Origin of the sequence: Polynucleobacter sp. AM-7D1, assembly GCF_018688455.1 — a bacterium.
GTDB lineage: Bacteria > Pseudomonadota > Gammaproteobacteria > Burkholderiales > Burkholderiaceae > Polynucleobacter.
Genome location: NZ_CP061319.1, coordinates 571,507 through 627,198 on the forward strand (window position 1 = coordinate 571,507; position 55,692 = coordinate 627,198).

The 55,692-nt window shown below is 45.9% G+C and carries 58 protein-coding genes and 1 tRNA gene (2 of these 59 cut by a window edge); 28 read left to right on the forward strand and 31 right to left on the reverse strand.

Features of this window, described 5'->3' with window-relative positions:
- The 4 genes in view from GQ359_RS02985 to GQ359_RS03000 are tightly spaced (at most 35 nt apart) and all read left to right on the forward strand, a layout consistent with a single transcriptional unit that may run on beyond the window.
- Positions 1-378: the 3' portion of a hypothetical protein gene (locus GQ359_RS02985; protein WP_215387455.1), read on the forward strand. The gene continues 210 nt to the left of window position 1, outside the view; only the last 378 of its 588 coding nucleotides appear in the window; its start codon lies off the left edge, out of view; the stop codon is at positions 376-378.
- Complete coding sequence (locus GQ359_RS02990; protein ID WP_215387456.1) at positions 375-689, forward strand: hypothetical protein; 315 nt, start codon at positions 375-377, stop codon at positions 687-689. The genes GQ359_RS02985 and GQ359_RS02990 overlap by 4 nt, the downstream gene beginning before the upstream one ends.
- A 35-nt stretch (positions 690-724) precedes the next feature.
- Positions 725-1,156, forward strand: coding sequence for a DUF2244 domain-containing protein (locus GQ359_RS02995; protein ID WP_215387458.1), 432 nt, complete (start codon positions 725-727; stop codon positions 1,154-1,156).
- 22 nt (positions 1,157-1,178) lie between these two features.
- A complete protein-coding gene (locus GQ359_RS03000; RefSeq protein ID WP_215387460.1) occupies positions 1,179-1,667 on the forward strand; it encodes a copper chaperone PCu(A)C in 489 nt (162 codons plus the stop codon).
- An 81-nt stretch (positions 1,668-1,748) separates the two neighbouring features.
- Here GQ359_RS03000 and ilvD read toward each other — a convergent pair whose 3' ends face one another.
- Positions 1,749-3,440 carry a dihydroxy-acid dehydratase gene (gene ilvD / locus GQ359_RS03005; RefSeq protein ID WP_215387462.1) on the reverse strand — a complete coding sequence of 564 codons (1,692 nt, stop codon included), beginning with the start codon at positions 3,438-3,440 and terminating at the stop codon, positions 1,749-1,751.
- A gap of 229 nt (positions 3,441-3,669) precedes the next feature.
- Here ilvD and GQ359_RS03010 point away from each other — a divergent pair, with 229 nt between their 5' ends.
- Together GQ359_RS03010 and GQ359_RS03015 are read left to right on the forward strand one after the other, a co-directional pair.
- A complete protein-coding gene (locus GQ359_RS03010; protein ID WP_215303025.1) occupies positions 3,670-4,296 on the forward strand; it encodes a response regulator transcription factor in 627 nt (208 codons plus the stop codon).
- A gap of 86 nt (positions 4,297-4,382) precedes the next feature.
- Positions 4,383-5,432: a helix-turn-helix transcriptional regulator gene (locus GQ359_RS03015; protein ID WP_215387464.1), complete on the forward strand. Its 1,050-nt coding sequence runs from the start codon at positions 4,383-4,385 to the stop codon at positions 5,430-5,432.
- 34 nt (positions 5,433-5,466) lie between these two features.
- On the opposite strand, the gene GQ359_RS03020 is transcribed toward GQ359_RS03015, so the two are convergent.
- The 4 genes from GQ359_RS03020 to trxB all read right to left on the reverse strand — a co-directional run bounded on the left by GQ359_RS03020 (position 5,467) and on the right by trxB (position 9,179).
- On the reverse strand, positions 5,467-5,805 hold the full coding sequence (locus GQ359_RS03020) for a P-II family nitrogen regulator (RefSeq protein ID WP_215387466.1): 339 nt from the start codon (positions 5,803-5,805) through the stop codon (positions 5,467-5,469).
- A 51-nt stretch (positions 5,806-5,856) separates the two neighbouring features.
- Positions 5,857-7,476: an NAD+ synthase gene (locus GQ359_RS03025; RefSeq protein WP_215387467.1), complete on the reverse strand. Its 1,620-nt coding sequence runs from the start codon at positions 7,474-7,476 to the stop codon at positions 5,857-5,859.
- 17 nt (positions 7,477-7,493) lie between these two features.
- A complete protein-coding gene (ppa, locus tag GQ359_RS03030; protein ID WP_215309606.1) occupies positions 7,494-8,030 on the reverse strand; it encodes an inorganic diphosphatase in 537 nt (178 codons plus the stop codon).
- Between the two features lie 192 nt (positions 8,031-8,222).
- Positions 8,223-9,179 carry a thioredoxin-disulfide reductase gene (gene trxB / locus GQ359_RS03035; protein WP_215387469.1) on the reverse strand — a complete coding sequence of 319 codons (957 nt, stop codon included), beginning with the start codon at positions 9,177-9,179 and terminating at the stop codon, positions 8,223-8,225.
- Between the two features lie 114 nt (positions 9,180-9,293).
- Here trxB and GQ359_RS03040 point away from each other — a divergent pair, with 114 nt between their 5' ends.
- The 4 genes from GQ359_RS03040 (at position 9,294) to GQ359_RS03055 (ending at position 13,713) form a co-directional block, all read left to right on the forward strand.
- Positions 9,294-11,531: a DNA translocase FtsK gene (locus tag GQ359_RS03040; protein WP_371822454.1), complete on the forward strand. Its 2,238-nt coding sequence runs from the start codon at positions 9,294-9,296 to the stop codon at positions 11,529-11,531.
- Positions 11,491-12,234, forward strand: a complete 744-nt coding sequence (locus tag GQ359_RS03045) for an outer membrane lipoprotein carrier protein LolA (RefSeq protein ID WP_215387473.1) — start codon at positions 11,491-11,493, stop codon at positions 12,232-12,234. The genes GQ359_RS03040 and GQ359_RS03045 overlap by 41 nt, the downstream gene beginning before the upstream one ends.
- 31 nt (positions 12,235-12,265) lie before the next feature.
- Positions 12,266-13,576 (forward strand): serine--tRNA ligase, encoded by a 1,311-nt coding sequence (serS, locus tag GQ359_RS03050; RefSeq protein WP_215387475.1) that lies wholly within the window; start codon positions 12,266-12,268, stop codon positions 13,574-13,576.
- 47 nt (positions 13,577-13,623) lie between these two features.
- Positions 13,624-13,713, forward strand: a tRNA-Ser gene (locus GQ359_RS03055).
- A gap of 48 nt (positions 13,714-13,761) precedes the next feature.
- Here GQ359_RS03055 and GQ359_RS03060 read toward each other — a convergent pair.
- Positions 13,762-14,310, reverse strand: a complete 549-nt coding sequence (locus GQ359_RS03060; RefSeq protein WP_215387476.1) for a YggT family protein — start codon at positions 14,308-14,310, stop codon at positions 13,762-13,764.
- Positions 14,311-14,406: 96 nt separating this feature from the next.
- Here GQ359_RS03060 and GQ359_RS03065 point away from each other — a divergent pair, with 96 nt between their 5' ends.
- The gene (locus tag GQ359_RS03065) at positions 14,407-15,765 is read left to right on the forward strand and encodes a cytochrome ubiquinol oxidase subunit I (RefSeq protein ID WP_251367913.1); all 1,359 of its coding nucleotides are present in this window, start codon (positions 14,407-14,409) and stop codon (positions 15,763-15,765) included.
- Positions 15,766-15,767: 2 nt separating this feature from the next.
- Positions 15,768-16,784, forward strand: coding sequence for a cytochrome d ubiquinol oxidase subunit II (locus tag GQ359_RS03070; protein WP_215387478.1), 1,017 nt, complete (start codon positions 15,768-15,770; stop codon positions 16,782-16,784).
- Between the two features lie 6 nt (positions 16,785-16,790).
- Here GQ359_RS03070 and GQ359_RS03075 read toward each other — a convergent pair whose 3' ends face one another.
- Together GQ359_RS03075 and GQ359_RS03080 are read right to left on the reverse strand one after the other, a co-directional pair.
- Positions 16,791-16,979, reverse strand: coding sequence for a hypothetical protein (locus GQ359_RS03075; RefSeq protein ID WP_215303052.1), 189 nt, complete (start codon positions 16,977-16,979; stop codon positions 16,791-16,793).
- A gap of 24 nt (positions 16,980-17,003) precedes the next feature.
- A complete protein-coding gene (locus GQ359_RS03080; protein WP_215387480.1) occupies positions 17,004-18,074 on the reverse strand; it encodes an ABC transporter ATP-binding protein in 1,071 nt (356 codons plus the stop codon).
- Positions 18,075-18,142: 68 nt separating this feature from the next.
- Here GQ359_RS03080 and GQ359_RS03085 point away from each other — a divergent pair, with 68 nt between their 5' ends.
- On the forward strand, positions 18,143-19,699 hold the full coding sequence (locus GQ359_RS03085; protein WP_215387482.1) for an iron ABC transporter permease: 1,557 nt from the start codon (positions 18,143-18,145) through the stop codon (positions 19,697-19,699).
- Positions 19,700-19,821: 122 nt separating this feature from the next.
- Entirely contained in the window at positions 19,822-20,817 is a 996-nt protein-coding gene (locus GQ359_RS03090) for an extracellular solute-binding protein (RefSeq protein ID WP_251367914.1), read from the forward strand.
- Here GQ359_RS03090 and GQ359_RS03095 read toward each other — a convergent pair.
- A complete protein-coding gene (locus tag GQ359_RS03095; protein ID WP_215387485.1) occupies positions 20,808-21,119 on the reverse strand; it encodes a hypothetical protein in 312 nt (103 codons plus the stop codon). The genes GQ359_RS03090 and GQ359_RS03095 overlap by 10 nt on opposite strands.
- 132 nt (positions 21,120-21,251) lie before the next feature.
- Here GQ359_RS03095 and GQ359_RS03100 point away from each other — a divergent pair, with 132 nt between their 5' ends.
- Positions 21,252-21,521 carry a hypothetical protein gene (locus tag GQ359_RS03100; protein WP_215387487.1) on the forward strand — a complete coding sequence of 90 codons (270 nt, stop codon included), beginning with the start codon at positions 21,252-21,254 and terminating at the stop codon, positions 21,519-21,521.
- Between the two features lie 11 nt (positions 21,522-21,532).
- Here the strand turns inward: GQ359_RS03100 and GQ359_RS03105 are convergent, their stop codons facing one another.
- Positions 21,533-22,423, reverse strand: a complete 891-nt coding sequence (locus GQ359_RS03105; RefSeq protein ID WP_215387489.1) for a hypothetical protein — start codon at positions 22,421-22,423, stop codon at positions 21,533-21,535.
- Between the two features lie 229 nt (positions 22,424-22,652).
- On the opposite strand from GQ359_RS03105, the gene GQ359_RS03110 reads away from it, so the two are divergent.
- Entirely contained in the window at positions 22,653-22,874 is a 222-nt protein-coding gene (locus tag GQ359_RS03110) for a YdcH family protein (protein WP_215303064.1), read from the forward strand.
- 52 nt (positions 22,875-22,926) lie between these two features.
- On the opposite strand, the gene GQ359_RS03115 is transcribed toward GQ359_RS03110, so the two are convergent.
- Positions 22,927-23,274 carry a zinc ribbon domain-containing protein YjdM gene (locus GQ359_RS03115; protein ID WP_215303066.1) on the reverse strand — a complete coding sequence of 116 codons (348 nt, stop codon included), beginning with the start codon at positions 23,272-23,274 and terminating at the stop codon, positions 22,927-22,929.
- A gap of 72 nt (positions 23,275-23,346) precedes the next feature.
- Here GQ359_RS03115 and GQ359_RS03120 point away from each other — a divergent pair, with 72 nt between their 5' ends.
- A complete protein-coding gene (locus GQ359_RS03120) occupies positions 23,347-25,182 on the forward strand; it encodes an AsmA family protein (RefSeq protein WP_215387490.1) in 1,836 nt (611 codons plus the stop codon).
- Between the two features lie 3 nt (positions 25,183-25,185).
- Here GQ359_RS03120 and GQ359_RS03125 read toward each other — a convergent pair whose 3' ends face one another.
- The 4 genes from GQ359_RS03125 to GQ359_RS03140 all read right to left on the reverse strand — a co-directional run bounded on the left by GQ359_RS03125 (position 25,186) and on the right by GQ359_RS03140 (position 26,459).
- Positions 25,186-25,536, reverse strand: a complete 351-nt coding sequence (locus GQ359_RS03125; RefSeq protein WP_215387874.1) for a phage holin family protein — start codon at positions 25,534-25,536, stop codon at positions 25,186-25,188.
- A 59-nt stretch (positions 25,537-25,595) separates the two neighbouring features.
- Positions 25,596-25,937 carry a helix-turn-helix transcriptional regulator gene (locus tag GQ359_RS03130; protein WP_251367915.1) on the reverse strand — a complete coding sequence of 114 codons (342 nt, stop codon included), beginning with the start codon at positions 25,935-25,937 and terminating at the stop codon, positions 25,596-25,598.
- A gap of 76 nt (positions 25,938-26,013) precedes the next feature.
- The gene (locus GQ359_RS03135) at positions 26,014-26,217 is read right to left on the reverse strand and encodes a SlyX family protein (RefSeq protein WP_215303074.1); all 204 of its coding nucleotides are present in this window, start codon (positions 26,215-26,217) and stop codon (positions 26,014-26,016) included.
- Positions 26,218-26,237: 20 nt separating this feature from the next.
- Positions 26,238-26,459, reverse strand: a complete 222-nt coding sequence (locus GQ359_RS03140; protein ID WP_215387492.1) for a hypothetical protein — start codon at positions 26,457-26,459, stop codon at positions 26,238-26,240.
- 33 nt (positions 26,460-26,492) lie between these two features.
- Here GQ359_RS03140 and GQ359_RS03145 point away from each other — a divergent pair, with 33 nt between their 5' ends.
- Entirely contained in the window at positions 26,493-27,509 is a 1,017-nt protein-coding gene (locus tag GQ359_RS03145) for an LLM class flavin-dependent oxidoreductase (RefSeq protein ID WP_215387494.1), read from the forward strand.
- Here the strand turns inward: GQ359_RS03145 and GQ359_RS03150 are convergent.
- Both GQ359_RS03150 and GQ359_RS03155 read right to left on the reverse strand, forming a co-directional pair.
- Positions 27,493-27,915, reverse strand: coding sequence for a putative toxin-antitoxin system toxin component, PIN family (locus tag GQ359_RS03150; protein WP_215387495.1), 423 nt, complete (start codon positions 27,913-27,915; stop codon positions 27,493-27,495). The two genes, GQ359_RS03145 and GQ359_RS03150, sit on opposite strands and share 17 nt — an antisense overlap.
- Positions 27,912-28,460 (reverse strand): YaeQ family protein, encoded by a 549-nt coding sequence (locus GQ359_RS03155; protein ID WP_215303081.1) that lies wholly within the window; start codon positions 28,458-28,460, stop codon positions 27,912-27,914. Before GQ359_RS03155 ends, GQ359_RS03150 begins: the two co-directional genes overlap by 4 nt.
- 89 nt (positions 28,461-28,549) lie before the next feature.
- Here GQ359_RS03155 and GQ359_RS03160 point away from each other — a divergent pair, with 89 nt between their 5' ends.
- The 3 genes from GQ359_RS03160 to GQ359_RS03170 all read left to right on the forward strand — a co-directional run bounded on the left by GQ359_RS03160 (position 28,550) and on the right by GQ359_RS03170 (position 32,400).
- A complete protein-coding gene (locus GQ359_RS03160) occupies positions 28,550-30,160 on the forward strand; it encodes an NAD(P)/FAD-dependent oxidoreductase (protein ID WP_215387497.1) in 1,611 nt (536 codons plus the stop codon).
- A gap of 19 nt (positions 30,161-30,179) precedes the next feature.
- Positions 30,180-31,595, forward strand: coding sequence for an oxygen-independent coproporphyrinogen III oxidase (gene hemN, locus GQ359_RS03165; protein WP_215387499.1), 1,416 nt, complete (start codon positions 30,180-30,182; stop codon positions 31,593-31,595).
- 178 nt (positions 31,596-31,773) lie between these two features.
- Entirely contained in the window at positions 31,774-32,400 is a 627-nt protein-coding gene (locus GQ359_RS03170; protein ID WP_215387500.1) for an OmpW family protein, read from the forward strand.
- Positions 32,401-32,461: 61 nt separating this feature from the next.
- Here the strand turns inward: GQ359_RS03170 and GQ359_RS03175 are convergent, their stop codons facing one another.
- Positions 32,462-33,058 (reverse strand): ATP-binding protein, encoded by a 597-nt coding sequence (locus GQ359_RS03175; RefSeq protein WP_215387502.1) that lies wholly within the window; start codon positions 33,056-33,058, stop codon positions 32,462-32,464.
- 101 nt (positions 33,059-33,159) lie between these two features.
- Between GQ359_RS03175 and GQ359_RS03180 the strand changes: the two genes are divergently transcribed.
- Entirely contained in the window at positions 33,160-35,079 is a 1,920-nt protein-coding gene (locus GQ359_RS03180) for an ATP-binding cassette domain-containing protein (RefSeq protein ID WP_215387504.1), read from the forward strand.
- 15 nt (positions 35,080-35,094) lie between these two features.
- Here GQ359_RS03180 and GQ359_RS03185 read toward each other — a convergent pair whose 3' ends face one another.
- The 5 genes from GQ359_RS03185 to GQ359_RS03205 form a co-directional block, all read right to left on the reverse strand.
- Complete coding sequence (locus GQ359_RS03185; protein ID WP_215387505.1) at positions 35,095-35,766, reverse strand: alpha/beta hydrolase; 672 nt, start codon at positions 35,764-35,766, stop codon at positions 35,095-35,097.
- A 6-nt stretch (positions 35,767-35,772) separates the two neighbouring features.
- Entirely contained in the window at positions 35,773-36,090 is a 318-nt protein-coding gene (locus GQ359_RS03190; RefSeq protein ID WP_215387507.1) for a chaperone modulator CbpM, read from the reverse strand.
- Between the two features lie 5 nt (positions 36,091-36,095).
- Entirely contained in the window at positions 36,096-37,076 is a 981-nt protein-coding gene (locus tag GQ359_RS03195; protein ID WP_215303095.1) for a DnaJ C-terminal domain-containing protein, read from the reverse strand.
- A gap of 133 nt (positions 37,077-37,209) precedes the next feature.
- Positions 37,210-38,757, reverse strand: coding sequence for a UxaA family hydrolase (locus GQ359_RS03200; RefSeq protein WP_215387509.1), 1,548 nt, complete (start codon positions 38,755-38,757; stop codon positions 37,210-37,212).
- A 65-nt stretch (positions 38,758-38,822) separates the two neighbouring features.
- Positions 38,823-39,524, reverse strand: a complete 702-nt coding sequence (locus tag GQ359_RS03205; RefSeq protein ID WP_215387511.1) for a pirin family protein — start codon at positions 39,522-39,524, stop codon at positions 38,823-38,825.
- 71 nt (positions 39,525-39,595) lie between these two features.
- Here GQ359_RS03205 and GQ359_RS03210 point away from each other — a divergent pair, with 71 nt between their 5' ends.
- Complete coding sequence (locus GQ359_RS03210; protein ID WP_215387513.1) at positions 39,596-41,002, forward strand: TAXI family TRAP transporter solute-binding subunit; 1,407 nt, start codon at positions 39,596-39,598, stop codon at positions 41,000-41,002.
- A 31-nt stretch (positions 41,003-41,033) separates the two neighbouring features.
- The gene (locus GQ359_RS03215; RefSeq protein WP_215387515.1) at positions 41,034-42,386 is read left to right on the forward strand and encodes a DUF3422 domain-containing protein; all 1,353 of its coding nucleotides are present in this window, start codon (positions 41,034-41,036) and stop codon (positions 42,384-42,386) included.
- 50 nt (positions 42,387-42,436) lie between these two features.
- On the opposite strand, the gene GQ359_RS03220 is transcribed toward GQ359_RS03215, so the two are convergent.
- Both GQ359_RS03220 and GQ359_RS03225 read right to left on the reverse strand, forming a co-directional pair.
- Entirely contained in the window at positions 42,437-43,714 is a 1,278-nt protein-coding gene (locus tag GQ359_RS03220) for an NAD(P)/FAD-dependent oxidoreductase (RefSeq protein WP_215387517.1), read from the reverse strand.
- A gap of 9 nt (positions 43,715-43,723) precedes the next feature.
- Positions 43,724-44,071: a c-type cytochrome gene (locus tag GQ359_RS03225; protein WP_251367916.1), complete on the reverse strand. Its 348-nt coding sequence runs from the start codon at positions 44,069-44,071 to the stop codon at positions 43,724-43,726.
- A gap of 166 nt (positions 44,072-44,237) precedes the next feature.
- Here GQ359_RS03225 and GQ359_RS03230 point away from each other — a divergent pair, with 166 nt between their 5' ends.
- The 3 genes from GQ359_RS03230 to GQ359_RS03240 are packed head-to-tail and all read left to right on the forward strand — an operon-like array spanning position 44,238 to position 47,823.
- Positions 44,238-45,959, forward strand: coding sequence for a glycosyltransferase family 39 protein (locus tag GQ359_RS03230; RefSeq protein ID WP_215387523.1), 1,722 nt, complete (start codon positions 44,238-44,240; stop codon positions 45,957-45,959).
- Positions 45,956-47,203, forward strand: a complete 1,248-nt coding sequence (locus GQ359_RS03235; RefSeq protein ID WP_215387876.1) for an exo-alpha-sialidase — start codon at positions 45,956-45,958, stop codon at positions 47,201-47,203. Before GQ359_RS03230 ends, GQ359_RS03235 begins: the two co-directional genes overlap by 4 nt.
- Positions 47,200-47,823 (forward strand): hypothetical protein, encoded by a 624-nt coding sequence (locus tag GQ359_RS03240; RefSeq protein ID WP_251367917.1) that lies wholly within the window; start codon positions 47,200-47,202, stop codon positions 47,821-47,823. Before GQ359_RS03235 ends, GQ359_RS03240 begins: the two co-directional genes overlap by 4 nt.
- A gap of 85 nt (positions 47,824-47,908) precedes the next feature.
- On the opposite strand, the gene GQ359_RS03245 is transcribed toward GQ359_RS03240, so the two are convergent.
- From GQ359_RS03245 to fabI, 6 genes are read right to left on the reverse strand one after another with little or no spacing between them, the layout of a single operon-like run.
- On the reverse strand, positions 47,909-48,901 hold the full coding sequence (locus GQ359_RS03245; protein WP_215387524.1) for a tripartite tricarboxylate transporter substrate binding protein: 993 nt from the start codon (positions 48,899-48,901) through the stop codon (positions 47,909-47,911).
- A 59-nt stretch (positions 48,902-48,960) separates the two neighbouring features.
- Complete coding sequence (locus tag GQ359_RS03250; protein WP_215387525.1) at positions 48,961-49,806, reverse strand: CoA ester lyase; 846 nt, start codon at positions 49,804-49,806, stop codon at positions 48,961-48,963.
- Between the two features lie 53 nt (positions 49,807-49,859).
- On the reverse strand, positions 49,860-51,230 hold the full coding sequence (locus GQ359_RS03255; RefSeq protein WP_215387526.1) for an MmgE/PrpD family protein: 1,371 nt from the start codon (positions 51,228-51,230) through the stop codon (positions 49,860-49,862).
- 14 nt (positions 51,231-51,244) lie between these two features.
- Entirely contained in the window at positions 51,245-52,129 is an 885-nt protein-coding gene (locus GQ359_RS03260) for a MaoC family dehydratase N-terminal domain-containing protein (RefSeq protein WP_215387527.1), read from the reverse strand.
- Positions 52,130-52,160: 31 nt separating this feature from the next.
- Positions 52,161-53,486, reverse strand: a complete 1,326-nt coding sequence (gene chrA / locus GQ359_RS03265) for a chromate efflux transporter (protein ID WP_215387528.1) — start codon at positions 53,484-53,486, stop codon at positions 52,161-52,163.
- Positions 53,483-54,268 carry an enoyl-ACP reductase FabI gene (fabI, locus tag GQ359_RS03270; RefSeq protein ID WP_215387529.1) on the reverse strand — a complete coding sequence of 262 codons (786 nt, stop codon included), beginning with the start codon at positions 54,266-54,268 and terminating at the stop codon, positions 53,483-53,485. Before fabI ends, chrA begins: the two co-directional genes overlap by 4 nt.
- Before the next feature lie 50 nt (positions 54,269-54,318).
- On the opposite strand from fabI, the gene GQ359_RS03275 reads away from it, so the two are divergent.
- Positions 54,319-55,692 carry the 5' portion of an extracellular solute-binding protein gene (locus GQ359_RS03275; protein WP_215387530.1) on the forward strand. Its footprint extends 498 nt past the window's final position, so the window shows 1,374 of its 1,872 coding nt (coding positions 1-1,374); the start codon lies at positions 54,319-54,321; the stop codon falls past the right edge of the window.

The window sequence follows — 55,692 nt, forward strand, 5'->3', positions numbered from 1 at the left end:
GTTAAGCTTCCTAAAGACTTATCTTCAGATGACGCCTTGATTCAGGGTTTTGACGATCGCTACTTGGGTTATGTTCCCAAGAAGATTGGTAGAAGCTATTTAAAAGACCTTGCTATTTTGTATAAAAAGATTAACGACATTGAAAAATACAAGCGTCAGCTAGGTACCGGGATTTTTGCCTTAATGGGTACTGCTGGTATGAGTGTTTTTTCCAAGAGGGAGCTCAGCAGCCTCTTATCTGAACAGGCTAAATCTTTGCGACCTGTATATGCCATGATTGATGAGAGGCTCGATACCCTGAAGTCAGAGTTGGCTGGTAAAAGAGATATCTTTGTTCGTGGTAGTGCCAATAGTTATTACGATAGGCTGGCAGCATGAGTGGGTGGCTAAGGAAGTTGCCGGGCTATCAGACCTATGAGCCAGGTCTGGAGCGTAAGGTTTTGCATCAGTTACCCCAATTTACGGTAATGGGTGGTCTAGCAATTGCACTGCCTAGCTTGCTAGCAAGATTATTGTTGTCAGCTAAAGCGGAAAGAATCATTGATATCTTGGTGATTGCTACGGAGATCTTCTTTCTAGTCATGGTCCTGACCTTGGCTATTGCAGCCATTATTGTGATGCTCTCAAAGGGCCCAGCTTATGTTGCAGATGCTTACCCCTTGATAGAATCAGATAGGCCGGCTAAATGAATATTTTTTATTTGTGTTGGAGTTAAAGTAGCAGAATGCAAACTTGGTTGATGAAAAGAAATTGCTCCTTTTCCCCTAAGCAGGTGGGAGGTTTCTACATATCTATTGTGACCTTTTCTCTTTTAGTGGCAGGCTATTTCTATTTGATTGGGGCCTGGATAATTCTCATCTTTACCTCTATTGAGATTCTGGCGGTCACGATTGCTTTATATGTTTATACAAGACATGCATTGGATTACGAAAAGATTACGATTGTCGGTAAGCAGCTCTTATTAGAAAGAAGTTGGGGTGGCAAGATTCAACAGCATGAGTTCAACACCATTTGGACTAAGTTGGTTTATAACGAATCAACAGGAAAAGATTTGGTTTTGAAGACTGCCGCTAAAGAGGTGCCAATTGGTTTTTTTGTTGGCACAAATGGGCGAGAGCAGTTTGGAAAAGAACTTGAGAGATATCTCGGGATTTAAGATTAACTAGGAGGATGTTCGAATGAAACGCAATACATTATTAAATGCTTTATTGATTGCTGCTGTTGGTTTTGGTTTGGCTGCTACTGCACAAGCGCAAAACGCTAAAGTTGGTAACGTGCAAATTGAAAACGCTTATACGCGTGCAACAGTTCCTGGTCAGCAAGTAGCTGGCGGCTTTATGAAGATTGAAAACAAAGGCGCTGCTGATCAACTTATTTCTGCAAGCTCACCAGTATCAGGTGAAGTTCAGTTGCATGAAATGGCCATGGAAGGCAATGTCATGAAAATGCGCCAAGTGAAAGATATACCAGTGCCAGCAGGTGGTGCAGTGGAATTAAAGCCAGGCGGCTTACATCTCATGTTTATGAACATCAAAGCACCTTTGGCTGCTGGTGAGACCGTTCCTGTCAAACTCAAGTTTGCTAAAGCTGGTGAAGTAGAAGTGAAGATGCCAGTAAATGCAATGGGTAATCCTGGCGGTGGCCATGGCGGAGCAATGAAGCACTAAGCATGCTTTTTGTTGTATCTAGCTTAGGTATTAAAAAAGCCCCTAGTTTTACTTAGGGGCTTTTTGTTTGGCTTGGTTGACTTAGATCTTTAAATCGAGATCGGTCACCGCGCCTTTACTTGCGGTACTTGCTAAGCTGGCATATTTCGCCAGCAGGCCGCGCGTATAGCGTGGTTTTGGTTGCACCCAAGCGGCACGACGTTTGGCGATCTCTTCATCACTCACATTGAGTTGAATGAGTAGCTTATGGGCATCGATCGTCACAGAGTCTCCTTCTTGGATGAGGGCGATAGTGCCACCCACAAATGCCTCAGGAGCAACGTGACCAACCACCATGCCCCAAGTGCCGCCAGAGAAGCGTCCGTCAGTAATAAGGCCGACTGTCTCACCTAAACCTTGACCAACGAGGGCAGAGGTAGGGGCAAGCATTTCACGCATACCAGGGCCGCCTTTAGGGCCTTCATAGCGAATGACCATGACGTCACCGTCTTTGATCTTTTGCGCCATGATTGCCGCCATTGCATCATCTTCAGAATCAAATACACGAGCAGGGCCGGTAATGGATGGGTTCTTGAGGCCGGTAATCTTGGCAACGCAACCCTCTGGGGAGATGTTGCCCTTCAAAATAGCTAAGTGACCTTGCTTGTACAGTGGGTTATCTAAAGTACGAATGACCTTTTGATCGGCGCGTGGAACTGAGGGAACATCTTTCAATGTTTCAGCGATTGTTTTGCCAGTGATGGTCATGCAATCACCATGCAGTAGTCCGCCATCCAGCAAGATCTTCATGACTTGGGGAATGCCACCAGCTTGGTGAAGATCGGTTGCCAAATATTGACCAGAAGGCTTCATATCCACAATGACAGGAACACGCTTACGAATGCGCTCGAAGTCATCAATAGTCCAGTCAATCTCGGCGGCACTAGTAATTGCTAGGTAATGGAGAACGGCATTGGTAGATCCACCAACAGCCATGATCACGCTCACTGCATTCTCAATGGATTTTTTAGTGATGATGTCACGAGGACGTAAGTTTTTCTTAATGGCCTCAACCAATACAACGGCTGACTCATGTGCACTAGCAACCTTCTCTGCATCTTCATTGGCCATCGTGGAAGAGTAAGGCAAGCTCATGCCTAAAGCTTCAAATGAGGAGCTCATGGTGTTTGCTGTGTACATGCCACCACAAGAGCCACTACCTGGACAGGCGTGTTGTTCAACACCCTTCAGGTCTTCTTCGCTCATGCGGCCTGAGGTGAATTCACCAACGGCTTCAAATGCAGAGACAATATTCAGATCCTTGCCTTTGAAGTGACCTGGCTTAATTGTTCCGCCATAAACGTAAATACTTGGTACATTGGTGCGGGCCATCGCCATCATGCCGCCCGGCATGTTCTTATCGCAACCGCCAATAACCACAACGCCGTCTTGCCATAATCCATTAACGCAAGTTTCAATACTGTCAGCAATCACCTCACGGGAGATGAGAGAGTACTTCATACCCTCGGTACCCATGCCGATACCATCAGACACAGTAGGGGTGCCAAACATTTGTGCTTTTGCGCCAGCTTCTTCAAGCGCGGTTACTGCTGCATCTGCTAACTTTTGTAAACCGCTGTTGCAGGGGGTGATTGTCGAATGGCCATTTGCTACGCCAACCATCGGCTTAACAAAATCCTTCTCTTGGTAGCCCATCGCGTAATACATTGAGCGATTGGGTGCACGAGCAACCCCTTCGGTGACATTGCGCGAGCGTTCATTGAGGCGTTTCATGCTGATATGGACTCCAGAAAAGAATTTATCGAAAAGCTCTATTGTGCCGTGAGACTAGGTGGAACGCAGGGGTTTATGCAGGCATTCCTGCCCTGTTTCATAGCTTCCAATAAGCAGATTGTTCTATTGTATTTGGTGATTAAGGCTCAGAATTAGCTTGAGGGCTAATATCCTTAGAAAAAAAGCTGCGGTACATTGCCCTTACCTACTACTTTTTCCTTCAAATTCAATGACTAAAGTTGGCCACATCTACCTAATTGACGACGATGAGTCGATGCGCACATCGCTGAGCCGAATGCTAAAAGACGTGGGGTATATCGTGGAAGATTTCTCCTCCGCAGTGACATTTTTGGAGCATTCAGTGCCGGTAGCGCCCGCAGTCATCTTGCTCGACATGCAAATGCCAGATATGACTGGACTAGATTTACAGGAGAAATTGGTCCAACTGGGTCGTAAAACCCCGATTGTGTTTGTAAGTGGCCAGAGCCACCCTCATCAAATCGTCAAAAGCCTGAAGCGTGGCGCCGTCGATTTCCTCTTTAAACCCTTCAATTTGGAGGATTTATTGAAGGCCGTTGCTGATGCCCTAGAGTTTGATAGACGCCAGCTAAAACGCGTTTCTAAAGAGGTAGAAACCAAGAAAGACTATGCAACACTGACACCCAGAGAGAGGGAAGTCTGCTTTTGGTTAGTTAAAGGATTGCTTAATAAGGATATTGCCGTCAAACTGGGGACAACTGATGCCACCATCAAGGTTCATAAGGCAAGAGTGATGGATAAGATGAATGTGGAATCAGTTCAGGTATTAGTCGCAAAGTATCTTGAATCTGATTTAGAAAATTTCCAAAAAAGCTAGCTCTTGGGCTAATTTCCCTAGGCTTGTTTCCTGACTATGATTTCTTATTGATTTATTTTGTTATTTTAAGCACTTAAAGTACTTTTGTGAATTCAAACTCTACGCCACCTGAGATTGTCAAAGAGGCCTTTGCAGAGGCTAGGGAAAAGCTTGGCCTCTCCACTAAGGAGCTTGGCGTAAAAGCCTGTCTGTCTACTCGTCAGATTGAGCAAATCGAAAGTGGCGAAATGAGCTCCTTCTACGGAGCTCAAATTAAATTTACGGCCGCTAAAAAAGTAGCGAAGCTACTCAACTTAAGTGATGAGGATGCGTTTGACTACGGCGCCCAAGCTCAAGAGACATTCACTCCAAGTTCAGATGATCTGCCTATTGCAGAAGCTAAGTTGGTTCAAACTACAAAGCTTGAGGAAGACAAGCGAGTTCAACCTGCAAGGGTAGAGGCAGTAGAAGAAGTTGCTCAGCCAAAAGAATCAGTAAAAGAGCTGGCAAAAGAAATACCAGAGCCTGCTAAAAAAGTTCAGGCCACAGAAAATTCATCGCCTAGTGCCACAGCTGAATCAAAACCTAAATCACAAAAAAACCGCTTTCTTTGGCTGAGCGTGATTGCTGCTGCAGTTTTTGCTGTGATCAATTTGCGCCCATTGTTATTTGCGGAGAAGCCAGAAGAAATCATTGTTGTAAAGGAGGCAATTGTTGAGCCAGTTCCTGTGGCAAGCCCAGCCGAGCCTCCCCAAGTTGCTTCAGCCCCTGCGGCAGTTGTTGCCCCAGTGCTTGTGGCTCCCGTTGTTAGTGCTGAGGCATCAACAGCCTGTCCTGCTGAGGAGGGCATCATCAGTTATAAACCAGATGCACCCCGTAAAGCGGGAGATATGGTGTATGTGCAAGTTAAATCAAAACAAGTTATTTGCGTGAGTGATGCTTCTGGAAAGTTGCAAAATAAGACGCTGGAGCCTGGAGTGGGTGCATCTTTTTATGGCAAGCCACCATTTAAAGTATTCACTGCTGGCCTTGATCAGGCTGATGTATTTTTTCAGGGCGCAAAAGTTCGCCTGACAAATCCAAATTACAAAACCATCGTGTTGGAAGTTGCTGAAGTAATGGCTCCATCGACAGGGACGGATTCTCAGCAGCGCTAACCCTCTAGAGGATTAGCGCATTGAATGTTGGTGCTTAAACTGCTGAGTCGTTAGTTTCGCCAGTGCGAATACGAATAGCCTGCTCAATTGGGCTAACAAAAATTTTGCCATCGCCAATCTTGCCAGTACGTGCTGCTTTGGTAATTGCTTCGATTGCGGAGTCTACGCGATCAGCTGCAACGACTACCTCTACTTTTACTTTAGGCAAAAAGTCGACTACATACTCGGCTCCACGATAGAGTTCAGTGTGACCTTTTTGGCGACCAAAGCCTTTAACTTCAGTAACGGTGAGTCCGGTAACGCCTACTTCAGCTAAGGCTTCACGAACTTCGTCAAGTTTGAACGGCTTAATAATGGATGTGATTAGCTTCATATATTCCCCTTAATACAGTAATCATACCTAGAACTGAAAACCAATGCCCAGTTACGCCCTAAATTGGGAGGTAATAGGATAGCGCCAGTCACGCCCAAAGGCTCTGGTGGTCACACGAACACCCGGAGGCGCTTGGCGACGCTTGTACTCATTGAGCTTAATCAGGCGGGTAACTTTTTCTACGCTTTCTGGATCAAAGCCGGCGGCAATAATTTGGGCGATGGATTGGTTTTTCTCCATATAGCGCTCTACGATGCCATCCAATACTTCATATGATGGCAGGCTATCTTGATCGGTTTGGTCGGGGCGCAATTCTGCAGAAGGAGCGCGTGTCAGAATCCGCTCCGGAATAATTGGGGCAATACTGTTGCGGTAAGCGCACAAGCGATAGACCAAGGTTTTGGCGATATCCTTAATGACTGCAAAGCCACCGGCCATATCTCCGTAGAGAGTGCAGTAGCCCACAGCCATTTCACTCTTATTGCCGGTTGTAAGAACTAGACGGCCGGTTTTATTGGAGAGCGCCATCAGGAGAGTGCCACGTACTCGCGCCTGAATATTCTCTTCAGTGGCATCCAGTTTGAGGCCCATAAATTGCTCAGCTAAGGCATGCTCTAAAGCATCAACAGGTTCGCTAATGGGGATCTCATCATATTGAACACCCAGATTCTGAGCCATTTCTCTAGCATCAATCCAAGAGATATCAGCGGTATAGCGAGAGGCCATCATGACGGTGCGAACTTTGTCTGCCCCCAATGCATCAACAGCTATCGCCAGAACTAATGCTGAATCAACCCCGCCCGAGAGGCCAATAATGACTCCTGGAAAACGGTTCTTCTGGACATAGTCCCGGACACCCAAAACAAGAGCTTGATAGGCCTGAGCTTCTACGCTGGATGGAGGAATTAGAGATCCTATCTCTAAGTCAGCGGATACATTGACATCGACATAGCCTAGAGCGGTTTCAAACTGTGGCATGGTCATCACTACCTTGCCCGCGCTATTCAAGGCAAAGGATCCACCATCAAAAACCAATTCATCTTGTCCGCCTACTGCATTGACATAAACCAAAGGCATCTTGCTTAAGGCAATTTGTTTGCGCAGCACCTCAATACGTAAAGATTCTTTTTGGAGGTGATAAGGTGAGGCATTGAGAACCAGGAGTACTTGGGCGCCAGCAGCATGAGCCTGCTTAGCAGGGCCTGCATGCCAAGCGTCTTCACACAGAATGAGCCCGTATTGGATGCTGGCATTTTCAAAGACACAGGCTTCGTTGCCTGGTGTGAAGTAGCGCACCTCATCAAATACTTCATGGTTGGGTAATTCTTGTTTGGCATAGCCGGCAATGACTTTGCCATCACGAATAACAGACGCATAGTTTTGTAAACCAGCGACAGTCTTTTTGGGGTGACCAATAATCACGGTCAATCCTGGAAATTTCTGGAGCTCCAGCACTAAACAACTGAGCTCACGATCGGCAGCCTCAATAAAGGCGGGGCGAAGTAGTAAGTCTTCTGGAGGGTAGCCAGTGAGCGAGAGCTCTGGCGTGAGAACTAGTTTGGCGCCTTGTGCATATGCATCTGCGGCGGCTTGAGAAATGAGCTGCGCGTTGCCAGGCAAATCACCCAAAAGAGGGTTGATTTGCGCCAGGGCAATTTTTTGCGAGCTCACTCCCAATTACAAATCAATTACTTCTGTGACTTGGCATAGCCTTCGATGCCATCCAAAATTTCTTTATGGGCACCAGCAACACCAGTCCAGCCTTTAACTTTTACCCACTTACCTTTTTCGAGATCTTTATAGTGCTCGAAGAAGTGTTGAATTTGGGCGAGGAGTAATTCGTTTACATCTTCAGGCTTTTGCAAATGCTTGTAGATTGGCAAAATCTTATCTTCTGGAACAGCCAACAACTTCGCATCTTGTCCGCCTTCATCTTCCATTTCCAACATTCCGATGGCGCGACAGCTCACTACTGAGCCTGGTACCAATGCAAATGGAGTAATAACGAGAACGTCAACAGGATCGCCGTCACCAGCAATCGTTTTAGGGATGTAACCGTAGTTGCATGGATAGTGCATTGCTGTACCCATGAAGCGATCTACGAAGAGGCAGCCAGTTTCTTTATCCACTTCATACTTCACTGGATCCGCATTCATTGGGATCTCAATAATGACGTTGAATGATTCTGGGATTTTTTTACCCGGACTGACCTTGTCGTAACTCATAAATACTCCGCTTAGTGATTAATGGATACCTCGATATTAGCAAAGAGGTGTTGTGGCGCTTATTTTAAAGCTTTCCGAGGTATTTTTGAGGTCTGTACGGACTCAAATTGGTCGGGGTAAACCTTTATTCTGGCCCTGGAATGAAAAACGCCCAGCAAGGCCGGGCGTTATCTTGGGCTGGCGAAGCAGCTATTAATCTAAGGTCTCCAAGTAACGCTGTGCATCTAAAGCAGCCATACAGCCCGTACCCGCACTAGTAATTGCCTGGCGATAGATGTGATCCTGCACATCACCCGCCGCAAATACGCCTGGAATATTAGTAGCAGTTGCATTGCCTTCCAGGCCAGAGTGAGTCTTGATGTAGCCGTTGTTCATATCGAGCTGACCAACAAACAATTCGGTATTGGGTTTGTGGCCAATTGCAATAAATGCGCCAGTGACAGCAATATCTTCTGTGCTGCCGTCCGCTTTTTTGATGCGCACACCAGTAACACCTTTTTCATCGCCCAGGACCTCATCAAGAGTTGAGTTCAACTTGAGCTCCACTTTGCCTTCAGCTACTTTCGCCATGAGGCGGTCGTTGAGAATTGGCTCCGCGCGGAATTTATCGCGACGATGAATCACGGTTACTTTCTTGGCAATTCCTGTGAGATAGAGTGCCTCTTCAACAGCGGTGTTACCACCACCAACTACGCAAACGTCTTGATTTCGATAGAAGAAGCCATCGCATGTTGCGCATCCAGAAACGCCACGACCCATAAATGCTTCCTCACTAGGAAGGCCGATATATTGGGCAGAGGCGCCCGTGGAAATAATTAAAGCATCACAGGTGTAGGTGCCAGAATCGCCAACTAAACGTATGGGCTTTTCAGTCAGTGCAGCAGTATGAATATGATCAAAGATGATGTTGGTATTAAAGCGCTCTGCATGCTTTAAAAAGCGATCCATGAGCTCAGGTCCTTGGACACCATCTGGGTCTGCAGGCCAGTTTTCTACATCAGTAGTGGTCATTAGTTGACCGCCCTGTGCCAAGCCGGTAATGAGGGTTGGGTTCAAATTGGCACGGGCAGCATAAACAGCAGCCGTGTAGCCGGCAGGGCCCGAACCGAGGATGAGAACTTTGGAGTGTTTTGGGGTATTTGTAGTCATATCCAAATTATAGGATTGCTTGATTACAATCGGAAGAACATGGCAAGAACCGCATACCCGAAGTCCAAAACCCCTTTAAGCCCCCAGCCCCCTGAGAATCATGGGCAGGGTAGGATGCCCCGTCTCCTTCTAGAGGCCCGGTGGTTTATCTCTGTTGGTCTTTGTTTGGGCTTATTGGCTATTTTGGTGACTTATTCCAAGGCAGACCCTGCTTGGTCGCATGCTAGCTTTGAGGCCCCCAAGAACCTGGGAGGGCGTTTCGGGGCCTATTTAGCTGATTTATTGCTCTATATCTTTGGTATTTCAGCTTTTTGGTGGGTAGTGCTCTTTGGCCGTAGGGTGCTTAGCGGATGGCGTGAGCTTTGGAGCATTCCTTTGCCTGTAGACCCTGACGCTAAACCCGACTCTCTATTAATGCGTTGGTTAGGCTTTGGGCTGACTATATTGAGCAGTATGGGTCTCGAGTCCATTCGCTTACATTCCTTGACCTGGGAGCTTCCAAGACCTCCTGGGGGCATTTTGGGTGAGTTGATCGGCGACCCATTACAAATGACCTTGGGTTTTACTGGTTCCACCCTGGTCTTACTTTTCACCCTTTGCGCAGGTCTGTCTTTATTTCTTCATTTTTCCTGGTTAGATGTTGCAGAAAAGCTAGGGCGATCTCTTGAGCTTGCCTACAACCGCTTACGCGAGCGACGCGATAGTGAAGAGGATCGCAAGCTAGGAGAGGCTGCGGCTGAAGAGCGCGAAGAGTTTGTTGAGGAGTTCCGCGGGCGCGTTGAAATTGCTAAGCCAATACAGATTGTTCGAGCACCTGTAGAGATTGTAAAAAGTGCTCGAGTTGAGCGTGAGAAGCAGCAGCCACTGTTTGTAGATATTCCTGATTCAGAATTGCCACCTTTGGCTTTACTTGATCCTGTGCCGGAAGCGAAAGAAACTATTTCAGCCGATGTGTTGGAATTTACTTCTCGTTTGATTGAGCGCAAGCTAGCTGAGTTCAATGTAGAAGTTAAAGTGATTGCCGCTTACCCAGGTCCAGTGGTGACTCGTTATGAAATCGATCCAGCGGTTGGTGTGAAGGGTAGTCAGATCGTCAATCTCTCACGTGACTTAGCGCGATCCCTGGGTGTTGTGAGTATGCGCGTGGTAGAAACTATTCCAGGTAAGACTTGCATGGCTTTGGAATTGCCAAACCCAACGCGTCAATCGGTTTACCTCTCAGAGATTTTGAGTTCCCAGGTTTATAACGATAGTCACTCCAACTTGACCCTCTCTTTGGGTAAAGATATTTCAGGTAGTCCAATCGTTGCTGACTTGGCAAAGATGCCACACTGCTTAGTTGCCGGTACGACTGGTGCTGGTAAGTCTGTTGGTATCAATGCCATGATTCTGTCCATCCTCTTCAAGGCGAAGCCGGATGAAGTTCGTCTGATCATGATTGATCCGAAGATGCTGGAGATGGCAATGTATGACAAGATTCCGCATCTCTTATGTCCAGTGGTAACTGACATGAAGCAGGCCTATAACGCGCTCAATTGGGCTGTAAATGAGATGGAGCGTCGCTACAAGTTGATGAGTAAGTTTGGTGTGCGTAACCTTGCCGGCTTTAATAAAAAGATTTTAGAAGCCGAGGAGAAAGGTGAGAAGCTCACCAATCCATTTAGCTTAACTCCGGATGTTCCAGAGCCAATCTACAAAGCGCCAGTGATCGTCATCGTGATTGATGAGTTGGCTGACTTGATGATGGTCTCCGGCAAGAAGATCGAAGAGTTAATTGCACGTATTGCTCAGAAGGCCCGTGCTGCAGGTATTCATTTAGTGTTGGCAACTCAACGTCCAAGCGTGGATGTGATTACTGGTCTGATTAAAGCGAACGTACCAACACGTATTTCTTTCCAAGTGAGTTCGAAAATTGATAGCCGTACCATCCTAGATCAGCAGGGCGCTGAAGCACTGCTCGGGATGGGCGACATGCTTTATATGGCACCGGGTACTGGATTGCCTGTGCGTGTCCATGGTGCTTTCGTATCGGATGATGAAGTCCACCGTGTGGTCGAATGGCTTAAGGAAAAAGGCGAAGCCAATTATATTGACGGTGTTCTTGAAGGCGCCGATGAATCTACGATGGATGCACTGACTGGTGAAGGTGGTGGTGAAGCTGATCCGTTATACGATCAGGCAGTCGCTATCGTCCTAGAAAACAAGCGCCCATCGATTTCTCTGGTGCAGCGTCACTTGCGTATTGGTTATAACCGAGCAGCCCGTTTACTCGAGGATATGGAAAAGGCAGGTTTAGTTTCGAAGATGGGTAATGGCGGTAATCGCGAGATCCTCCATCGCCCTTCAGAATAAGGCGACTCCATTGCGTAGATTTTTATCCGTAGCAACAACCATCCTTATCAGCCTTGCGTCCTTTGCATTTTCAAGTTCCGCATTTGCTGAGGGTGAAAGTGGTGCAGAGCAGCTGCGTCAGTTTGTGCGAAATTCTAAAACTGCAGAAGGTGATTTTATGCAGCAGCAGTTGCGCGCACCCAAAGCAAATGAACCACAAGATAAGGGCTTAAAAGTAGTTCGCCAAACACAAGGACGTTTTGTATTTCAGCGTCCAGGTCGATTTATTTGGGATACCCAAAAGCCTTACGAACAAAAACTCATTGCCGATGGCAAGCAACTCATTTTGTGGGATAAGGATTTAAATCAAGCGACTTTTAGACCAGCTGGACAAACTTTAGCGGCCACCCCCGCCGCAATCCTGTTTGGGGAGACTTCTTTAGACCAGCATTTTGATTTGCTTGATGGCGAAGATCGTCTTGGTATGAAGTGGGTGGCCCTGACGCCGAAAAAGAACCCGAATGCAAAAAACGGCAATGACTTGCCGTATACCAAGATCTCTGTAGGTATGGCTAATGGCCTGCCTAAAGCGCTAGAACTCACGGATGGCTTAGGTAGTGTGGTGTTGGTCACTTTAGATAAGATCCAACTGAATGTGAATTTACCCGCTAATCGCTTTACCTTTACACCGCCTGCCGGCGCAGAAGTCTTACGCTTAAACTAACGCATATACCCATTAACTAATAGAGCATCAGATGATTGATCCGCAATTACTCCGCAAAGATATCGCAGCCGTTGCTACCCGTTTAGCTACTCGCAAATTCCAACTGGATGTTGAGAAGTTCAACACCTTAGAGGCTGAGCGCAAATCTTTGCAAACTCGCACTGAGGAGTTGCAAGCTAAGCGTAACCAACTAGCCAAGGCTATTGGTATGAAAAAAGGTAAGGGCGAGGATGCTACTGCTGAGATGGCTGAAGCAACACAGATCAACGTGGATATGGAGTCTGGTGCAGCACGCTTAGCAATTTTGCAGACAGAGATTGCAGATTTTTTAATGGGTATTCCTAACCTACCGGATGAAGCAGTTCCGGTTGGTAAAGATGAAACTGAAAACAAGGAAGTAAAGCGTTGGGGCAAAATCCCCGAGTTTTCATTTCCTGTAAAAGACCATGTTGATCTAGGCGCACCATTAGGTCTCGACTTTGAATCTGCTGCAAAAATTAGTGGCTCACGCTTCGTGGTTCTCAAGGGGCCTGTTGCTAGATTGCATCGCGCCTTGGCGCAATTCATGATTGATCTACATACAGGTCAGCATGCTTATGAAGAGCTCTATGTACCCTTGATGGTGAACGCAGCATCAATGCGTGGCACTGGTCAGCTACCTAAGTTTGAAGAGGATCTATTTAAGGTTCCTCGTCAGATGGGTGGTGAAGATGGTGCGGGCGAAGCGAAGATTGAAAACTTTTATCTCATTCCAACTGCAGAAGTGCCGGTGACGAATTTGATGCGCGACACCATTACGGCGGTTGAAGAGTTGCCATTAAAGTTTGTTGCTCATACCCCATGCTTTAGATCTGAGGCTGGTAGCTATGGACGTGATGTACGCGGCATGATTCGCCAGCACCAGTTTGAAAAAGTAGAGCTCGTACAAATTGCTAAACCAGAAGAATCAATGCAGTTACTTGAGGAATTAACTTCACATGCAGAAAAGGTGTTGGAGTTGCTGGAATTGCCTTACCGAAAAGTATTACTCTGTACGGGTGATATGGGTTTTGGTAGTTCTAAGACCTATGACTTAGAAGTTTGGATTCCGTCACAAAATGCTTACCGTGAAATTAGCTCTTGCTCCAATATGGGTGACTTCCAAGCAAGACGGATGCAGGCAAGATTTAAAGCTGGTCAAGGAAAGCCAGAGTTAGTGCATACCTTGAATGGCTCTGGCCTTGCCGTTGGTAGAACAGGCGTTGCACTACTGGAGAACTTCCAACAAGCTGATGGCAGCATAGCTATTCCGAAAGCCTTGCGACCATACTTGGGCGGCTTGGAAGTATTAAAGCCCGCCTAAGTAAGAAATCTAAGAAATACCCGAAAGCTATAATCGCTATTCGGTTCGGAGAGATGGCAGAGTGGTCGAATGTACCTGACTCGAAATCAGGCGTAGGGTCAAACCTACCGTGGGTTCGAATCCCACTCTCTCCGCCAATGAAGCACTTATCTATCCAAGTGCATCTTGAGAACCCAAGTTAACTACTAAATCTTTAAATTCCCAAGAATAATCTGCAGTATCTGAAGGATAAGTAGTAGTGCGAGTGGGGATAAATCCAAGGCACCAAAGTTAGGTATCACCCTTCTAATCGGGGTGAGTAGAGGGTTCACTAATAGTGATACTAGAAACTGAATTTGAGTTCCTGTGCCAACCCAGGAAAGAATGATGCTGATAAAAACCAGGCCAACCAGTCCTGAAAGAGTCAGGTTCAGCATATCAACTAATGCCAGTGCTAACCAAGAGATATCAATCGAAGTAGCGCCAGAGATAAATAGCAGGATCGAAATTTTGGCCAAAATCAAAAGATAGGCTGCGACACAACTCGCTAGATCAAAGCGACCAATACTGGGTACGATGCGTCTTAGCGGAAGAACAATCCAATTGCTTAAAGGCAGAATATAGGCGCCAATAGTCTTGCTTTGTCCCGCCCCTAAATTGAATGCAAGCCACTGTAAATAGCAGCGTAAAAGGCAGGCTCCAGCAACAATGCTAACGAGTACCTGAAGAATGAGGTTGGCAATTTGTATCAACATAACCATATTGTAGGGCGTTTAAACGGCAAGGGTTCAGCAGCATTATTCAATTGGTGCAACAATCAAATATAGAAAATTCAATTATTAGGAGCTGCCGTGCTCGATTCACTTTTATTCAGTCGCATTCAGTTTGGCGCTAATATTTCTTTTCACATTCTATTCCCGACGATATCGATTGCCTTGGGTTGGTTTTTATTGTTTTTCAAGATTCAATTTAACCGCACGGGCTTGGAATACTGGCAAGAGGCTTATCAGTTCTGGGTCAAGATTTTTGCTTTGACATTTGCCTTGGGTGTAGTGAGTGGCATCACCATGAGCTTTCAGTTTGGGACTAATTGGCCCGGCTATATGGAAACGGTTGGCAATATTGCTGGCCCATTATTGGCTTATGAAGTCTTGACTGCCTTTTTTCTAGAAGCCACTTTTTTAGGAGTCATGCTTTTTGGTGCAAAGCGCGTCTCTGCCAGAATGCACACCATTGCCACTTTCTTGGTTGCTTTTGGAACAAGCCTTTCAGCATTTTGGATTATTGCCTTGAATTCTTGGATGCAAACTCCGCAAGGTTTCACCATGATTGATGGCAAAGCCCATGCAGTAGATTGGATAGCCATCATTTTTAATCCATCTATGCCTTATCGATTAGGGCATATGATGCTCGCATCATTCTTAACAGTCTCATTCTTTATAGCTGGTATCTCTGCCTATCGTTATTTACGCAATAGCCGATCAATAGCTAATGCCATGGTGATGAAACTCGCGCTTACAGTGGCGATGGTTTTAATCCCAGTTCAAATTATGTTGGGCGATATGCATGGCATCAATACTCTAGAGCATCAGCCAGCTAAGCTTGCGGCGATGGAGGGAATCTGGGAAAGTGGTTCAGGAGTTCCTGCAGTCATCTTCGCCGTTCCTAACCAGGAAACCCGCTCTAATGATTATGAAGTGAGCATCCCCAAATTGGCTTCGCTGTATTTAACGCACAGTTGGAATGGCGAAGTAAAAGGCTTGGATGCTTTTGGAGACAAGATTCCACCAGTGGCCCCAGTATTTTTTGCGTTTCGAATCATGGTAGGTGTCGGAGTGCTCATGCTCATAGTTTCTTGGTTTGCGCGTTGGCAACTGCGGGGCACTCGCGCTTTGCCGCAGTGGACCGCTAGAGCCCTAGTTCTGATGACCTTCTCTGGATGGCTAGCTGTTTTGTCAGGTTGGTATGTGACAGAAATCGGTCGTCAACCTTATTTGGTGACTGGGGTGTTGACTACGGCCCAGGCGGTAACCACATTGCCATCGAATATGGTCCTATCGACCTTACTGATGTATATCACCGTCTATATTGGATTGCTTGTCGCTTATATATGGGCAGTGTTTTATTTGGCGCGTCAAGCGGATGAGAAGGGTGCTATTGAAGTCCACCCTGTTAATGCAGCTCCCGTTAAATCTCCACTGGGCGCTTAAAGATGAACTCCATGGATCTCACCCAAGCATCGATATGGTTGCCACTGTTTTTCTTTGTGGCTATGGGTATTGCGATGTTGTCGTATGTTGTGCTCGATGGCTATGACTTAGGTATTGGGATGTTATTGAATCGCGCATCTGATCAAGACAAAGACATGATGATTGCATCGATTGGCCCCTTTTGGGACGCCAATGAGACTTGGATTGTGTTGGGGGTGGGCTTGCTCTTAGTAGCGTTTCCATTGGCGCACGGCTTGATCTTGACCGAGCTCTATTTACCAGTCGCTGTAATGTTGCTAGGCCTCATTTTGAGGGGTGTTTCTTTTGACTTCAGGGTCAAAGTCAATATTGAACAAAAACCTTTGTGGAACTTTTTGTTTTATGTGGGCAGTCTGTTAGCGGCGATCTCCCAAGGCATCATGATTGGACGTCTGATTGTAGGTTTTGAATCAGGCCTCTTAGGCTGGCTATTTTCTATCTTGGTCGCCATTTGTTTGCCAGCAGGATATATCTTGCTCGGATCAACCTGGCTTATTTTAAAAACAGAAGGCAATCTGCAAAAGCGAGCTTTTATATGGGCTAAAACCAGTCTGTGGTTAACGGCATTTGGGGTTGCGCTGGTTTCTCTGGCAACACCTTACTTTAGTCCTGAGATCATGCATAAATGGTTTGCTTGGCCGCAGATTCTTTGGCTATCTCCAGTGCCTATTGCAACCGTAATTCTGTTTTTATTAACCCATCGTTTTATTGATGCTGTTGAAAAGAAAACCAGCACCCGTGAATGGTTGCCATTTGCCAGTGTGGTCGCTATCTTCTGGCTATCATTCTTTGGGATTGCCTATAGCATTTTCCCCTATGTCATTATTGGCGAGATGACTCTATGGCAGGCCGCTGCTGCTACCGAATCTTTGTGGGTAATTTTTTGGGGTGCAATAGTCGTGTTGCCCACTATCTTGGGCTACACCCTGTTTTCTTATCGTATCTTTAAGGGTAAGGCTAGTGCGCTGACCTACTACTAGGAATACTCAGCGCTTATTGAGTTCTTTTAGAAGTGTTCTTTGCACTACAAATGCGAGTGGCAGGGCAAGCCAGCTGAGCCACAAATAAGGAGAATCTACTGGCAGTGATTTTCTGACAAGATATTCAAAAATGAAGGCAGCAGCGATAGCAATCGTGCTGGAGGTAATGACGTTTTTATCTATTTTCTTACGCATAACATGTCTAATCAGTAAAAGGGTTTAGTCGTTAAAAGTCACAACGTGATCAGCCACTAAATGGATGCCAATTTTTTCTCCAATGGCATGATCATGGTGACTGGGAACAAAAGCAAAAATCTCTACTCCAGAGGCGAGTTTGAGGGTATATAAAAAATCAGCGCCACGGAAAATCTTGCGTACTACTTCTGCTTGCATGGGGCTGTGATCATCGTGGGAGATATCATCCGCACGCAAGAGCACATCAATCTCATCTCCCACTTTTCCAGTGTGCCCAGGTTCTAAATCTAATTCACCTAACTCGATTCTGACTTTATTGTTGGGTTGAACAAGTCCTTTTACAAAGACGCCGCGACCAATAAAGTCTGCCACATATCGGTTGACTGGTTTGTGATAGAGCTCATATGGAATATCCCACTGAATGACTTTGCCCTCAGCCATAACACCTGTTTTATCCGCAATTGCAAATGCCTCAAATTGATCATGAGTCACTAGCAAGGCAGTAATGTTGTTTGCTTTCAGAATTTCTCGGGTCTCACCTGCAAGACGCTCTCTCAGTTCAATATCGAGACTAGAGAAGGGTTCATCAAGCAAAATTAAGTCAGGCTCTGGGGCCATCGCTCTTGCCAGTGCCACTCGTTGTTGTTGTCCGCCGCTCAGTTCATGAGGGTAGGCATCAGCCTTGTCTGAGAGTGAGACTCTTCCAAGCCATTCCTTGGCAACGCTCGATCTTTGCTGGCTGGGGAGGTGCTGAAGGCCAAAGGCAATATTTTCTAAAACATTCAGATGAGGGAAGAGGGCAAAGTCTTGAAAGACCATCCCTACTTTTCTTTGGTTCGGCGGAGTATGGGTAGAGGCAGAGCTCACAAGCTGATCCCGTAAGAGAATCTCACCGGCTTTTACTGGCTCAAATCCACAGATAGCTCGAAGCACAGTAGACTTCCCGCAGCCTGAGGAGCCCAATAGGCATCCAATTTCACCCTGGGCGAGATCTAGATTGAGGCCTTTGACAGCTGTTACGCGTCCCTGACCATCCAGGCTGGGATAGTCAATTTCCAGCTGTTTGATAGAAAGCAGTGTGTGAGTCGAGTTCATCCCTATAATTTTCTCATTAATGCTAGTGGTTTAATACATAGCTAGAGTCTAAACGGATTGTGGATTGAATGAATCGTATTGTGGTGCTGCTTGCCCTGTTGTTATTTTTGCCCCTATTTGGCTTGGCAGCGCCATTCCTATTTCCCGGAAGTGAGTTATTAGCCAGCGGCACCCTGAGTCATTTATGGAACTTTGTGTTGGGCGGATATATTGCTTCCACCTTGGTGCTCATACTTGGTGTTGGTATCGGAGTATTTATCCTGGGTGTGGGTAATGCCTGGATCATTGCTAGCTATGAATTCCCTGGTAAAAAAATATTTGAGTGGGCATTAATTCTTCCCTTGGCTGTCCCTACTTACGTCATGGCTTATTTATTTGTTGATCTGCTGCAGTTTTCTGGGCCGATACAAAGTGGCCTTCGTAGCATGCTCGGAATGGAGTCCTTATGGTTCTTTCCAGATCCGCGCTCATTGAGTGGGGCTATTTGGTCTTTTTCATTCTGTCTCTTTCCCTATGTCTACCTCATTACTCGCACTGCATTTCTAGAGCGTAGCGGTCGATTGATTGAGGTTTCGGAAACCCTTGGCTACAGTCCTCTGCAAGGGTTTATGAAGTTAGTGTTGCCTATGGCAAGACCAGCTATCTTCGCCGGCATGGCCTTGGCACTCATGGAGGTACTAGCTGATTTTGGTGCGGTTTCTTACTTTGGTGTGCAAACCTTTGCAACTGGTATTTTTAAGGCTTGGCTTTCTTTTGGTGACCGTGTGGCTGCGGTGCAGCTTGCCTTGGGCCTATTGAGTTTTGTCTTACTCATCTTCTTTATTGAGCAAAGCAGCCGTTCTAAATTGCGTTATGCCTCTTCATCAAGAGGTAAGACGTTAGCTAAGCTTCTGCGCGGTAAGAAAGCCTTTTTTGCATTTGGATTTTGTGGTGCGACGCTTTTGTGCGGATTCTTGTTACCAGCATTTGCACTCGTGCAATTACTCTTTAAACAAGGTCTGACAATTGATATTCGATATCTAGATTGGTTGAGCAATTCTTTATCTGTTTCCGTTTTGACTGCAGTGATTTCAGTTGTACTCGCAGTATTTTTTGCTTACTCGGTGAGGATGAATGCTCGCTTAAGCTGGGTCAATCGATTGCTAGGCTTTGGTTATGCACTTCCTGGAGCGGTTCTTGCGATCGGCATTCTTTCTTTTCTAGAGATTTTTCAGCTTGCTTGGTGGATGTCTGCGAGCATGCTGGTTCTGGTCTACGCTTATTTGGTGCGCTTTCTATCCTCCAGTTTACAAAGCGTCGAGGCAGGGCTTGCCCGCATTACTCCATCTATGGATGCTTCGGCAGCCTTGTTAGGTTTATCTAAAGGACAGATTTTGAGGAGGGTACATGTACCCCTGCTAAAACGAAGTCTCATTACAGCGGGCCTCTTTGTCTTCGTGGATGTGATGAAAGAGTTACCGGCAACTCTACTATTGCGCCCCTTTAACTTTGATACTTTAGCTGTGGCAACCTATCAATTGGCGGCAGACGAGCGCCTTGCTGAGCTCGCATTACCCTCCTTAACAATTGTTTTAGTGGGGCTTTTCCCTGTTTTACTGCTTTCCAGGGTGATTTCTAAATCTTAATTGATAATCATTCGTATTTGTGATACATTAGATTCACTCTAATTCTGATCGTAAATACAGCAATGGCAAGTCAATTAATATCCAAATTCCTACTCAGAACTACATTTCTTCTGAGCTTTTGTATGGCCTTGCCACTACACGCCCAGGATGCTAAAGAATTAAATCTCTATTCAGCTCGTCACTACCAAACTGATGAAGCGCTTTACAGTGACTTCACGAAAAAGACGGGTATCAAGATTAATCGCATTGAGGCTGATGACAATGCTTTAGCTGAGAGACTCAAAAGCGAAGGAGCTAATAGTCCGGCAGATGTTATTTTGATGGTAGACGCAGCCCGACTCTGGCGCGCACAAATTGATGGCTTCTTTAAGCCAATTCATTCAAAGTATTTAGAGAGTCGTATCCCAGCGAATTTGCGATCTAAGCCTGATGCAGAGGGCTCAACCTGGTTTGGTTTTTCAACTAGAGCTCGTCTCGTGGTCTACAACAAAGCCAAAGTAAACCCGCAAGATGTTGACACTTATGAGAAATTGGCTGAGCCGATGAATAAAGGTAAGGTTTGCACGCGTTCAGGGGCTCATCCTTACATGCTGTCATTGATCGGCGCCATGATTGAGCGTCGTGGTGAGGCTGCTACAGAAGAGTGGGCTAAAGGTATGGTGGCTAATATGGCGCGTCCTCCAAGAGGTGGTGACACCGATCAAATCAAGGCAGTTGCATCCGGCGAGTGTGGTGTAGCTTTAACAAATTCCTATTACTTAGTGAGGCTCCTGCGTTCAACTAAGCAAGAAGATCAAGCTATTGTTGCTAAGATTGGCTTCGTTTGGCCAAATCAGAAAACTACCGGTACGCATATCAACATTGCGGGTGGTGGCGTAGCCAAGAATGCGCCACATTCACAAGCTGCTATTCAGTTCCTAGAATATCTAGCGAGCGATTCAGCACAAGAATATTTTGCCAATGGCAATAACGAGTGGCCTGTGGTGAAGTCAGTCAAGATTGAAAATGAAGGGCTAAAAATGTTAGGACCCTTTAAGGCTGAAAATATTTCTGTTGCGGCTATTGGTAAAAACCAAATTGCCGCCCAAAGATTGCTCGATAGAGTGGGTTACAAATAAGTTACCCGCTTTAGCAATTCTTCTGTATTGATGATGGCAGACTGAAAGGTCTTGCCATCTAGACTATTAACGATCACGCCAATTCCCGCTACCGGTGCAAGGCTGTCTACTTTAAAACGGCCCACATTGCCCTGTTGCCTGATGAAGCATTCTTCATCAAAGAAGAGTCGATCGCCATTATCGTCAATTTCATCTGAATCAATAGTGCTAAAGCCAATCAGCTCTTGAAGCGCTTCTTTTGTATCGGCGATTTCCACGGTATGGATTTCTTTTGTGAGGGGATTGATGGCAAGAACTTGCATAGAGGGCTTTCGGTAGATTGAAATTTGAATAAGTTCAATCCTAATTGATATTCTCTTAGCTTGCTTTAGATGTTCATTTATGAAAGCTCGTTAGAATGAGTCAATATTTCATTTGATATTGGATTCCAGCTCATGAAACTTCTTCCGAAGATTTTATTATCTAGCCTTGGGCTATCTCTTTTGGCTTGCTCAACACCACCAAGCGAGTTTGGGGTCTATCGACAGTCCGATGGAACGGTTGGGGTGCATGCTCCAAAAACCGCTAAAGATACTGAGGCTCAGGCAGCTGCAGCAGAAGAGTGTAAAAAACTAGGAAAGCGAGGCGCCACTATTGTCGAATCTCGTAAAACAGTGAACGACCGCTTTCCTATGACTTACATTTTTAGGTGTACTAGCTATTAAGTTACAGCAGCTTAGCTAAGCAACCATTTCTTAATTGATTTATTGACACACATTGCATCTAAGGCAAGTCCAAAAAACTCTGAACCATTCGTTACCATGCTTTCAATAGCCTCAACTTTGCCAGATTTCACGCCACGCAGATAAGTTGCAGCACGATAGCGGAGGAAGTGCTCATTCTCACCTTCTTCGTTATCAGTGGAGCAGATTTCGAGACTGCCGTAACGGGTTTCTGGATTGATGTTCAGAATAGAAAGGCCTAATGCACCAATCAACTTCTCTGGTACCGGAATGGGCACATATGAGTAGAGCGAAACTAACTGCTCTTGTTCGTCAACTTCAATAATGTGGTCCACATCAAAGACATCTTTTTCTGTCAATTCAGTTTCACCAGAATCGCCGCCACCAAAGGTAGACTCAAATTGCAACATTGCTGTATTGCTATCTTTGGAGATATCGATCATGTCAGGGTAGCCAAGTAGGCCTTTCCACCAGTACATGAGTGAGAAGGTGCAGGGCTTTACTTCAACCAAACCCTTGCTGGTTGATTTGGCAAAGTACAAGCCAAAGAACTCATCATCTTCCTCAAGTCCATACTGATCCACCTTGAGCTTTTTTGGCGCAGTTGCCTTAGGTGATTTCTTGGCAGCTTTCTTTGGGGCAGGTTTTTTAACTGCCGGCTTCTTTGCTGCTACTTTTTTAACCACTTTCTTAGCCGCTGGCTTTTTAGCAGTTGTCTTTTTACCAACAGGCTTTTTAGTTACTGGTTTTTTCACTACCTTTTTTACGGCCTTTTTAGCTACCACTTTCTTAGCGGTAACTTTTTTAACGGCTTTCTTTGCAGGGGCTTTTTTTACCACCTTAGTAGCTACTTTCTTTTTTGCTGGAGACTTCTTTGTAGCCATGGTCTATTACCCTTCCTATTGGTAGTTAATGTGCTGAGCGCACAAGTGGATATTACTTTAGTTCTATCTACTTTTGCTGATACCTATATGGGGATTTACCTTGCATTATCAAGGGTCAACATCCAATTGTTTTTTAGTCATATTGAAGAGGGGTGGGGAGCTTGAATTTGAGCGTTAACTTGCTACACTGGAGTGGCAGTTATGAATAACCCCAACCTAAAGAGAATCTATGTTCCCTGAATATCGCGAGTTAATTACTAAGCTGAAAACATCAGATCGTCACTTTTCACATTTATTTGATAAGCACAACCATTTGGATCAAAAGATTCAGAGAATGGAGGCTCATACCGAACCTAGCACCCCTGAAGAAATTGAGATCCTGAAAAAGGAAAAGCTTTTACTTAAGGATCAGCTGTATACCGTCTTGAAAAAGGCTAGCGCCGCTTCTTAGTAGCTTTCGACCATCGGATCCCATATTGGGTCTGATGGTCTTTTGGTATGTATTACACCTTCTTTAAGAAGCAGGCTTTGAGCAACATATTGCCGGCCTCTGTCTTGCAGTCGACCTCGTGATCACCAGAGACTAAGCGAATACCCTTAATCTTCGTTCCAACTTTAAGGGTAGTGGACGATCCCTTTACCTTGAGATCTTTAATCAAGGTCACAGTGTCGCCATCAGCCAGTAAGTTGCCATTAGCATCTTTTACGATTAGGGCGCCTTCATCCTCTTCGACGGCAGCTGTCATAGGCCACTCATGACCACATTGAGCACAAACAAAATTCTCACCGTCAGGGTAGGTCATATCCTCCTGGCAGGCTGGACATTTTGGAAGATTGGTAGTGGTATTCATGTTGATCTTAGTGAAAAATATATATATTCATTTTAGTCCACAGCGAGCGAGCTAATTTAGAATCAACTGACAATGAGTAAATCAATCAAGATCATCATCAGTGCTTTGGCCGGGATCATCCTCCTATTGATATTGGGCGCTTGGTACGCAGCCTCTACAGTGGATCCAGTCCAACTAACGAAGTTGCTCTCAAGTTCAGTTAAGACTGCTACAGGGCGAGATTTAAAAATAAACGGTCCCGTGAGATTGAGTTTTTTTCCAGGAATTTCTGTCTCTGCAGAACGCTTAAGTTTGAGTAATGCCTCTTGGGCATCAAATCCTGAAATGCTCACTCTCCAGCATATTGAGTTGGATGTTAAAGCTCTACCGCTACTCAGTAAGCGAATTGAGATTGGTAGCGTGAAACTTGCTGGTTTAGAGCTGATGCTCCAAAGAAATTCATCTGGTAAAGCAAATTGGGATATGAGTGCAGACATATCTACTGCTGCTCCTACTTCTGCTTCCACTTCCACTTCTAGTAATGGCAATACAGATGCTTCAATGGTTGGTAGCAATTTGATCTACATGGATAGTATTTCTATTGTGAATGCTCAAATTCAGTATCAAGATGCCGCTAATCCAATCTCCACTTATCAAATTAAACGCCTGTCATTGGCGGAGGGTGGCGATAAAACAGTCATCTCTCTCGGCATGCAGGCTCAAGGGCAGGCTATTGAGCTGAGTGGAAAAACAGGTCCTCTTTCTGGGTTATTTAAGCAATGGGATGTTGCATTAACAAAGTTCCCGCTGGACCTGGCTCTCAATATGAATGGCAAACCTTTATTGATTAAAGGCGAGATCATCAAACCTCCGAAAGCCATGCCCTCGATCAATTTGGCCGTAAGCTCAAAGTCATTTGACTGGCCCACGCTGGATGTAGCGACTAATCCGGCTCCTCAAACTGTGGGTGGCACTCAGCCAGCCCCAGCGGCGCGCCAAGCCCAAAAGCCACAGTCCAGATACGTATTTAGTGATGAAGCCATTCCTTTTGACTCAATACCTCAGGCCAAAGGGAAAATTGTCCTGGACATTGCGGAGTTGGGTTTACCAAAGCGTAAGCCCATCGAGAATCTCCAGGCCACTTTACATTTAGATGGCAGTGCAATTGACATCCCAAATCTAAGCTTTCAGATGGGTAAGGGTGCTGCCAATTTGCAGATAAATCTCTCAAAGACCAACACTGTAAATCCCATGCTGGCGGCAAAAGGTGTGACAAAAGATTTCACACTAGAGAATTTATTAGCCAGACTTGATCCGAGCTCCAAGGTCAGCGGTGGTGATATGAAGTTAGCATTTGATATAACAGCATCAGGAAACAGTCTTCATCAGCTGGCTGCTAATTCAAGTGGCAAGATTCAGTTGAGCATTAATCAAGCTCGTATGGGAACAAACTTTTTAAATGATGCTGGTGATTTCGTAGCCACACTGTTAGATTCTATGAATCCAATCCGTAAAAAAACAAGTGATACGGTGTTGGAGTGTGCGATTGCCTACCTACCAATTAATAATGGTCAGATCAATATAGCCAATACGGTTGGACTTGAAACGGACAGGCTAGATGCCGTGTTGGCTGGCTCTATCAATCTGAAAACTGAAGTAGTGAATCTCATGATTGATCCACGAGAAAAATCAGGGCTCACTTCCGGCCTCGATTTAGCGGGACTCGTCAAGATGGGCGGCACACTGGCAAATCCTAAGGCGGGCATTAACCAGGCTGGAGTAGTCAATAGCGCCGTCTCAATTGGTCTTGGATTTTTGACGGGCGGGGTCAGTATTTTGGCAGAGAACGCTAGGTCCATGACCTCAAAAAGTCACCCCTGCCGTGATGCGCTCCACCCTTGGGCTGATATATACCCGGGGGCGAAGTAATGCTTAAAACAGTAAGCCGCTGATAAACAGGCCGAATAAAGAAATAAAGATGCTGGCAAAGAATGCGGTCCAGAAGCTAGAGATCGTAAAGCCACTCACAACTGCAGAGACCAGCATCAGTACCAAGGCATTCACCACCAATAAAAAGAGTCCCATAGTGAGAACGGTGAGCGGTAGCGTGAAGAGAATCAATAAAGGCTTCACTACTGCATTGGCAAAGCCAAGTAGCAGGGCAGCGATTAGTAGTGAACCGCCATCGGCAAAGCGTAGGCCACTAAAAAGGTAGCTGGCGACCCAGAGGGACAGAGAGGTTAAGCCCCACTGAACTAAAAACGGTAACAAGTTACCCATGATGAGCATCCTTTTTGATCATTTCTAAATTAGCTTTAATCGTAACTGATTTTTGTGGTGAGTTAAGCCGCAAGTTTTTGCTTTGAATTTTTAATTGGCTTAAAGTGAATTTCAATTTGCGTATTAGTGGCTGCCGCAAGTTTTGTAAGAGTTCTCAAGGAGGGGAGTCCGGAGCCACTTTCAAGTCTTGCAATTGCAGATTGAGAGGTGCTCATGAGTGCTGCCAACTCTTCTTGCGAAAGTCCACTTTTCATGCGGGCCTCAATGATCTCTTGGGCAATCTCAAACTCTACACGAGATTCCTCATACGCTTTTTTGTACTCAGGATTTTTAATCCATTTCTTATGTAAGTTTGAGATCTTAGTCATATCAAAACGGTTGAGTTTAGGGTGTGTAGAGTCCATATGGTCACCCATTAATTATATCAATAATGGTATATGTTAAAAGTGATATAACTTAACTAGCAATAAAACAAGGACTTTAATAGTGAGGGGGAATTTCATCTTTAGGGCTACTGATGCCTGCACCATCTCCGCTGCTAGATTGCTCCTTAATGGATTTAAGTTCGCGATATAGAAATTCAATTTGTTGCTGTTGCTTGTAAATAGTTTGATTCAATTGATCAATCAAATCCTCGGTAAAGCTGAGTTTGATTTCAAGGTTATTGATGCGATCTTCAGTCATTTAATTTTCCTGTCTTTAGCTTAAGCATCGATTAATTCAAATCGACCGTCTTCCATTTCCGCTTTTGGTCTAATCCAAAAGTCATGTGACTGGAGGGATTCATAGACGTAGGCTGGTTCTAAATTGGCTTCAACATTAGCAAGCAGTACTACTTTATAAAATCCGCCTGTCTTGATGTGCCTAAGCTTGCTGCCCGGCTTAAAGAGGCCGTCATCAGCATCTGCCATTTTAGGTTTACTCATGTCAAAAAACCGCTTTCTCAGTATGATCTATGAATGACAAATTCTGTCCCGTACTCCATTCTAGATATATCTCCAATTCCTCAGGGATTTACCGCTGCGGATGCCTTGCGTAACTCCTTGGATGTTGCCCAGCATGCAGAGGCTTTGGGATATACCCGCTATTGGGTGGCGGAGCACCACAATATGACTGGCAATGCTAGCTCTGCCACCGCAGTCTTGGTTGGCTATATTGCTGGCGGCACCAAAACTATTCGGGTCGGCTCTGGTGGCGTGATGTTGCCAAACCATGCCCCATTAGTTATTGCGGAGCAATTTGGCACCTTAGCGTCGATCTACCCTGGAAGAATCGAATTGGGCTTAGGGCGTGCACCTGGAACTGATCAAATGACAGCCAGAGCTTTGCGTCGAGATTTACTAGGAAGTGATGATCGCTTCCCACAGGATGTTCGAGAGTTACAACATTACTTCGGTCCTATTCAAGAGGGGCAATCAGTAAAGGCTATTCCGGGGGCAGGCACCGAAGTACCAATTTGGATATTGGGCTCCAGTTTGTATGGCGCTCAACTAGCTGCTCATTTTGGCTTGCCATATGCCTTTGCGTCTCATTTTGCACCGGAGCAATTGCTAGATGCAATGACTACCTATCGAGAGTTATTTAAGTCATCCGATAAGCTGGCTAAGCCGTACAGTGCATTTGTGATGAATGTAGTCGCAGCGGATACTGATGAAGAGGCTGCATACCTCTTTACCACCTTGCAACAAAACGTAATTCGCATGCGTCGTAATACGCGCGGACAATTGCCGCCACCGATTGATGATTTATATGATTTCTGCGAGCCTCATGAAAAAACTACTGCCGATCATGCCTTGCGTTGCTCTGCTGTTGGATCCTTGGAAACAGTAAGAAAGGAGATGCAGTATTGGCTTGACCAAACTGGTGCAAATGAAATTATCATCACAGGTCAAATCTATGATCATCAAGCCCGCTTGAGATCATTTGAGATTGCTGCTGAAGCGGCTAAGGGGTTGCGCTTTAGCTCTCGGGCTTAAAGGCGTTGTAGTCAGCGGTAATCAGAATATTTTCTTGAGCAGCTCGACTCGCGATCTTCAGAACTGCATTGTCTTTGCTAATAAGTATCGCTGGCCTCAATTGATAGGATAGATCTAAGAAGATCTGATCGTCGGGATCTTGGCATTTCCAAGGAGCAGGGGCTAGACTTGCATCATCATGCTGCTTTGCAAGAGATTGCCATTGGGCCAATACGTCCGCTTGGGTGAATTCATCAAGCTTAAAAAGAGGTCGGGAAATGACATCCGCAAACTCCAGTAAAGTTTTTTGACTCGCAATTGCAGAAATGCTCCCATTCAGAATCGCTTGCTTGAGATTGGCGGCCCTTGCGTCATTAAAGACAAAAATATCTAACAAGATATTGGTGTCTAAAACTACCGGCTTCATTGCTCTTGATTGCGCCAGATTTCTGGGGTGATAGTTACTTGGCCCATATCTGAAGAAACGTAAGCCTCGCCATCTTGAATATTGACATGCAGAACCATACTGCGCTCGACTAGCTTGTTAAGTTCATTGGCCTGCTCCGCAGGAATAGAGATCACCTGAAGGTTACGGGCACGAGTTAATTTATTCGCAATCCCATCCCACCAGATTTTGCTGGTATGTCCACCATAGCAATAGACGATGACTTGATCTGATCGACCGCAAGCTTTGAGGATGCGACGTTCATCGGGTTGACCCACTTCAATCCATAGCTTAATAGCATCCGTGAGATCCTTAACCCAGAGGTCGGGTTCATCGGTATCGCTTAAGCCTTTAGTGAAAGCCAGATCTTCCTGAGCTTGCAGGGCAAAAGCAATGATGCGTACCATCATCCGCTCCTCGGTTTCGGAGGGATGCTTTGCGATGGTGAGGGAGTGACTGCCGTAATAGTGGCGGTCAGAGTCTGCGACGTGGAGGTCGGCTTTGTGGATAGTTGCGCGTAGAGCCATGGCGCATTATCGCCTTTTAAGGGGGATGAGCCAGATCTCCCAGTATTATTTAGAAAATTACCCTGATTTACTGTGTATCGTAGAGTCCCATGATCCGTATTACCGAACTTCGCTTGCCGATTAGCCATGCCCCCGAGGCATTGGAGGAGGCGATCTTGAAGCGCTTGAATATCCAAGCCCAGGACCTGGTTCAGTTTGATGTATTCAAACGAAGCTACGATGCCAGAAAAAATGTCGCCCTTGCATTCATCTATACCGTTGATTTATCGGTAAAGAACGAAGAAAAATTGCTTAAACGATTTGCAAACGATGTTCACGTAAGGCTATCCCCAGATACAAGTTATCACTTTGTTGCTAATGCTTCACAACTGAAGGGCGCAAACTTTGTACGTCCTGTTGTTATCGGGTTTGGCCCCTGTGGGATTTTTGCTGCATTGGTATTGGCGCAGATGGGCTTTAAACCTATCGTATTAGAGCGCGGCAAACCAGTGAGAGAGCGCACTCAAGATACTTGGGGCTTATGGCGTAAGAATGTCCTCAATCCAGAATCGAATGTGCAGTTTGGTGAGGGTGGGGCAGGTACATTTTCTGACGGCAAACTCTATAGCCAAATTAAAGATCCAAAATTTTATGGACGCAAGGTTATTGCTGAATTTATTAAAGCAGGCGCCCCAGAAGAAATTCGTTATGTAGCAAAGCCACATATTGGGACCTTTCGATTGGTTGGTGTCGTCGAAAGAATGCGCCAAGAAATTATCGAGCTTGGCGGAGAGATTCGTTTCTCGCAAAAGGTGATTGGCTTTGATATTCAGAATGAGCACATTGCTGGAGTCAAAATTGAGGGCCACCCAGATTTACCTGCCAATCATGTAGTGCTAGCCCTTGGGCATAGTGCTCGCGATACCTTCGAGGCACTCCATGCAGCCGGTGTCTATATGGAAGCTAAACCGTTTTCGGTAGGTTTTCGCATTGAGCATCCGCAATCCTTGATTGACAAGGCACGCTTAGGTCCACATGCTGGCAATGAGCTCATTGGAGCAGCAGATTACAAATTGGTGCACCACGCCAAAAATGGTCGTGCAGTCTATAGCTTTTGTATGTGCCCAGGTGGAACGGTAGTTGCTGCTACCTCTGAGCCTAATCGTGTTGTGACTAATGGAATGAGTCAGTACTCCCGTAATGAGCGTAATGCCAATGCAGGAATTGTTGTTGGCATTACCCCGGAAGATTATCCTGGCGGTCCACTAGCAGGTATTGAGTTTCAGAGGGCTTTGGAGTCGAAGGCATATGAGTTAGGTGGCTCTACCTACGAGGCCCCAGGACAATTGGTGGGTGACTTCCTCGCTGGTAAGGCCTCTACAGACTTTGGTTCTGTAATGCCCTCTTATAAACCTGGGGTTCATCTGACAGACCTGGCTGATGCTTTACCTGCTTATGCGATTGAGGCAATCCGGGAGGCAATCCCTGCCTTTGAAAAGCAGATTAAAGGTTTCTCAATGAAGGATGCGGTATTGACCGGCATTGAGACTCGCACTTCCTCCCCATTGCGTATTACGCGAGGATCAAACTTTCAGAGTCTGAATATCAAAGGGCTTTATCCCGCAGGTGAGGGTGCTGGTTATGCCGGCGGAATCTTGTCAGCAGGGGTTGATGGGATTAAAGTGGCAGAAGCAGTCGCCCTTGACTATCTTTCTGAATAATTCCATAAGCAAATTTTTGATGAGCTCTGTAGCTTCTGAATTTAAGCAAAATGAAAAAGAAGTACTTTTTCATCCAGAGTTGCTACAGAAGTTTGATATCAATGGACCACGCTACACCTCATACCCTAGTGCCGATCGCTTTCATAATGAGTTCAGTGAGGCTGATTATTTGGGGGCATTACAACGTGTAGCCCAGGCCGATGAGCCACTATCACTGTATTTCCATTTACCGTTTTGTCCCAATATTTGTTATTACTGCGGCTGCAACAAAATCATCACTAAGGATCACGGTCGCAGCGCTAAATACATCAAGTATTTGGCTAAAGAGATGGCAATGGTTTGCGTTGCAATGGGTGTGCAGAAAAAAATACCAGTAACCCAGTTGCATTGGGGTGGGGGTACACCAACATTTTTATCTCACGAAGAGATGATTGAGTTGATGCACCATACGCGTGAACATTTTGATCTACTTCCTGGTGGCGAATACTCAATAGAGATCGATCCACGACGGGTTGCTGAATCAGATATTGCTTTACTTGCTGAATTGGGCTTTAACCGCATCAGTCTTGGTGTGCAAGATTTCAACCTCGAAGTACAGCAAGCGGTGCATCGCGTCCAAACTATTGAGGAAACTCAAGCGGTAATAGATTGGTCTAGGAAGTACGGATTCAAATCTAGAAGCGTTGATTTGATCTATGGCTTACCAAAGCAGACACCAGAGACCTTCAAAGAAACGGTCGATGCGGTTCTCAAGATGAGTCCTGACCGTCTATCTGTCTATAACTATGCGCACTTGCCCCATATTTTTAAACCCCAGCGCAGAATTGCTGAGGCAGATTTGCCTGGAGCTGCTGATAAGCTAGATATTTTGTCAAACACGATCGAAAGATTGGGTGAAGCGGGTTATGTTTTTATTGGCATGGATCACTTTGCCAAGCCAGATGATGAATTGGCGATAGCGCAAAAAGAGGGTAAGCTACATCGCAATTTTCAAGGCTATTCCACGCAAGCCGAATGTGATCTCTTGGCTTTTGGAATTTCGTCGATTGGTAAGGTGGATGATTGTTACTCGCAAAATGTTCGCACCTTAGATGAGTATTACTCGGCAATCGATGATGGCCATCTGCCCACACTCCGGGGTCTGCAATTAGACAAGGATGATTTACTGCGTCGTGAATTAATTGGCGAGTTAATGTGTCAATTTGCACTGGATACTGATTTATTTGGCCAGTCTCACGAAATCAACTTCCCAAGTTACTTCAAGATAGAGATTGAAGAGCTCAAGCATCTAGAACAGGCTGGTCTACTGGAGTGGCAGGGTTCGAAGATGGTCGTACCTATCAAGGGCCGACTCCTGGCTCGACGTGTGGCAATGACCTTCGATCGCCATCTTAGGGAATCTCAAGCTAAAGGCACTTACTCAAAAGTGCTTTAAGCGAAATTGAGTGAGAATCTGTACTCATTTGATCTACATCAAAAACTCATCAAAATAGTGTTGGTTTAAAACCAAAAATTAATTTCTGCAGTCTTTGAATTTGATTTGCATCAAATTGCAAGCCCATCTTCAATTTGAAAATAGATCCATCGAATTGATAACAGAAAAGGGGTACATCATGCGCATTAAAACTCTAGTAGCCGCTATGGCAGCAGTAGCTTCATTGGCTCCAATCGCCGCTCAAGCTCAATCCTCAAGCGAGAACCCATGGATGGTTCGTGTGCGTGCAGTGGATTTACTTTGGAGTAATGGCCAGTCCGGTAGCGTAGTCCAAGGTGCCAATGTAAAAGCAAAGGACCAAGTTATTCCTGAGTTGGATATTTCCTATTTTTTCACTAAAAATATTGCTGCAGAACTAGTGTTAACTTATCCACAGACCATTCAGATCGATGCTGGTGGCGACAAGCTCGGCACCATTAAGGCGCTTCCTCCATCTTTACTTCTCCAATATCATTTCACGGATTTTGGTGCATTTAAGCCTTATGTTGGTGCTGGCGTTAATTACACAATCTTTAGTAGTCGTAACAACTTGGGCAATGGTGCCTACTCAGTCGATAACTCAAGCTTTGGTGCTGTTGGTCAGGTTGGTATGGACTATATGTTTGATAAAAATTGGGGTCTAAACGTCGACTTGAAATATGCCACTATGTCTACTAATGTTACAACTACAGCCACTGGAGCTAATGGTGGTAAGTTGACTTTGAATCCTTGGATGCCAGCTGTTGGCGTAACTTACAAGTTCTAAGAATTCAGTTCTTAGTTCTTGAGATAGAGCCCTTAAGGGGCTCTATTTTTTTGTTTACTCATTATTGAATCAAGTGTTCAATCAACTTCTCAAATTTGACTTCATCAAAATATAAATTATCAAAGCGCTGTATTGCAATATGCTCTGGAGGATTAACTCTGCGTTTGGTGTATTGATCCCAGTGCTTGAGTTTGTATTCATCTCGAGGGTCTGCGCGCTTTTCCATACGACGCTTTGCTTCGCTTTCATCGAGATCTATCCAGGCGATTTTGATGCTAGATACACTGGGTACTCCAAGCTCCTCGGGATTGAACATCCGACCACTTTGGATTTCACTTGAGAATGGACCTACTAGGATGACATTGACGCCAAGCTGGAGGTTTTCTTTGGCGATGGCGATGAGACCTGCGTATTCCCAATCCCTGAGATTCTGAAGATAGAAGGGGCTATCGCGATCATTCGGATTATTGGTAGTGAGCTCCATGACATGGGCGCTATAGGCGCCATAGACTGTATCTTTATCTAAAAAGAAAAAGTCCTCACCGGTCTTTTCCACTATTAAAGGTAGAGCCTTTTTAGCTAAAGTAGTTTTACCAGTACCCGCATGGCCTGCAAAGAGGATAAGTCGTGGTGCGCCAGGGCTGAGCTTACAGGTCATTTATCTCTTTATTTGGGTGTATTGCCTGCTTAAATTCTACTTCTCAATCCCATGTTTATTGGAAATATCACCACTTTGCTTGAAGTGACGATAATGTCGCCATGGCTTTAATCGTACTCACTGATGCAAAACTGGCTTTTGGCCACGTTGACCTCCTCGCAAATACTGCTTTCTCACTGGAATCTGGGGAGCGTGTTGGCTTAATTGGCCGCAATGGCACTGGCAAATCTTCTTTATTGAAGATCTTGGCTGGCATAGAAAAAATGGATGATGGTTTGCTGCAATATCAGCAAGGCCTCCGCATTGCCTATGTTCCTCAAGAGCCAATATTTGAGGCTGAAGAAACCGTCTTTGATGCCGTATCCAAGGGTGTAGCTCAGGCCAAGGCGCTGCGCGAAGAGTATGAAGCCCTGAGCGTAGGAGAGTGGGACGATGCTGCTCACCATCGCCTTGATGAAGTGCAATCCCAATTAGAGGCCTTAAGCGGCTGGAACTGGGAGCAGCGCGTTCATGAAACATTGGATCGCTTGCATTTAGAAGCTGATGTCAAGATTAATACCTTATCGGGTGGAACGAAGAAGCGTGTTGCCTTAGCTCGCGCTCTTGTGGAGATGCCGGATGTATTGCTATTGGATGAGCCTACCAACCATCTTGATTTAGATTCGATTTCTTGGTTAGAGGATTTACTTAAAGAGTACAAAGGCTCCGTAATTCTGATTACCCATGATCGTGCCTTCTTGGATAACGTTTGCACGCAAATTGTAGAGCTTGACCGTGGAATCTTGCGCACCTACCCAGGAAATTTCTCTGCTTACGAAGTATTAAAAGATCAGGAGATGAATTCCGAATCTTTGGCTAATGCGCGCGCGGATAAATTACTCGCCCAAGAAGAGGTCTGGATTCGCAAGGGGGTTGAAGCAAGGCGTACGCGTAGTGTTGCGCGTATTGCGCGCTTAGAAGCACTGCGAACTACTCGCTCACAAAGACGTGATGCGGTTGGGCAAGTCAAGCTTGCAGTTTCCGCGGGAGATAGAAGCGGCAAGATCGTTGCGGATCTTCAGAATGTTTCTAAGTCTTACGATCGCCCGATTGTGAAAGATTTCACGGCAACCATTTTGCGTGGCGATAAAGTTGGGCTACTTGGTCCTAATGGTGCTGGCAAAACTACGCTTCTCAAATTAATACTGGGAACGATCGCGCCGGATTCTGGAACGGCAACCATGGGCACTCGCATTGAAGTAGCCTACTTTGACCAGATGCGCGAAGGCTTAGATCTCAATGCTTCACTTGAGGACTACATCAGTCCAGGCAGCGAGTGGATTGAAATCAATGGCAATAAGAAGCACGTCAAGAGTTATTTGAGTGATTTCTTATTCGCACCGGAGCGCACTAATTCACCAGTAAGTACTTTGTCCGGTGGAGAGCGTAACCGCTTATTGTTGGCACGCTTATTTGCCCGTCCTGCAAACGTCTTGGTTTTGGATGAACCAACCAATGACTTGGATATCGACACTCTGGATTTACTCGAACAATTACTCCAAGACTACAAAGGTACGGTGTTCTTGGTCAGCCATGATCGTTATTTCTTGGATAACGTCGTGACTAGCATCATCGCTAATGAAGGTGATGGATTTTGGCGTGAGTATGAAGGTGGTTACGAAGACTGGAAGATCCAGAAAGCCCGCTCAGATAAGATCCGTGCAGCCAATGGCGGCGCTAAAGCCGTTGAAAGATCTGATGTAAAGCCAGAGGTAAAAGTTGAATCAAAACCTACTGCTGTAAAGGGTGGCGTGAGCAAGCTCAATGGTAAAGAACGGTTGGAGCTAGAGGCATTACCTTTACAGATTGAGACGCTTGAGACAGAACAAGCGGATATTGGTATTGCGATGAGCAACCCCGATCTTTATAAAAACGAACCTGAATTAGCCGCAAGTATGCAAGCGCGTTTATCCGAAATTACTGCAGATCTAGATATCAAGTTACAACGCTGGGAATTGCTCTTAAGTCGTTCAGAATCTTAATTTGATCTGCTTAGCTTATGACTTGCTCAGCACCATAGTCAAAAACCTGGAGATATCTACCAGCTCATCTGGGTGAAGAGAGTGTTCCATAGGGTAGGTATTCCAGTCCACCTGATAGCCTAATTTTTCTAGGACATCAGCTGAAGCTTCAGCACGTTCTGGAACGATCACAGCATCCCAAACACCATGCGCCATAAAAATCGGTGTTTTGCTATTTGCGTCACTTCTCTCGACTGCAAGTGATTTTGCTAGGGGTAGGTAGCCTGATAGTGCCATGATGCCTGCCAGTGCGTGTGGAAAGCGTAGGCCGACATGTAAAGACATGGCACAGCCCTGTGAGAAGCCAGCTAAAACAATTTTGTTATAGGTAATACCACGGCTTGCTTCTCGTTCAATTAGCTCCGCAATAGCTGTTGCGGACTTGTGAATGCCGGCAATATCTTCGCGGGCATTAATATCTCTTTCGGTAATGTCATACCACGCTGGCATAACGTAACCGCCATTGACGGTGACTGCTATAGAGGGTGCACTTGGAAAAACAAAGCGTATGGCAGGGCACTCAGACAGATTGAGTTGCGGAATGATGGGTACAAAGTCATTGCCATCAGCTCCTAGTCCGTGCAGCCAAATGACGGAAGCACTGGGATTGGGGGCGGTTTCAATTTCAATACAAGGCAATGTGGTCATGAACTTTTATCCTAGATTTTCACGAAGCAGCTGATTGCGCAGGCGACTAATTTCTTCCAGAAGATCAAGTGCTAAAGCAACTCCAGGCGTATTGAGTTCCAGATCATGAGTTAAACGAGCAGCAGTCTTTGCACGCTTTAGAGATTCCCCACTAAAACGCCAGTCTTCAGGGGATGAACCAGTAGGACTCAAGACTCCTTCTGTTACCCATGACATGATGAGATCCTCTGGCGCACGCGTGGCTTGTGAAATTTCCACAATGCTCATGTGTACCTCTTCTTCAACAAGACTACCTTCAATCCAGGTGATTTTTGTTTGTGTCATGTTTATCATCCCTTCAGGTGAGTTCTGGGGTTGAAATCAAAAGCTTTCTCTAGTGATTGATAAGCTTCTTTTTGGGCATCGGTTTCGGCGCTAGGCAAAACAATATTTGGCACAACGTACAAGTCACCAGCTTCTTTGCTGGGAATACCCTTTTCTTTGAGTCTCATCTTGCGACCTGTTGCTGTGCCAGCTGGAATCTTTAATTCCAGAGTGGAGCCTGCAGGAGTAGGGATGTTGACGGTAGTACCTAGTGCAGCTTCCCATGGTGCTAAAGGTAAATCCAGGTAAACATCTTTTCCGTCGACACGGTAAATAGGGTTTGCATGAAAATCAATCTCAAGGTACAAGTCACCTGCTCCGCCTGTACCCATACCTGGACCGCCTTGCCCAGCTAAGCGTAAATTCTGTCCAGCCTTGATGCCCTTGGGAATGCTGACATCAAGTTTGCGTTCCTGTGTGCTGACATGACCATTAGCATCTTGCGCAGGCATATGCAGCGAAATGGTACGTTTTGCGCCGTTATAGGCATCGGCAAGATCAATCAGGATTTTGGCATGATGATCTTGGCCTTTAAAGTTCATGCCCTGACGGGGGTTACCACCTCGACCGCCTTGAGTATGGCGACCCCTGCCAAAAAGAGATTCAAAGAATTCACTTTGATCACCCTCGTAGCCGCCACCAAATCCACCATGGCCACCACCAAAGTTACCGTCGGAATATTCAAAGCCCTCATTCCAGTTAGGTGGAGGTGTGAAATCTTGGCCATTTTTCCAATTGGCGCCCATACGATCGTATGCCGCACGCTTCTCGGTGTCTTTCAGTACGGAGTAGGCTTCGCCGACAGCTTTAAACTGCTCTTCCGCGCCAGCTTCTTTATTCACATCTGGGTGATATTTGCGTGCTAGCTTGCGATAAGCTGCTTTAATTTCTGCTTCGGTTGCACCACGTGCTACACCGAGTGTTTCGTAGTAGTCCCTGAATTTCATAATCCTAATGAAGTCCTGATTGAATCAATAAGCTTCATTCTACAATCCCTCGGCTAAATTTTCGGGCTCTTTTTGAGTAAAGAAAAAGCGGGCATTAAGCCCGCCTAGAATCAACCTGCTCCAGTATCTGGGCTTAGCTCATGACCCCGACTTGCCATGGTACGAATTCATAATCTCCAAGCCCTAGCAATTCACTTTTAGAGGCTTCACCAGAGGCCGTTCTGAGAAAGAGTTCAAAAATCCGCTGCCCCATCTCCTGAACTGAAACCGTACCATCTAAGATCTCACCGCAATTAATGTCCATGTCTTCGGTAAGCCGCTCATACATCGGTGTATTGGTGGCAAGTTTGATGCAAGGTGCTGGCTTTGATCCAAACATGGAGCCACGCCCTGTGGTAAATGCAATCAAGTTTGCACCGCCAGCAATTTGACCTGTTGCTGACACTGGATCAAAACCAGGTGTATCCATAAACACAAAACCTTTAGCCGTAACTGGCTCTGCATACCGATACACTTCCATTAACGGTCCCGTTCCACCTTTCATGGATGAACCAAGTGATTTTTCAAAGATATTAGCTAGGCCACCGATTTGATTCCCAGGGCTGACTTGTCCATTGATCTGAACATCACGACCGACAGAATATTCATCCTTCCACCAGCGAATACGTTGAATTAATTTCTCACCAATAGCCTTGCTTGCTGCTCGGCGAGTAAGCGTGTGTTCAACACCATAAATCTCTGGTGTTTCAGAGAGAATGCCGGTGCCACCATGACGCGACAAAATATCAATCGCAGCGCCTAAAGCTGGGTTAGCAGTAATCGAGGAGAAGCCATCCGAGCCACCACATTGCAAACCAACGCAAAGGTGGCTTGCAGAGACAGTTTGCCTTTTCACTTTATTGGCTTCCGGGAGAAGGGCTTTTACAGCCTCAATTCCGGCTTCAATCGTTTTGCGTGTTCCACCAGTTTCTTGCATGATGAAAGTGTGCAAAGTGGAATTTTCTTGCAGGGCTTCTTGCTCCATTAATCCCTTGAGTTGATTTCGCTCACAACCCAAGCCAATAATTAGGGCGGCAGCCAGGTTAGGATGCTGCGCGTATCCAGCCATGGTTCGGCGCAGCAGCTGCATTGGCTCGCCACTCATCTCCATTCCACAACCAATACCATGACTAAATGCAACCACCCCATCGATATTGGGAAAATCTTTCAGGCGTTCAGGGGTAAACCACGCTGCAATTTTGTTCACTACAGTTGCGGAGCAATTCACAGTAGATAGAATGCCAATGAAATTGCGTGTACCTACTTTGCCATTGGCGCGCACGTAACCTTGAAAAGTCGCACGTTCAGATTCTGGTAAGAGGGTAGTGGGTTTGTATTCGCTAGCATAGGCGTAGTCGCGATCGAATTCACGAAACTCCGTGTTATGACTATGAACCATCGTGCCAGGCTCAATATCGGTATTAGCGAATCCTACGGTCACGTTGTATTTCAGAATAGCTTCGCCCTTGAGAATTTTTTTGGCTGCAATTTTGTAGCCTGCTGGCACTTGACTGCGGCTCGTGAAATTCTCACTTGGGACTGCTTCACCAATTGCCACATCTACCCGCGCCACCACAATATTGTCATTGGGATGGAGTCGAATAATAGGGCCGATTAGGCGCTTCTCTGAGATTTCAATCATGGAATTTCTTTGTTTATTTTGGGTTGTCGTTTATGTGCTTATCGTAAGACTCAAACGCCGAATTTTTAATGACTCAGGTCAAAGATAATGACTTCAGCATCTTTGCCATTGCTGATGATTAGACTACTCTCGTTTTCTATCAATAGTGCGTCACCAGTAGAAAGGGATATGCCATTGACCTCTAAAGAACCTTTCACAAGGTGAGCGTAGGCTTTACGTTTTGTATCGAGCTCTAATTTGTGAGATTCGGATCCATCAAATAAGCCTGCATATATTTTGGCATCAGCATGAATTTTGACCGCGTTATCCTCGCCATCAGGGGATGCTATTAAGCAAAGCTTGCCTTGCTTGTCCGAGATAGGGATAGATTTTTGCTCGTAACTTGGCTGAATTTCCATGATATTTGGTTGAATCCAAATTTGCAGGAAGTGGGTAGTCTGATCTTTAGCGTGATTGAATTCACTGTGAGTAACCCCAGTTCCGGCACTCATGCGTTGAACATCGCCAGGTGGTATCCCCTTCACGTTCCCCATGCTGTCTTCGTGAGCTAATTCACCAGATAAAACATAGCTGATGATTTCCATATTGCGGTGGCTATGCTTACCAAAACCCATACCTGCCGCTACTCGATCCTCGTTAATTACTCTTAAATTGCCCCAGCCCATAAATTGAGGGTCATGGTAGCCAGCAAAAGAGAAGGAATGAAAGCTTTTAAGCCATCCATGGTCTGCATAGCCACGTTCTTGGGATTTTCTGAGGGCTAACATCTTGGCTCCTTTTAAGAAAGCGAATAAGCCTATTATCATTAGCTTTTGACATATTTGCTGATTGGCCTTCCATGGGAAGTATCAAACAAGACATTAAAGAAACCTATTTAGGTATCTATGAGACTGCCCAAGAAAAGTGGAACGATTTCACTCAATTCTTGGCTGAGGCATGGCCCATCTTAGCGGTCCTATTTTTAGGATTAATTGCAATTTGGCTTTATGCAGACCCGCCACCACCGAGGCATGTGATTATGGCAACTGGTCAGCCCGGTGGATCCTACGATGTATTGGGTAAGAAATACGCAGCTTTTTTTGAGAAAAAAGGCATTACCCTTGAACTGCTTCCGACCAAAGGTGCCGAAGAAAATATAGCTCATTTAGTTGATCGTAAAGATCCGGTGCAAGCAGCTTTTGTGCAAGCGGGTGCATTTAATCCCCACTCCGTTAAAGGAGTGCAATCGCTAGGTACCATTTCTTATGACCCGATCTGGTTGTTCTATCGAGGTCCTAAGGTGGACACGACTAACTATATGGAGGTGAAAGCGCGATCACATTACTTTCTGAGCTCCAGAATTTCGGTGGGCGAAAAAGGTAGTGGCACACATGCGCAAGCAATGCAAATTCTGAAGGTGAATGGATTTGAAGAGGGCGTCAACTTTCTATATCTCTCGGGATCAAAATCAGTTGAAGCTTTGCAAAAAGGGGAGATTGATGCTGCATTTATTGTGGATGCCTATGAAGCTCCTAACGTACAGACTCTCTTAAAAGATCCTAGCTTGCATTTATCTGCATTCCCCAGAGCAGAGGCATATTCGCGTTTGTATCCTTATATGCAAATTCTCAGCGTTCCAACTGGTGGATTTAGTTTAGAGCGCAATTTCCCATCTAGGGACATTAAATTAATGGCCTCAACTACCAATTTACTTATTGATGACAGAATGCATCCAGCTTTGCAGTTTTTATTCCTAGAGGCTGCACGCGAGATCAACGGAAAATCCACGTTCTTTTCGAGCCATGGTGAATTCCCCTCGTTTAAACATACCGGTCTATCTGAGAGTCCTGTGGCTTTGCATTATGAAAAAAATGGCTCACCATTGCTGATGACCTATTTGCCATTTTGGTTGGCTGAGTTAGTAAATCGTTTGATATTTGTACTGCTGCCATTTTGTGCTTTGGCATATCCAGTATTGCTGACCTTGCCTGGATATCGCAATAAGCGTATGCGCCGAAAGATCGACCAGATGTATGGTGTTCTCAAGACGTATGAGCAAGAGTTAACGATCAATTTCAAGCCAGATACAAAAGATGAATACCTGAAGAAATTAGATCTTTTAGAGTATCAAGCTCTTCAGTTGAAGGTTTCGAAAAGCATGTCGGGTGATTATTACGCCTTACGTACTAGCATTGACTACGTCCGGAATTGCCTTAATAGGGGTGTGCAGCCATACCAGCTACAAGGGGATGAGAGTAGTATTTAACTAACTTGAATTTCAGCCATCAAAGAAATCTATGAGACCTTATGATCACCCCGATAGAAGACAGTTGCACGATGAGGTCCATGCACGCCCCCCAATTGCGCTGTGGCCAAACGAAAGAGTGCTATCCCAATCTTTTCTGCTTGATGCGAGTTCTCGCAAAACTCAAATTGAATGGATTCAAAAGCTAAGCGCTGCATTAGGTGCGCCTAAGGATGAGCGGGACCACTCTTTCAAAATGTTGACCCTAGCTCCTGAGCCACAGAGGGTGCTGATCAAGTGGGAATTGCACGGAGAGTTTGCAACCATCGCGGCCATTGTGCATAACCCCGTCAAAATTACTGGACCTCTATTGCAGTCTCGCCTTGCTCTTGAAAAGAGTTTGGATAAATTATTTCAGGACCTAGGCTGCCCAATCATTGTTGAGGCGGGTGGAGAAAGAATTTCTGCCTTAGATCTTGCATTTGAGCATCGCCCTTTGTTTTCTGAGGCTCAAGAGGTCTCCGCTATTTTTGGTGGAAATACCGTATTGGGAAGCTACATTTTGTTGAGCAAGAAGGCTCAGCTATGGACGGATTTAAGTTTGAATGAAGATGGCTTCATCTCTTACTTTATTCCGCACGATATCTTAGGTTCGCGACAGGCTGGTCGCATAGCGCGAGCCCTTGCTGAGGCGGAAACCTATCGTATGGCAGCCATGATCGCATTCCCAGTAGCAAAGAGTCTCTCTATGCCACTCAGAAGCGCAGAGTCGGAATTGGCAGATCTTTCTAAGAGTATTTCTCAGCTCCAAACTGAGCCTGGTATCCATACTGAAAAGGATGGACAGTTTTTAGGTGAGCTTTCACATTTAGCCTCAAGAGCCGAGCAGTGGATTTCAGGCTATGGATTGCGATTTACTGCCTCCGAGGCATACAGTCAATTGCTCAGTAAAAACTTGTACGAGTTAGCAGAGTCTCCGATTCCCGGCGTGCAGTCTTTATCAGAGTTTATGGATCGGCGTTTTCAGCCTGCGATGGGCACCTGTATTTGGACTCAGCGTAGATTAAAAGAACTATCTGACCGTATCTCGAGAACAACTCAAACTTTGAGGACTCGCATTGAATTTGTAAATGAGGAGCAGACACAGAAATTGCTTGCTAGCATGGATCAGCGAGCTCGTTTGCAACTACGTTTGCAAGAGACGGTAGAGAGCTTATCGGTTCTGGTGTTGACTTACTATGCGGTTAGTCTATTAGCCTATGTCGCTAAAGGCGGCAAAGAGGCTGGTCTTGCCATTCATCCTGAGATTGTTGCTGCAATTGCAGCTCCAGTAGTGGCGATCGTCTTCTTGTTCATTAGTAAGCGACGACGTAAGCGAATAGTTGAGATGGGTAAATCTCTCTAGACATTAAAAAAGAGGCCGAGGCCTCTTTTTTAATGAGCGCAAATACCTTCTTAACCCAAGCTGTCTGCCCAGATATTGTGTGCCCAGCCCCAAGCATAAACACCCTCAAGGGTGGTTGGTGCTGGTGAGAGGCCACCAGCTCCTTTAACAGGCAAGAAGGTTTTCTTCTCAGCATCATATTGATGCACGCTAGCCACGTGAACCACATCTCTGCTATTAACAAAGCTATAGCAAGTATTGGTGACCACAGGCGCTGGATTGACTTCCCAGCCGCTGAGTTCAGCAACAATAGCTGCTGCTGCAACCTTGGCGTGCTGATTGGCCATATGTCCTGACTTTGGCATTGTTGGAGCAATCTGAATCGAGTCACCCAAAACGTGAATATCCTTACGTGCTGTCGATTCAAAGTTGATGAAGTTCACATTCACCCAGCGCCCATTAGAGTTAGCTAGACCTGTCTTCACGGCAATTTCACCGGCAGCCATCTGTGGCAAGACATTCAAGACATCAGCCTTCACATCATCAGCAACTTCCAATTTGAGTGTTTTGGTTTTAGCGTCTACACCAACTACATTATGTTTTGGTCGATATTCAATGATGCCAGTGTACTGCTCGGCCCATACCTTCTTAAATAAACCCCCTTTAGAAGTAACGTCCTGGTTAGCATCCAGAATTAATACCTTACCTTTAGGGTTATGTTGCTTGAGGTAATTGGCAACCTGGCATGCGCGCTCATAAGGTCCAGGAGGGCAGCGATAAGGCGCTTCTGGAATGCTGATTGCAAAAGTACCACCTTCGCGCATAGCAGCGATTTGTTTATGTAGGGCAACGGTTTCAGGACCCGCCTTCCAGGCTTGTAGGGTCACACCATCTTTGTTGGCTTGGGCGAGACCCTCAACGCTATTGAAGTTCAGCGATATGCCAGGAGACACGACAGCTTTGTCGTAACGCAAGGTTTTGCCGGAGGCGAGGGTTACTGTTTTCTTATCCGCATCAATACTGCTGACACTGTCTTGAATAATCTTGATGCCATGACGCTTGCTCAGTGTGTCATAAGGTGATGTGATTTCAGCTAGAGTGCGTGAGCCGCCAATAACCAAGTTGGACATTGGGCACGAGATAAATGAGGTATTAGGCTCAATGAGAGTCACTCGCGCAGTATTGTTTGACAGCAGGCGCAAATATTTGGCGGCAGTAGCGCCACCATAGCCGCCACCGATAACGAGAATTTCTGCTTTTTGTAAAGTAGCTGCTTTTGTTTGAGTAGACAGCCCTGCAAGTAGACCTACTGCTGCAGCGCTATGACCTATAAAATGTCGACGATCCATGGCGCCTCCTTATTGTTTCTTGCCAAGTTGATTGGCAATTGTGGTGAGTTGTTCATCGGTATAGCCTTTTGCTAGCTGGGGCATGATGGTCCCCTCTAAGGCGCCAGACTTGTAGGCTTTGAGTTTTGCCAGCATCTCTTGGCTGGTCAAATTATTGATGAGGGGCATACCGCCATCAACTACACCTTTGCCATCTGTACCGTGACAATTAGCACAGGTTGCAGCGAGACTGCGTTTATATAGTTGGTCGGCTGTTTGGGCAATGCTTAGCCCGCTCCATTGGCTTAAGCCAATGAGTGTGCTAGCCACCAAAATAGGTTTTAGGTACTTCACTCGCATAGGAATAGTCTCCGTCATACTCACAACAGTTTTAGGGGTGCTGCTAATTAATACTATCTTAATCAGATAGCGATTAGATTAGTATTTTTACTTAGATGAATTTTCAATATGCTTAGAGTAAAAAGTGAGGGTATTGATACCGATAGTTTTCAGTCTTTAGCCCCAAGACCTATAAACTAGAGGTATGCGTGGCTCTTTTACTTACCGAAATGCACTTTTTATCTTACTTCTAGGTGTATTCACCTACTTGTATGGTTTAGATAGTCGCTTCGCCCCAAAAAATGGGGATGAATATCCCTACATGCACATAGTCCGAATGACTGCGGATGCTGGGGCTTGGCTGCCCCTTCAATCTGAGATGGATGGCATTAAAAATACTAAGCCACCCCTGGTATTTTGGGAGGGTATCGCCAGTACAACTTGGGGTAGTGATTGGAGTCTTTTCGCGCTGCGTTGGCCCAGCGTTCTGTATACCGGCTTAACAGCATTTTTCTTATTTATAGCAGTCGCTCGCTTTAGTGGAAAAAAGGAGACCGGCTTGCTAGCGGCTTTCGTATGGCTTTCTTTTTTTGCAAGCTATCGCTATGGTCGCCCATTCCTCACTGATCCCCCGGAAGTGTTTTGGTTGAGCTTGCCATTCTTTGCGCTGCTCTATTGGGGTAAAGCTGCTTTTGAATCTAAGTTGATCTTCCCAATCTTGGCGGGGGCTTCTTTCGGCATGGCCTTATTGTCAAAGTCCTTTGCTTACATTGTCCCTGCTGCGTTTGCCTTAGGCCTTTTTTACTGGCGCTGGCGCGAGTGGAGTGTTCCAAAAGTTTTATTGAAAGACTTATATAAAGTCATTTTGATTACTCTTCTTGCTCTGGGTGTATTCGCGCTCTGGTTTGTGCTGGACCCTTTTCCGGAGGCGGTTTGGAAAGAGTTTGTTCTGGGTGAGAACGCTGGTAAGTTTGAGGCGCGGAGCTCACATTACCTACTTGATCTAGTGCGTGGTGGGGATAGTATTTGGATGCTGGCCTTAACGACTCTAGCAAATGCCGGTCTATTCACCTTCGTGTTGATTTCTGCTTTGCTCCAATGTTGGCGAGAGCGTCGATTTTTATCGCTCGAAGAAAGCCTATTACTACTCTTGGTGTTGGCATTTTTTATTGTGTTTAGTTTGCCAAGTCAGCGCTCTGGTCGATATCTGCTGCCAGTGATGCCCGCATTTGCTGTCCTCATCGCAATCTACTGGGAGCGATTGCCTTTGTGGGGATTTCGGATTGCATTGCTTTTGCAGTTAATCTTGCTTTCTGCGCTTTCTTGGGTTGGCGGAAACTTACAGTTATCGAATTTCTTGGGACAGCCTGGCATTTGGAATTATTCCCTGTGGCATTGGGGATTTATGGGGGTTTCAATTGCCTTAGTCTTGCTAGGTATATTTAATCGGGATCGCAGCAAGGTCATTGCTTTGGCGGGATGCTTTCTTTGCTACTGCGCACTCACTACCAGTCTGTCACCTCTAGAGGGTGCTTTAGGTCGATACTCTCAAACCACTATTGAAGATGTTGCTGGAAAAGATGTTTGGGTACCTTGTGACTACCGCGCCAAAGATGAGGAGTATCTACTCTTATTGCCAGGTGCAGCATTGCATGGCTATGTGGCAAAGGATGCTACCCAGATTGATTTGCTAACTTCTACTTATCCATTGGTTGCTGTCCAGTCTGCTATTGGCGTAGAGCCGGCACTATGCGCATCGTGCAAGATCGTAGGCAAGCGTATGGAGATGCGGGCTCGGCATTCTGAGGCTGAGATTCAGGCGATACTGAGAGGTCATATTGGGGAACATCTATTTGTGAATGAATATTTAATTTCTACGCCTGCAACGATGACCTTGCCATTGGTGGGTAAGGACGCTTGTCGATGAGTCGTGTGATTGCTTTTTGTTTTTTATTGCTTGCCTCAGTGGTAGGCTATCTGCATATTGATAGTCGCCCAATATGGGCCCCATTTGCAAGTGAATACCCTGTTAACAGTGCACAGCAAGCGGATGATAATCCTCAGACAGTCGAGGACACAAAGCCAGCTAAGAACATTAAAAATATTACGACAGCAAAGATTGCGCAGCCAAGCCTCAGAATGGATTGGTTACCAGATACCGGCGCTCCTTCAGTACATGCTGCCTCCTTAATTGCACTCAAGGATGGTGCGATTCGGGCTTTCTGGTTTGCAGGGAGTCGCGAGGGTGCACCAGATGTGGTGATTAATACTTCTGTGTTTGATCCACAGGCAGCTATGTGGAGTGCTCCAACTGTTGTAATGGATCGAGTTAGTGCAGAAAAGGGTCTGTCCCGTTACATTGCTAAATTAGGTAATCCCGTTCCAGCAAGAATGGCCGATGGTCGTATGCAGTTATTTTTTGTTACCGTATCGATCGGAGGTTGGGCAGGCAGTTCAATCTCTTCAGTGATTTCGGATGATGAGGGTTTGACTTGGGGTCGGCCCCAGCGCTTGATTAGCTCGCCCTTAATTAATCTCAGCACCTTGGTAAAGTCCCCAGCTATCACATTTACAGATGGACGCTTGGGTTTGCCTGCTTATCATGAATGGATTGGTCGCTTTGGGGAGTTCCTCAGAATCGAGGCAAGTCAGGTTATTGATAAACGACGTATGAGTTCTGGTAGAAGCGCGATTCAGCCTGTAGTTTTTGCTGATGGGTCGCAAGAGGCAAGTGCTTTTTTCCGTCAAACACGGCCAAGCTCCCAGCCAAAGCAAATCCCCGTCAGTGAAACCAAAGATGCTGGACAGTCTTGGGTTGTCTCAAAAGATCTCGAAATTCCCAATCCAAACTCTGCGCTTGCTGCACTCACTTTGGCTAATGGCACAAAATTAATGGTGCTCAATAATATTGAAGCAGCGCGTTATCGATTGGTAATGGTGATGTGTGAGCCAAACTCCACTCAATGGAGAGTAATTCAGGTGCTTGAAGATGATGAGACTTTGCTTAATAACTTGCATCGAGAATTCTCATACCCGTACTTAATATCTGCTAATGGTGAGGATGCCCATCTTGCCTATACCTGGAATAGACAAAAGATTAAGCACGTGTACTTTCCGGCTGCCTGGTTTAAATATGCTGTAAGCAGTCTTCAAGAAAAGGATGCGCAATGATGGCGCCATATTTACAAATCATTGCATTGCTTGAAATGTCACTTACTTGTGCGGTAGTGCTGATTATTCTTCTGCAAAAACTATTGTCAACAGAGATCCCATTTTTAATTCGAGTGGTGATAGTTGTATTACTAAGCAATCTATTTTTCTGGCCGCTTGGAATGTCGCTTGAATTACCTTTATCGGCATACGTCCGTGGCGTTACTGGTGAGCTTAGTGTTGTGACGATGCTCTTGTTGTGGAGCTCCATACTGCCTGCTGCGCAAAAAACGCCGCTGGGATTTAAAGTGCCCTTGGCAATCATTGCAATTGTGTTTTATCCCTTAGCGCTAGGCTTTGGAATGTTCGATCCCTATGTATGGGGCTATGGCTCTATTGGATTCTTGGGCGCCGTTATTCTATTTGCCATAGTGTGCGGTCTTGCTGGATGGACTAAGGGTGTTTGGCTAATTTCAGTTGCAATCATTGCTTGGACAGCACATTGGCATGAGTCAGCGAATCTTTGGGACTATCTCTTGGATCCTTTCTTGGCGCTTTGGGCTCTGTTTGCTATCCCCAGCGCAATCTATCAGAGGCGTCGTGAGAAGGCACAGTCAGGATATCTTTTTAGGGCAGGTTGATATCGCTGACTTAATTACTCAATAAATTTTAGGTAACAAAAAAGCCAGCGATCTGCTGGCTTTTTTGATTGCTGCCATTTCAGAATTAATCTGGAATGTTAGCTTTACGAATGACTGGACCCCAGACGTTGATTTCTTTCTCAAGGTGATCCTTGAGACCTTTGGAAGATACTTTTTCCATTGGCACGATATCAATATTAGAATCTTCTAAACGCTTCTTCACGTCAGGTGTATTCAATGCTTTCTTCAGAGCAGCATTGATTTTGTCCAAGATTGGCTGTGGAACGCCTTTTGGAGTGTATACACCGTGCCATACTTTAACTTCAAAGCCTTTGAGGCCTTGTTCGTTCAAAGTAGGAACGTTAGGAATTGCAGGCAAACGCTTCATTGTTGTTGTACCAAATGCTTTTACGCGACCATCCTTGATGTAAGGAATGGTTTGTGTAGTTTGGTCGCACAAGAGATCAACCTGACCACCCAAGAGGTCTGTTAAAGCAGGGCCAGTTCCTTTGTAAGGAATATTAGTTAGCTTAACGCCTAAACGGCTTTGGAATAAGAGGCCGCATAGTTGTGATACTGCGCCAGGACCAGCGTTAGCCATAGTCACTTTTGAACCATTAGCTTTGATATAGGCTTCGAGTTCTTTGAAGTTGTTTGCTGGCAAATCTTTTTTACCGAGCAATACCATTGGCACATCAGCCACTTGGCCGATGTAGTCAAAGCTGGACATTGGATCGTACGGGAGCTTGTCATACAGGGCTTGTGCTGTAGCCATGCCCATGTGGTGAATATAAATTGTGTAGCCATCTGGAGCTGCACGAGATACCTTAGTGGAAGCAATTGTGCCGCCAGCGCCAGGAACGTTCTCAACAACCACTGTTTGACCTAAAGCCTGACCCATTGGCACTGCAATTAAGCGTGCGATGGAATCGGTTGGGCCACCAGCTGCAAATGGAACAACCAAAGTAATAGATTTCGTTGGCCAATCTTTTTGGGCGGATGCAATATTGCTGCCCAATAAAGCGCTGGCGCTAACAACTGCAGCAATTCCAGCGAATATAGTTTTCTTTAATTTCATTTAAGTCTCCGTTAATGTGTAATGCGAGCTAATTTTGCCACTTTTAATAACTATCGGCTTTAGGGTTTACCAGTAATGGCTAGTGTTCTTTGAGCCAATAAGACCACTGGTCGATCAATCATGCGTCCATCTAATTTCACTGCGCCACCCTTGGATGCTTTATCCGCTTCAATGACGCGATGCGCCCAAGAGACTTCTGCAGCGGTAGGCATAAAGGAATCCTTCACCAGGGAAACTTGTTTTGGGTGGATGCATAGCTTGCCACCAAAGCCCATTCTTTTTGCGCGCTCTGAATCATCTGTGATGCGCTCAATATTGTCAGTAGAGGTAGTAACCCCATCAATTGGAGGGGCAATCTGTGCCAAGCGTGAGGCCAACACAATCTGAAAGCGTGCCACTTGTAGTTCAGTCTCTTGTGCATCGCAGACCATTCCTAAGTCTGCTTGTAAATCAATATTGCCTAATGCTAAGCGCAACACCTGCTCAGAGTTTGCAATCTCATTAAGGCGATCAAGTCCAATGGCAGTCTCAATCATCGGAATGATTGCCGTGTTTGGCAGAATTTGTGCTGCACCATTAATTTGGTCGAGAGATTCGCTCTTAGGAATTAATAGGCAAGGCGCATCTAATTCTTGTATCAAGATCAGGTCCGCTGAATAAAAATGGCTGCCAGGAGAATTTGATCGAATGATCAGGCGCTTTTTTTGTTCTGCACTAAACGTAGGCCAAGCAGAGCGAATAGCTGCGCGTGCAGACTCTTTGTCTTCCTCGGCAACTGCATCTTCTAGGTCGATGATGACACCGTCGGCGCCACTGTCCAAGGCTTTACTAAAACGCTCAGGGCGTGTGCCTGGAACAAATAAGAATGTGCTACTAAAGCCAAGGGGTGTATCAAGTGGGTTCATCTATGAGGCTTTATTAAAAATGTTGCAAAAGAGAAAAATAAGCAACCCTCAAATTAAGGGAGTAATTGACCTATCTTGGACTGATTGCGGATATTCCACAAGCGCTCAATAGCGGCACTCATCTCGCTGGGGTTTGCGCCACCACTAAATGCAGCAAGACGCATGGCCTTATCCGTAATCTCAGCACGGCTGAGGGTATTGCCTGGATCGCCTTTGGGTTCATCAACACGACCCTCTAATACTTCTCCATTATTTAAATAGACTTTGACTTTGCCGATCCAACGCTGGGGGTAGGCGCTATCTACTTCGGGATCCAAGACCATGGTGACGCGATCGCGGAATGAGCAAATTTCTTGATCATAAAAGTGTTGATCAAACTCTTGTAAGCCAGCAAATTGATAGTGCGCAACTAAGGCCAATACAGTTCCCATGGAGAACTTAGATTGGTGCACGGTAGCAGGATCTATTACTGGGCCCAACACATCAATTGCTCCTTGGTGAACCAAAGTTTCTACCTTAGCGATATCGCTAGGCTTGAGATTTTGTTGCAACATGACTTGCAATAAGGCATCGGCAGCAGGGTGGGTATGACGACAAGAGGCGTGATATTTGAAGCTGGTTTCTGCAATAGTCCAGCGAGTTCCCAATCGATCAATTAATTTGCTTGGATCTGCATCGCTCGACATGCCCGCAGCTAAACCTTGTTTACCTTCTAAGATATGTTCAGCACCAGTAAAGCCGGATTGCGCTAAGTAGGCTGACATTAAGCCGGTTGAGGCGGCATGCGCTGTATGTAGTTGCTTGGAGTCGGCAGCATCGCGCAGAAATTCCCAGAGGCCGGCAGATTGTGTTCCAGCTGAGCCAAAAGCATGCAACATTTGGCTTGGGTTGAGCTTGAGAAGATGGCCTACAGCTGCTGCAGCAGCCAGGGTGCCGGCGGTGCCTGTAGTGTGAAATGTTTTGTAGTGTGAGCGACCTAGGAATTCACCAACCCGAATACCGACTTCATATCCTACAACTGCGGCTACGAGTAGATCTTTTCCAGAAGCGCCTATGGCTTGGGCCGTTGCAAGAGCAGCAGGAAATACGATAGTGCCTGGATGAAATACAGAGCCATTGTGCACATCATCTTGTTCGGCTACGTGCGATGCGGCTGCATTTGCTAAGGTAGCCAAGAAAGGGCTTGAAGTTGTGCGGTGAATCAGAATTTCAGCAGAGCCAGGGTTGCTAGCATTGAAGCCGCCCATACTTTGTGCAAACTTTGTAATGGCCTCTACGGGGCGCGAACCTTTGCCAGCAATTGCAGAGCCAAACCAATCCACTAGTAAATCTTCGGTGCGGGCAATGACTTCTTCAGGGATGTCACCCAGTTTTAATTCAGAAGCAAATGTAGCTAAGGCTTTAGATAAATGCGGAGTAGTCATAACAACATAATTCCTTACGCTAAAACTGCAGTGGCTTGCATAGTGAGCCAGCCTTCGTGATCTTCGGCCCAAATAGAAATAGTTTTTCCAGACGGATCTTTCTCGAGATCGGGTTTGGCGCTGACTTTAAAAGGATTGATATCAAAAGTAGGGCGAATGGCGCGGAACTCAAAGCTTTTCAGTCTGCAGCCTGGAAGGCTTTGACGCACGAGATCTACCAATAAGGTTGCAATTAAAGGGCCATGAACAATCAGGCCAGGATAGCCCTCTACTTCAGTGACGTATTTACGATCGTAGTGAATGCGATGACCATTAAATGTCAGTGCTGAGTAGCGAAACAATAAAACATCATCAGGCGTAATCGTCTTGGTCCACTGTGCATCTGTGGGTGCTGGTGTGGGTGCAACAGGTTTATCGTCTGGGCCCGGTGCATCGCGATACACGATGTCATGTTCTTCAATTAAGGCTAAGCCATTTTGATTGGAGATTGCATGCTTGACCAGTACGAAAATGAGATCACCGGTGCGACCTGCCTTGTGTGTAACGGATTCAATTCTGGAGACGCGTTCGATTTCATCTCCAACCGCAAGTGGAGCTAGCCATTGAACTCGGCTACCAGCCCACATCCGACGTGGTAGCGGTACAGGTGGTAAAAATCCGCCACGTTTAGGGTGGCCATCAGGACCAATTTCGGATTGAAGAGCGCATGGCAAAAAATAGAGCCAATGCCATAACTCCGGAAGAAAAGTTCCATCATTTGGTGCAGGATCGGGTCGATCGAGCGTTGCAGATAAAGCTTTGACAGGTGCTGCTGTGACGATGTCTTGAAGTGTTTCGGTTTTACCGAGCCACTCTTGGAGATGGATGATTGTTTGAGGTTCGATTCGCATAACTTCCATTATGCCAATTTCAGCTCTAAATGCGATGGGTCTAGATCAATAAACTCGCCAGCAAATGACTGAGTAAGCCGGCCAAGGCTGAACCAGTTAACACGCTAATCACACCTTTTTGAAATTTAAACAGCGCCAAGCCTGCAAGCAAGGTAATTGCAATCGAAATCCAAGAAATGGAGCCACCAAGACCATGTGGAAAAAAGACATGATAGGCAAAGAACAGTCCAAGGTTGGCGATGACGCCAACTACAGCGGCAGAGATTGCTGTGAGTGGTGCAGTGAAACTCAACTTGCCATGTGTGGACTCAATGAGTGGTCCACCGACCAAGACCAGGAAAAAAGAGGGTAGGAAAGTAAACCAGGTGGCAACGCAAGCACCAAGCACGCCAAACCAAAATGGATTGCTATTGCCGATGAGATGTTGAATGTGACCAGCGAGGTAGCCAACAAATGCTACTACCATGATGAGTGGTCCGGGGGTGGTTTCTCCAAGCGCTAAACCATCCATCATTTGGCCAGCACTGAGCCAATGAAATTGATCGACAGCACCTTGATAAACATAAGGCAGAACCGCATAAGCGCCACCAAATGTGAGAAAGGCAGCCTTAGTAAAAAACCAAGCGATCTGTGGATAGAGTGTTTTCCATCCAAAAATTAGAGCCAATCCGATAAATGGAATAAGCCACAGTCCTGTAACAACTGAGCTATGTAATACCAATCTTTTTCTAGAAAACTTGGCATGCTCTGGAGTTGGCGTGTGATCGTCAATGATTGCAGCAGCATGCGTCCCACTCACTTTATCGTGAGAGGCGGTTTGTTGAAAATATTCTGGGTAACGCTTGCCACCCCAAATGCCAAGCAAGGCTGCGAAGATAACAATAATCGGGAATGCCAGGTTGAATATAAATATCGCTAGAAAGGATCCCAGTGCAATCCAACGCAATGCTTGATTGTGAATCGTGCGCTTACCAATCCGGACTGCGGCATGCAGGACAATAGCGGTGACAGCAGGTTTGATACCAAAGAAAATAGCGGCAATCCAAGGTACCTGGCCAAAAGTCAGGTAGATCCAGGATAGGCCAATCAAAATAAATAGAGAGGGCAAAACAAAGAGGGTGCCGGCTAGAACCCCACCCCAAGTCCGATGCATGAGCCAGCCAATGTAAGTGACCAACTGCTGCGCCTCTGGTCCTGGTAAGAGCATGCAATAGTTCAGTGCATGTAAAAAGCGCCGCTCAGAAATCCAGCGACGCTTCTCAACAAGCTCTTGGTGGAGGACAGCAATTTGCCCTGCAGGCCCACCAAAGCTAATAAAGCCGAGCTTGGCCCAAAATTTCAGGGCTTCGCGAAGTGGAACGCTCAAACTTCTTCCATTCCACCAACAACTTGGCTAAAGCCGTTATCAACATAAATGATTTCAGCGGTGATACCGTTTGCCAAATCAGATAACAAGAACGCAGCGGTATTGCCAACATCATCAATGGTGACATTACGACGCAGTGGTGCAGTTTGCTCAACAGCCTCCAAGATCTTCCCAAATCCTTTGATGCCTGAGGCGGCCAAAGTTTTAATTGGGCCAGCAGAGATACCGTTAGCACGAATGCCTTTAGGTCCAACTGAGCCAGCGATGTAACGTACCGAGGCTTCTAGTGAAGCCTTAGCCAAACCCATCGTGTTGTAGTTAGGTACGTTCTTCATTGAACCTAAGTAAGTGAGGGTCAATAAGGACGACTTATCGCGCAACATAGGTAAAGCTTCTTTTGCCATTGCTGGGAAGCTGTAAGCAGAAATATCATGGGCAATTTTGAAGCCTTCACGAGACAGGCCCTCTAAAAAGTCGCCGGCAATTGCTTCGCGTGGCGCAAAGCCGATCGCATGAACAAAGCCATCAAACTGAGGCCAAGTCTTTGCCAAATCCTTGAATAGGGCAGTAATCTGCTCATCACTGCCAACATCACAGTCAAAAATCAGCTCGGTATTGAATTCCTTAGCGAAATCGACGATACGGTCCTTAAAGCGCTCACCAACGTAGGTAAAGGCTAATTCAGCCCCTTCGCGGTGACATGCCTTGGCAATGCCATAGGCAATAGAGCGGTTAGAAAGAAGGCCGGTAATCAGAATTTTTTTGCCAGCGAGAAAGCCCATATCGTGTCCTTTGCTTCAAATGTGGTTTGCTATCTACAATTGTTGCATATATGCCCATGTACCCTGTCATCCGCCAAATCCCCACTTTGCTGCTCTTAGCCCTTCTGGCTGGGGTAGCAGTCAATTCAGCTCAGGGTGCTCAGGGGATCGCTCAGTACGGCAAACCTAAATACGCGGATGGATTTAGCCATTTTGACTATGTGAATCCCAACGCCCCGCGAGGCGGCACCTTAACTTTGCCCAACCCGGATCGCCGAACAAGTTTTGATAAGTTCAATCCATTTACGCTGCGCGGTGTCGCTGCCCCTGGTATAGCTCAGCTGATGTTTGAATCTTTGGCGGTAGGCAGTGCGGATGAGGTCTCCAGTGCCTATGGTCTGATCGCAGAAGATATTGCGGTTGCGCCCGACAAGATGTCTGTGGTGTTTCGGATTCGTCCAGAGGCGAAGTTTTCGGATGGCAGCCCGATCTTAGCTAGTGACGTCAAACACAGCTTTGACACTTTGATGAGTTCACTTGCTAATCCGCAATTTAAAACGGTTTATGCCGATGTCAAGCAAGCGGTAGTGGTTTCTGATCGAGTAATCCGTTTTGATTTCAAGAACAGTAATCCTGAATTGCCAGTGATGGTTGGTACTCTTCCGGTGTTCTCTCGTAATTGGGGCAAGAAACCCGATGGCACGATTACACCATTTGATAAATTGACCTTTGAGCTACCGATAGCTAGCGGTCCGTATGTGATTGAGTCATACAAAGCTGGTAAGACCATGATCTTTAAGCGCAACCCAAATTACTGGGCTGATCAAGGCGGTAAGACGCTTAATGTCCGTGTCGGTTTTTATAACTTTGATCGTGTGAATTACAAACTCTATAGTGATGATGCCGTTCGCCTAGAAGCCTTTAAAGCTGGAGAGTTCGATGCTCTGGTGGAGTACCGCGCCAAGAATTGGGCAAAGAGTTACGTTGGCCCCAGATTTAATGATGGCACCCTAGAAAAGAAAGCCTTTTTAAATCACAACGGCGCGGGCATGCAAGGTTTTGCTATGAATGTACGTCGTCCGATTTTTCAGGACCCGCGTGTGCGACAAGCCTTGGGTTATGCACTCGACTTTGAGTGGTTAAATCGCCAACTTTTCTTTGAGCAATACAGTCGAATTAATAGTTACTTTACCAATAGTGATCTGAGCGCCAATTTTGATGGCCCTCGCAAACCCACTGAAGCAGAATTGAAATTACTCAAACCTCTAAAGGCGCAATATCCTAAGTGGGTGCCAGATGCAGTCTTTGATCCGATGCCTCCTGCACCTTCAACTGCTGCCCCTGATAGTTTGCGTCAGAATCTGCGCAAAGCGAGGGATTTATTAGCTCAGGCTGGTTGGCAATATCGAGATGGCGCTCTGCGCAATATACAAGGCGAGCCATTC

What these genes read in the sequence shown, in the direction of transcription:
- GQ359_RS02990 (WP_215387456.1), top strand. Translation starts at nt 375, where the DNA reads ATGAGTGGGTGGCTAAGGAAGTTGCCGGGCTATCAGACCTATGAGCCA.
- GQ359_RS02995 (WP_215387458.1), top strand. Translation starts at nt 725, where the DNA reads ATGCAAACTTGGTTGATGAAAAGAAATTGCTCCTTTTCCCCTAAGCAG.
- GQ359_RS03000 (WP_215387460.1), top strand. Translation starts at nt 1,179, where the DNA reads ATGAAACGCAATACATTATTAAATGCTTTATTGATTGCTGCTGTTGGT.
- ilvD (WP_215387462.1), bottom strand. Translation starts at nt 3,440, where the DNA reads ATGAAACGCCTCAATGAACGCTCGCGCAATGTCACCGAAGGGGTTGCT.
- GQ359_RS03010 (WP_215303025.1), top strand. Translation starts at nt 3,670, where the DNA reads ATGACTAAAGTTGGCCACATCTACCTAATTGACGACGATGAGTCGATG.
- GQ359_RS03020 (WP_215387466.1), bottom strand. Translation starts at nt 5,805, where the DNA reads ATGAAGCTAATCACATCCATTATTAAGCCGTTCAAACTTGACGAAGTT.
- ppa (WP_215309606.1), bottom strand. Translation starts at nt 8,030, where the DNA reads ATGAGTTACGACAAGGTCAGTCCGGGTAAAAAAATCCCAGAATCATTC.
- trxB (WP_215387469.1), bottom strand. Translation starts at nt 9,179, where the DNA reads ATGACTACAAATACCCCAAAACACTCCAAAGTTCTCATCCTCGGTTCG.
- GQ359_RS03040 (WP_371822454.1), top strand. Translation starts at nt 9,294, where the DNA reads ATGCCCCGTCTCCTTCTAGAGGCCCGGTGGTTTATCTCTGTTGGTCTT.
- GQ359_RS03045 (WP_215387473.1), top strand. Translation starts at nt 11,491, where the DNA reads ATGGCGGTAATCGCGAGATCCTCCATCGCCCTTCAGAATAAGGCGACT.
- serS (WP_215387475.1), top strand. Translation starts at nt 12,266, where the DNA reads ATGATTGATCCGCAATTACTCCGCAAAGATATCGCAGCCGTTGCTACC.
- GQ359_RS03060 (WP_215387476.1), bottom strand. Translation starts at nt 14,310, where the DNA reads ATGTTGATACAAATTGCCAACCTCATTCTTCAGGTACTCGTTAGCATT.
- GQ359_RS03070 (WP_215387478.1), top strand. Translation starts at nt 15,768, where the DNA reads ATGAACTCCATGGATCTCACCCAAGCATCGATATGGTTGCCACTGTTT.
- GQ359_RS03075 (WP_215303052.1), bottom strand. Translation starts at nt 16,979, where the DNA reads ATGCGTAAGAAAATAGATAAAAACGTCATTACCTCCAGCACGATTGCT.
- GQ359_RS03080 (WP_215387480.1), bottom strand. Translation starts at nt 18,074, where the DNA reads ATGAACTCGACTCACACACTGCTTTCTATCAAACAGCTGGAAATTGAC.
- GQ359_RS03085 (WP_215387482.1), top strand. Translation starts at nt 18,143, where the DNA reads ATGAATCGTATTGTGGTGCTGCTTGCCCTGTTGTTATTTTTGCCCCTA.
- GQ359_RS03090 (WP_251367914.1), top strand. Translation starts at nt 19,822, where the DNA reads ATGGCCTTGCCACTACACGCCCAGGATGCTAAAGAATTAAATCTCTAT.
- GQ359_RS03095 (WP_215387485.1), bottom strand. Translation starts at nt 21,119, where the DNA reads ATGCAAGTTCTTGCCATCAATCCCCTCACAAAAGAAATCCATACCGTG.
- GQ359_RS03100 (WP_215387487.1), top strand. Translation starts at nt 21,252, where the DNA reads ATGAAACTTCTTCCGAAGATTTTATTATCTAGCCTTGGGCTATCTCTT.
- GQ359_RS03105 (WP_215387489.1), bottom strand. Translation starts at nt 22,423, where the DNA reads ATGGCTACAAAGAAGTCTCCAGCAAAAAAGAAAGTAGCTACTAAGGTG.
- GQ359_RS03110 (WP_215303064.1), top strand. Translation starts at nt 22,653, where the DNA reads ATGTTCCCTGAATATCGCGAGTTAATTACTAAGCTGAAAACATCAGAT.
- GQ359_RS03115 (WP_215303066.1), bottom strand. Translation starts at nt 23,274, where the DNA reads ATGAATACCACTACCAATCTTCCAAAATGTCCAGCCTGCCAGGAGGAT.
- GQ359_RS03120 (WP_215387490.1), top strand. Translation starts at nt 23,347, where the DNA reads ATGAGTAAATCAATCAAGATCATCATCAGTGCTTTGGCCGGGATCATC.
- GQ359_RS03130 (WP_251367915.1), bottom strand. Translation starts at nt 25,937, where the DNA reads ATGGACTCTACACACCCTAAACTCAACCGTTTTGATATGACTAAGATC.
- GQ359_RS03135 (WP_215303074.1), bottom strand. Translation starts at nt 26,217, where the DNA reads ATGACTGAAGATCGCATCAATAACCTTGAAATCAAACTCAGCTTTACC.
- GQ359_RS03140 (WP_215387492.1), bottom strand. Translation starts at nt 26,459, where the DNA reads ATGAGTAAACCTAAAATGGCAGATGCTGATGACGGCCTCTTTAAGCCG.
- GQ359_RS03145 (WP_215387494.1), top strand. Translation starts at nt 26,493, where the DNA reads ATGACAAATTCTGTCCCGTACTCCATTCTAGATATATCTCCAATTCCT.
- GQ359_RS03150 (WP_215387495.1), bottom strand. Translation starts at nt 27,915, where the DNA reads ATGAAGCCGGTAGTTTTAGACACCAATATCTTGTTAGATATTTTTGTC.
- GQ359_RS03155 (WP_215303081.1), bottom strand. Translation starts at nt 28,460, where the DNA reads ATGGCTCTACGCGCAACTATCCACAAAGCCGACCTCCACGTCGCAGAC.
- GQ359_RS03160 (WP_215387497.1), top strand. Translation starts at nt 28,550, where the DNA reads ATGATCCGTATTACCGAACTTCGCTTGCCGATTAGCCATGCCCCCGAG.
- hemN (WP_215387499.1), top strand. Translation starts at nt 30,180, where the DNA reads ATGAGCTCTGTAGCTTCTGAATTTAAGCAAAATGAAAAAGAAGTACTT.
- GQ359_RS03170 (WP_215387500.1), top strand. Translation starts at nt 31,774, where the DNA reads ATGCGCATTAAAACTCTAGTAGCCGCTATGGCAGCAGTAGCTTCATTG.
- GQ359_RS03175 (WP_215387502.1), bottom strand. Translation starts at nt 33,058, where the DNA reads ATGACCTGTAAGCTCAGCCCTGGCGCACCACGACTTATCCTCTTTGCA.
- GQ359_RS03180 (WP_215387504.1), top strand. Translation starts at nt 33,160, where the DNA reads ATGGCTTTAATCGTACTCACTGATGCAAAACTGGCTTTTGGCCACGTT.
- GQ359_RS03185 (WP_215387505.1), bottom strand. Translation starts at nt 35,766, where the DNA reads ATGACCACATTGCCTTGTATTGAAATTGAAACCGCCCCCAATCCCAGT.
- GQ359_RS03190 (WP_215387507.1), bottom strand. Translation starts at nt 36,090, where the DNA reads ATGACACAAACAAAAATCACCTGGATTGAAGGTAGTCTTGTTGAAGAA.
- GQ359_RS03195 (WP_215303095.1), bottom strand. Translation starts at nt 37,076, where the DNA reads ATGAAATTCAGGGACTACTACGAAACACTCGGTGTAGCACGTGGTGCA.
- GQ359_RS03200 (WP_215387509.1), bottom strand. Translation starts at nt 38,757, where the DNA reads ATGATTGAAATCTCAGAGAAGCGCCTAATCGGCCCTATTATTCGACTC.
- GQ359_RS03205 (WP_215387511.1), bottom strand. Translation starts at nt 39,524, where the DNA reads ATGTTAGCCCTCAGAAAATCCCAAGAACGTGGCTATGCAGACCATGGA.
- GQ359_RS03210 (WP_215387513.1), top strand. Translation starts at nt 39,596, where the DNA reads ATGGGAAGTATCAAACAAGACATTAAAGAAACCTATTTAGGTATCTAT.
- GQ359_RS03215 (WP_215387515.1), top strand. Translation starts at nt 41,034, where the DNA reads ATGAGACCTTATGATCACCCCGATAGAAGACAGTTGCACGATGAGGTC.
- GQ359_RS03220 (WP_215387517.1), bottom strand. Translation starts at nt 43,714, where the DNA reads ATGGATCGTCGACATTTTATAGGTCATAGCGCTGCAGCAGTAGGTCTA.
- GQ359_RS03225 (WP_251367916.1), bottom strand. Translation starts at nt 44,071, where the DNA reads ATGACGGAGACTATTCCTATGCGAGTGAAGTACCTAAAACCTATTTTG.
- GQ359_RS03230 (WP_215387523.1), top strand. Translation starts at nt 44,238, where the DNA reads ATGCGTGGCTCTTTTACTTACCGAAATGCACTTTTTATCTTACTTCTA.
- GQ359_RS03235 (WP_215387876.1), top strand. Translation starts at nt 45,956, where the DNA reads ATGAGTCGTGTGATTGCTTTTTGTTTTTTATTGCTTGCCTCAGTGGTA.
- GQ359_RS03240 (WP_251367917.1), top strand. Translation starts at nt 47,200, where the DNA reads ATGATGGCGCCATATTTACAAATCATTGCATTGCTTGAAATGTCACTT.
- GQ359_RS03245 (WP_215387524.1), bottom strand. Translation starts at nt 48,901, where the DNA reads ATGAAATTAAAGAAAACTATATTCGCTGGAATTGCTGCAGTTGTTAGC.
- GQ359_RS03250 (WP_215387525.1), bottom strand. Translation starts at nt 49,806, where the DNA reads ATGAACCCACTTGATACACCCCTTGGCTTTAGTAGCACATTCTTATTT.
- GQ359_RS03255 (WP_215387526.1), bottom strand. Translation starts at nt 51,230, where the DNA reads ATGACTACTCCGCATTTATCTAAAGCCTTAGCTACATTTGCTTCTGAA.
- GQ359_RS03260 (WP_215387527.1), bottom strand. Translation starts at nt 52,129, where the DNA reads ATGGAAGTTATGCGAATCGAACCTCAAACAATCATCCATCTCCAAGAG.
- fabI (WP_215387529.1), bottom strand. Translation starts at nt 54,268, where the DNA reads ATGGGCTTTCTCGCTGGCAAAAAAATTCTGATTACCGGCCTTCTTTCT.